This window comes from Phaeobacter sp. CECT 5382 (genome assembly GCF_001457775.1).
In the GTDB taxonomy this organism is placed as follows: domain Bacteria; phylum Pseudomonadota; class Alphaproteobacteria; order Rhodobacterales; family Rhodobacteraceae; genus Pseudophaeobacter.
In genome coordinates this window covers 1-55,215 of the sequence record NZ_CYSG01000006.1, presented here as the reverse complement: position 1 = coordinate 55,215, position 55,215 = coordinate 1, and the positions used below count along the sequence as shown (strand labels likewise).

The 55,215-nt window shown below is 60.0% G+C and carries 60 protein-coding genes (1 of these 60 only partly in view); 25 read left to right on the top strand and 35 right to left on the bottom strand.

Annotated elements, in window-relative coordinates; genetic code table 11:
• The 6 genes from PH5382_RS08255 to PH5382_RS08230 form a co-directional block, all read right to left on the bottom strand.
• Nucleotides 1-2,032: the 5' portion of an efflux RND transporter permease subunit gene (locus tag PH5382_RS08255; protein WP_058333896.1), read on the bottom strand. 1,370 nt of this gene lie to the left of the window's left edge; 2,032 of the gene's 3,402 nt are visible here — the first part of the coding sequence; its start codon is at nt 2,030-2,032; its stop codon lies beyond the left edge, outside the window.
• A gap of 3 nt (nt 2,033-2,035) precedes the next feature.
• Nucleotides 2,036-3,517, bottom strand: coding sequence for an efflux RND transporter periplasmic adaptor subunit (locus tag PH5382_RS08250; RefSeq protein WP_058333895.1), 1,482 nt, complete (start codon nt 3,515-3,517; stop codon nt 2,036-2,038).
• A 188-nt stretch (nt 3,518-3,705) separates the two neighbouring features.
• Nucleotides 3,706-4,248, bottom strand: a complete 543-nt coding sequence (gene moaB, locus PH5382_RS08245) for a molybdenum cofactor biosynthesis protein B (protein ID WP_058333894.1) — start codon at nt 4,246-4,248, stop codon at nt 3,706-3,708.
• 8 nt (nt 4,249-4,256) lie between these two features.
• Nucleotides 4,257-4,589, bottom strand: coding sequence for a LysE family transporter (locus PH5382_RS08240; RefSeq protein ID WP_058333893.1), 333 nt, complete (start codon nt 4,587-4,589; stop codon nt 4,257-4,259).
• Nucleotides 4,586-5,185, bottom strand: coding sequence for a metallophosphoesterase family protein (locus PH5382_RS08235; protein ID WP_058333892.1), 600 nt, complete (start codon nt 5,183-5,185; stop codon nt 4,586-4,588). The genes PH5382_RS08240 and PH5382_RS08235 overlap by 4 nt, the downstream gene beginning before the upstream one ends.
• A gap of 12 nt (nt 5,186-5,197) precedes the next feature.
• Entirely contained in the window at nt 5,198-5,974 is a 777-nt protein-coding gene (locus PH5382_RS08230; RefSeq protein ID WP_058333891.1) for a uracil-DNA glycosylase, read from the bottom strand.
• Between the two features lie 211 nt (nt 5,975-6,185).
• On the opposite strand from PH5382_RS08230, the gene PH5382_RS08225 reads away from it, so the two are divergent.
• From PH5382_RS08225 to PH5382_RS08190, 8 genes are all read left to right on the top strand, one after another.
• Nucleotides 6,186-7,172 carry an aspartate carbamoyltransferase catalytic subunit gene (locus tag PH5382_RS08225; RefSeq protein WP_058334045.1) on the top strand — a complete coding sequence of 329 codons (987 nt, stop codon included), beginning with the start codon at nt 6,186-6,188 and terminating at the stop codon, nt 7,170-7,172.
• A 4-nt stretch (nt 7,173-7,176) separates the two neighbouring features.
• Nucleotides 7,177-7,713 (top strand): hypothetical protein, encoded by a 537-nt coding sequence (locus tag PH5382_RS08220; protein ID WP_058334044.1) that lies wholly within the window; start codon nt 7,177-7,179, stop codon nt 7,711-7,713.
• 1 nt (nt 7,714) lies between these two features.
• Nucleotides 7,715-8,110, top strand: a complete 396-nt coding sequence (locus tag PH5382_RS08215; protein ID WP_058333890.1) for a hypothetical protein — start codon at nt 7,715-7,717, stop codon at nt 8,108-8,110.
• Entirely contained in the window at nt 8,107-9,417 is a 1,311-nt protein-coding gene (gene pyrC, locus PH5382_RS08210) for a dihydroorotase (RefSeq protein WP_058333889.1), read from the top strand. The genes PH5382_RS08215 and pyrC overlap by 4 nt, the downstream gene beginning before the upstream one ends.
• Before the next feature lie 3 nt (nt 9,418-9,420).
• Nucleotides 9,421-10,026 (top strand): glycerol-3-phosphate 1-O-acyltransferase PlsY, encoded by a 606-nt coding sequence (gene plsY, locus PH5382_RS08205; RefSeq protein ID WP_058333888.1) that lies wholly within the window; start codon nt 9,421-9,423, stop codon nt 10,024-10,026.
• A 599-nt stretch (nt 10,027-10,625) separates the two neighbouring features.
• Entirely contained in the window at nt 10,626-11,099 is a 474-nt protein-coding gene (locus PH5382_RS08200; RefSeq protein WP_058333887.1) for a YHS domain-containing (seleno)protein, read from the top strand.
• 324 nt (nt 11,100-11,423) lie between these two features.
• A complete protein-coding gene (locus PH5382_RS08195) occupies nt 11,424-12,047 on the top strand; it encodes a TetR/AcrR family transcriptional regulator (protein ID WP_058333886.1) in 624 nt (207 codons plus the stop codon).
• Nucleotides 12,048-12,073: 26 nt separating this feature from the next.
• Nucleotides 12,074-12,880, top strand: a complete 807-nt coding sequence (locus tag PH5382_RS08190; RefSeq protein WP_058333885.1) for a crotonase/enoyl-CoA hydratase family protein — start codon at nt 12,074-12,076, stop codon at nt 12,878-12,880.
• 191 nt (nt 12,881-13,071) lie between these two features.
• Here PH5382_RS08190 and PH5382_RS08185 read toward each other — a convergent pair whose 3' ends face one another.
• The 4 genes from PH5382_RS08185 to PH5382_RS08170 form a co-directional block, all read right to left on the bottom strand.
• A complete protein-coding gene (locus PH5382_RS08185) occupies nt 13,072-14,442 on the bottom strand; it encodes a glutamate--cysteine ligase (protein WP_058333884.1) in 1,371 nt (456 codons plus the stop codon).
• A 64-nt stretch (nt 14,443-14,506) separates the two neighbouring features.
• Nucleotides 14,507-15,034: a hypothetical protein gene (locus PH5382_RS08180; RefSeq protein ID WP_058333883.1), complete on the bottom strand. Its 528-nt coding sequence runs from the start codon at nt 15,032-15,034 to the stop codon at nt 14,507-14,509.
• Nucleotides 15,031-15,912 carry a GNAT family N-acetyltransferase gene (locus PH5382_RS08175; protein ID WP_058333882.1) on the bottom strand — a complete coding sequence of 294 codons (882 nt, stop codon included), beginning with the start codon at nt 15,910-15,912 and terminating at the stop codon, nt 15,031-15,033. The genes PH5382_RS08180 and PH5382_RS08175 overlap by 4 nt, the downstream gene beginning before the upstream one ends.
• Nucleotides 15,912-16,637 (bottom strand): 16S rRNA (uracil(1498)-N(3))-methyltransferase, encoded by a 726-nt coding sequence (locus tag PH5382_RS08170; protein WP_058333881.1) that lies wholly within the window; start codon nt 16,635-16,637, stop codon nt 15,912-15,914. The genes PH5382_RS08175 and PH5382_RS08170 overlap by 1 nt, the downstream gene beginning before the upstream one ends.
• A gap of 12 nt (nt 16,638-16,649) precedes the next feature.
• On the opposite strand from PH5382_RS08170, the gene ubiA reads away from it, so the two are divergent.
• The 4 genes from ubiA (at nt 16,650) to PH5382_RS19985 (ending at nt 20,183) form a co-directional block, all read left to right on the top strand.
• Nucleotides 16,650-17,612: a 4-hydroxybenzoate octaprenyltransferase gene (gene ubiA, locus PH5382_RS08165; protein ID WP_058333880.1), complete on the top strand. Its 963-nt coding sequence runs from the start codon at nt 16,650-16,652 to the stop codon at nt 17,610-17,612.
• 60 nt (nt 17,613-17,672) lie between these two features.
• Entirely contained in the window at nt 17,673-19,592 is a 1,920-nt protein-coding gene (locus PH5382_RS08160) for an OmpA family protein (RefSeq protein ID WP_058333879.1), read from the top strand.
• A complete protein-coding gene (locus PH5382_RS08155; RefSeq protein WP_058333878.1) occupies nt 19,589-19,909 on the top strand; it encodes a hypothetical protein in 321 nt (106 codons plus the stop codon). Before PH5382_RS08160 ends, PH5382_RS08155 begins: the two co-directional genes overlap by 4 nt.
• A 118-nt stretch (nt 19,910-20,027) precedes the next feature.
• Nucleotides 20,028-20,183, top strand: coding sequence for a hypothetical protein (locus PH5382_RS19985; RefSeq protein ID WP_197410023.1), 156 nt, complete (start codon nt 20,028-20,030; stop codon nt 20,181-20,183).
• Between the two features lie 451 nt (nt 20,184-20,634).
• On the opposite strand, the gene PH5382_RS08150 is transcribed toward PH5382_RS19985, so the two are convergent.
• The 13 genes from PH5382_RS08150 to PH5382_RS08090 form a co-directional block, all read right to left on the bottom strand.
• Nucleotides 20,635-21,081, bottom strand: coding sequence for a molybdenum cofactor biosynthesis protein MoaE (locus PH5382_RS08150; protein WP_058333877.1), 447 nt, complete (start codon nt 21,079-21,081; stop codon nt 20,635-20,637).
• Between the two features lie 4 nt (nt 21,082-21,085).
• On the bottom strand, nt 21,086-21,331 hold the full coding sequence (moaD, locus tag PH5382_RS08145; protein ID WP_058333876.1) for a molybdopterin converting factor subunit 1: 246 nt from the start codon (nt 21,329-21,331) through the stop codon (nt 21,086-21,088).
• Nucleotides 21,331-22,002 (bottom strand): CDP-diacylglycerol--glycerol-3-phosphate 3-phosphatidyltransferase, encoded by a 672-nt coding sequence (gene pgsA, locus PH5382_RS08140; RefSeq protein WP_058333875.1) that lies wholly within the window; start codon nt 22,000-22,002, stop codon nt 21,331-21,333. Before pgsA ends, moaD begins: the two co-directional genes overlap by 1 nt.
• Nucleotides 22,003-22,147: 145 nt before the next feature.
• A complete protein-coding gene (locus tag PH5382_RS08135) occupies nt 22,148-23,257 on the bottom strand; it encodes an NADH:flavin oxidoreductase (RefSeq protein ID WP_058333874.1) in 1,110 nt (369 codons plus the stop codon).
• A 174-nt stretch (nt 23,258-23,431) separates the two neighbouring features.
• The gene (gene uvrC / locus PH5382_RS08130; protein ID WP_058333873.1) at nt 23,432-25,312 is read right to left on the bottom strand and encodes an excinuclease ABC subunit UvrC; all 1,881 of its coding nucleotides are present in this window, start codon (nt 25,310-25,312) and stop codon (nt 23,432-23,434) included.
• A gap of 316 nt (nt 25,313-25,628) precedes the next feature.
• On the bottom strand, nt 25,629-26,429 hold the full coding sequence (locus tag PH5382_RS08125; protein WP_255354099.1) for an SDR family oxidoreductase: 801 nt from the start codon (nt 26,427-26,429) through the stop codon (nt 25,629-25,631).
• 24 nt (nt 26,430-26,453) lie between these two features.
• Nucleotides 26,454-27,419 carry a calcium/sodium antiporter gene (locus PH5382_RS08120; RefSeq protein ID WP_058333871.1) on the bottom strand — a complete coding sequence of 322 codons (966 nt, stop codon included), beginning with the start codon at nt 27,417-27,419 and terminating at the stop codon, nt 26,454-26,456.
• Nucleotides 27,416-27,589 (bottom strand): hypothetical protein, encoded by a 174-nt coding sequence (locus tag PH5382_RS20120; protein ID WP_058334043.1) that lies wholly within the window; start codon nt 27,587-27,589, stop codon nt 27,416-27,418. The genes PH5382_RS08120 and PH5382_RS20120 overlap by 4 nt, the downstream gene beginning before the upstream one ends.
• A gap of 1 nt (nt 27,590) precedes the next feature.
• Nucleotides 27,591-28,388, bottom strand: a complete 798-nt coding sequence (locus PH5382_RS08110; RefSeq protein WP_058333870.1) for a S49 family peptidase — start codon at nt 28,386-28,388, stop codon at nt 27,591-27,593.
• Nucleotides 28,389-28,580: 192 nt separating this feature from the next.
• Nucleotides 28,581-29,342 (bottom strand): ABC transporter permease, encoded by a 762-nt coding sequence (locus PH5382_RS08105; protein ID WP_058333869.1) that lies wholly within the window; start codon nt 29,340-29,342, stop codon nt 28,581-28,583.
• Nucleotides 29,339-30,268 carry an ABC transporter ATP-binding protein gene (locus PH5382_RS08100; protein WP_058333868.1) on the bottom strand — a complete coding sequence of 310 codons (930 nt, stop codon included), beginning with the start codon at nt 30,266-30,268 and terminating at the stop codon, nt 29,339-29,341. The genes PH5382_RS08105 and PH5382_RS08100 overlap by 4 nt, the downstream gene beginning before the upstream one ends.
• Before the next feature lie 185 nt (nt 30,269-30,453).
• Nucleotides 30,454-30,972 carry a CoxG family protein gene (locus tag PH5382_RS08095; RefSeq protein WP_058333867.1) on the bottom strand — a complete coding sequence of 173 codons (519 nt, stop codon included), beginning with the start codon at nt 30,970-30,972 and terminating at the stop codon, nt 30,454-30,456.
• A 201-nt stretch (nt 30,973-31,173) separates the two neighbouring features.
• The gene (locus PH5382_RS08090; RefSeq protein ID WP_058333866.1) at nt 31,174-32,094 is read right to left on the bottom strand and encodes an alpha/beta hydrolase; all 921 of its coding nucleotides are present in this window, start codon (nt 32,092-32,094) and stop codon (nt 31,174-31,176) included.
• Between the two features lie 148 nt (nt 32,095-32,242).
• Here PH5382_RS08090 and PH5382_RS19415 point away from each other — a divergent pair, with 148 nt between their 5' ends.
• The gene (locus PH5382_RS19415; RefSeq protein WP_082645602.1) at nt 32,243-32,758 is read left to right on the top strand and encodes a winged helix-turn-helix transcriptional regulator; all 516 of its coding nucleotides are present in this window, start codon (nt 32,243-32,245) and stop codon (nt 32,756-32,758) included.
• Nucleotides 32,759-32,945: 187 nt separating this feature from the next.
• On the opposite strand, the gene PH5382_RS08080 is transcribed toward PH5382_RS19415, so the two are convergent.
• From PH5382_RS08080 to pobA, 3 genes are all read right to left on the bottom strand, one after another.
• Nucleotides 32,946-34,154: an NADH:flavin oxidoreductase/NADH oxidase family protein gene (locus tag PH5382_RS08080; protein WP_058333865.1), complete on the bottom strand. Its 1,209-nt coding sequence runs from the start codon at nt 34,152-34,154 to the stop codon at nt 32,946-32,948.
• A gap of 230 nt (nt 34,155-34,384) precedes the next feature.
• Nucleotides 34,385-35,254 (bottom strand): crotonase/enoyl-CoA hydratase family protein, encoded by an 870-nt coding sequence (locus PH5382_RS08075; protein ID WP_058333864.1) that lies wholly within the window; start codon nt 35,252-35,254, stop codon nt 34,385-34,387.
• Between the two features lie 130 nt (nt 35,255-35,384).
• Nucleotides 35,385-36,566, bottom strand: coding sequence for a 4-hydroxybenzoate 3-monooxygenase (gene pobA / locus PH5382_RS08070; RefSeq protein ID WP_058333863.1), 1,182 nt, complete (start codon nt 36,564-36,566; stop codon nt 35,385-35,387).
• Nucleotides 36,567-36,695: 129 nt separating this feature from the next.
• Between pobA and PH5382_RS08065 the strand changes: the two genes are divergently transcribed.
• Nucleotides 36,696-37,556 (top strand): helix-turn-helix domain-containing protein, encoded by an 861-nt coding sequence (locus tag PH5382_RS08065; RefSeq protein ID WP_058333862.1) that lies wholly within the window; start codon nt 36,696-36,698, stop codon nt 37,554-37,556.
• 47 nt (nt 37,557-37,603) lie between these two features.
• Here PH5382_RS08065 and PH5382_RS08060 read toward each other — a convergent pair whose 3' ends face one another.
• Complete coding sequence (locus PH5382_RS08060) at nt 37,604-38,254, bottom strand: TetR/AcrR family transcriptional regulator (protein WP_231751830.1); 651 nt, start codon at nt 38,252-38,254, stop codon at nt 37,604-37,606.
• 193 nt (nt 38,255-38,447) lie between these two features.
• On the opposite strand from PH5382_RS08060, the gene PH5382_RS08055 reads away from it, so the two are divergent.
• The 6 genes from PH5382_RS08055 (at nt 38,448) to PH5382_RS08030 (ending at nt 43,824) form a co-directional block, all read left to right on the top strand.
• The gene (locus tag PH5382_RS08055; RefSeq protein WP_058333861.1) at nt 38,448-39,632 is read left to right on the top strand and encodes a lipid-transfer protein; all 1,185 of its coding nucleotides are present in this window, start codon (nt 38,448-38,450) and stop codon (nt 39,630-39,632) included.
• A 10-nt stretch (nt 39,633-39,642) separates the two neighbouring features.
• The gene (locus PH5382_RS08050; protein ID WP_058333860.1) at nt 39,643-40,089 is read left to right on the top strand and encodes a MaoC family dehydratase N-terminal domain-containing protein; all 447 of its coding nucleotides are present in this window, start codon (nt 39,643-39,645) and stop codon (nt 40,087-40,089) included.
• A complete protein-coding gene (locus tag PH5382_RS08045; RefSeq protein WP_082645601.1) occupies nt 40,086-40,508 on the top strand; it encodes a MaoC family dehydratase in 423 nt (140 codons plus the stop codon). The genes PH5382_RS08050 and PH5382_RS08045 overlap by 4 nt, the downstream gene beginning before the upstream one ends.
• 150 nt (nt 40,509-40,658) lie before the next feature.
• The gene (locus PH5382_RS08040; protein WP_058333859.1) at nt 40,659-41,483 is read left to right on the top strand and encodes an SDR family NAD(P)-dependent oxidoreductase; all 825 of its coding nucleotides are present in this window, start codon (nt 40,659-40,661) and stop codon (nt 41,481-41,483) included.
• An 83-nt stretch (nt 41,484-41,566) separates the two neighbouring features.
• Nucleotides 41,567-42,658, top strand: coding sequence for a CaiB/BaiF CoA transferase family protein (locus PH5382_RS08035; RefSeq protein WP_058334040.1), 1,092 nt, complete (start codon nt 41,567-41,569; stop codon nt 42,656-42,658).
• A gap of 8 nt (nt 42,659-42,666) precedes the next feature.
• Complete coding sequence (locus PH5382_RS08030; RefSeq protein WP_058333858.1) at nt 42,667-43,824, top strand: acyl-CoA dehydrogenase family protein; 1,158 nt, start codon at nt 42,667-42,669, stop codon at nt 43,822-43,824.
• Between the two features lie 80 nt (nt 43,825-43,904).
• Here the strand turns inward: PH5382_RS08030 and PH5382_RS19980 are convergent, their stop codons facing one another.
• From PH5382_RS19980 to hemE, 3 genes are all read right to left on the bottom strand, one after another.
• On the bottom strand, nt 43,905-44,069 hold the full coding sequence (locus PH5382_RS19980) for a hypothetical protein (protein WP_058333857.1): 165 nt from the start codon (nt 44,067-44,069) through the stop codon (nt 43,905-43,907).
• Nucleotides 44,070-44,163: 94 nt separating this feature from the next.
• Nucleotides 44,164-44,706 (bottom strand): GNAT family N-acetyltransferase, encoded by a 543-nt coding sequence (locus PH5382_RS08020; protein ID WP_231751829.1) that lies wholly within the window; start codon nt 44,704-44,706, stop codon nt 44,164-44,166.
• On the bottom strand, nt 44,696-45,730 hold the full coding sequence (hemE, locus tag PH5382_RS08015; protein WP_058333856.1) for a uroporphyrinogen decarboxylase: 1,035 nt from the start codon (nt 45,728-45,730) through the stop codon (nt 44,696-44,698). The genes PH5382_RS08020 and hemE overlap by 11 nt, the downstream gene beginning before the upstream one ends.
• A 121-nt stretch (nt 45,731-45,851) precedes the next feature.
• Between hemE and hemC the strand changes: the two genes are divergently transcribed.
• A complete protein-coding gene (gene hemC / locus PH5382_RS08010) occupies nt 45,852-46,811 on the top strand; it encodes a hydroxymethylbilane synthase (protein ID WP_058333855.1) in 960 nt (319 codons plus the stop codon).
• Nucleotides 46,812-46,923: 112 nt separating this feature from the next.
• Nucleotides 46,924-47,868 (top strand): fatty acid desaturase family protein, encoded by a 945-nt coding sequence (locus PH5382_RS08005; RefSeq protein WP_058333854.1) that lies wholly within the window; start codon nt 46,924-46,926, stop codon nt 47,866-47,868.
• A gap of 55 nt (nt 47,869-47,923) precedes the next feature.
• Here the strand turns inward: PH5382_RS08005 and PH5382_RS08000 are convergent, their stop codons facing one another.
• The 5 genes from PH5382_RS08000 to clpS form a co-directional block, all read right to left on the bottom strand.
• Complete coding sequence (locus PH5382_RS08000; protein WP_058333853.1) at nt 47,924-48,769, bottom strand: glycoside hydrolase family 25 protein; 846 nt, start codon at nt 48,767-48,769, stop codon at nt 47,924-47,926.
• A gap of 155 nt (nt 48,770-48,924) precedes the next feature.
• Nucleotides 48,925-49,830 (bottom strand): oxygen-dependent coproporphyrinogen oxidase, encoded by a 906-nt coding sequence (gene hemF / locus PH5382_RS07995; protein WP_058333852.1) that lies wholly within the window; start codon nt 49,828-49,830, stop codon nt 48,925-48,927.
• A 28-nt stretch (nt 49,831-49,858) separates the two neighbouring features.
• Nucleotides 49,859-50,662, bottom strand: a complete 804-nt coding sequence (locus PH5382_RS07990; protein WP_058333851.1) for an SDR family NAD(P)-dependent oxidoreductase — start codon at nt 50,660-50,662, stop codon at nt 49,859-49,861.
• A gap of 148 nt (nt 50,663-50,810) precedes the next feature.
• On the bottom strand, nt 50,811-51,818 hold the full coding sequence (locus tag PH5382_RS07985; RefSeq protein ID WP_058333850.1) for a class I SAM-dependent methyltransferase: 1,008 nt from the start codon (nt 51,816-51,818) through the stop codon (nt 50,811-50,813).
• A gap of 25 nt (nt 51,819-51,843) precedes the next feature.
• Nucleotides 51,844-52,188: an ATP-dependent Clp protease adapter ClpS gene (gene clpS, locus PH5382_RS07980; protein WP_058333849.1), complete on the bottom strand. Its 345-nt coding sequence runs from the start codon at nt 52,186-52,188 to the stop codon at nt 51,844-51,846.
• 87 nt (nt 52,189-52,275) lie between these two features.
• Here clpS and PH5382_RS07975 point away from each other — a divergent pair, with 87 nt between their 5' ends.
• From PH5382_RS07975 to PH5382_RS07965, 3 genes are all read left to right on the top strand, one after another.
• Nucleotides 52,276-52,989: an HAD family hydrolase gene (locus tag PH5382_RS07975; protein ID WP_058333848.1), complete on the top strand. Its 714-nt coding sequence runs from the start codon at nt 52,276-52,278 to the stop codon at nt 52,987-52,989.
• Nucleotides 52,990-53,124: 135 nt separating this feature from the next.
• On the top strand, nt 53,125-53,454 hold the full coding sequence (locus PH5382_RS07970; protein WP_058333847.1) for a hypothetical protein: 330 nt from the start codon (nt 53,125-53,127) through the stop codon (nt 53,452-53,454).
• Nucleotides 53,455-53,846: 392 nt separating this feature from the next.
• A partial coding sequence (locus PH5382_RS07965) for a D-alanyl-D-alanine carboxypeptidase family protein (RefSeq protein WP_156414863.1) occupies nt 53,847-55,215 on the top strand: 1,369 nt, incomplete at its 3' end.

The following is a 55,215-nucleotide window of genomic DNA, read 5'->3' as shown; positions in this document are numbered from 1 at the left end:
AGCTGCGAAAGGACACGGTTTCGACCAACGGATGGCGGCGGACCTCCTCCTGAAGCTCTGCCACAAAGGCAAAGCTGGAATATTCCGGGCGCAGATCCGCATCAATCAGCTCGATCGAGATACCGCCCAAAAGGTCGGTGTCCTTGGCATCAACACCGGACAGGCCCCGCCCGGCATTGCCGCCGACCTCGGCCATGACAAACTGGATCGGATTAGGCCCCGCATGGCGCGCGGCAAACTCTGCCCCCATGGCTTCGGTAGCGCGCTGCATCTCCTGCATCATCGCCAGAGTATCGGCGCGGGTTGCGCCTTCGGCCATGGCGAAATTGCCCGTCACCGACCCGCGCTCCGGCGCGTTGAAGAAGCGCCATTTCACATCACCGCCAATGAACAGCGCCATCTGGCTGGCCAGGATCGTCAGCGCCCCCGCCAGCACCACATAGCGCGCCTGCACCACCAGGGACATCAGGGGCCGGAACAGATGATCCCGGCACCAGCGAAAGCCGCGATTGACGATGCGGTTGGGCCAGTCATACCAATGCTGTTTTTGCGCATGGGTCAGCGCATGGGCCATATGGTTGGGCAGGATCAGAAAACACTCCACCAAAGAGGCGGCAAGTACCGCGATCACCGTAAAGGGAATGTCGCGGATCAGGTCGCCAAAGCGCCCCCCGATGGAGACCAGACCAAAAAAGGCAATGATCGTCGTCAGCGTTGCGGCAAAGACCGGCATCGCCATGCGCCGGGCGGCGTTTTCCGCCGCCTGCATGGGGCTTTCACCTAGACGGCGCACCCGGAAATCGGCATGTTCGCCAACCACGATGGCGTCATCAACCACGATGCCCAGCGTGATGATCAAACCAAAGAGGCTGATCATATTGATGGTGATACCGGCGGCATACATCAGTGCCACGGCGGCAAACATCGCCGCCGGAATACCCGCCGCCACCCAAAAGGCAATGCGACTGTTGAGGAACAAAAACAGCAGCGCCATGACCAGCCCCAGCCCCATCAACCCATTGTCGATCAGAATATTGAGCCGGTCGGAAATCGCTGCGGCGCGGGTGCGGATAAGTTCTGCGGTGACACCGGATGGCAGGCTCGCCTGCAGGCTGTCGACCGCCTCCTGAACCTGGGCCTGAATGGCAATGGCATTGCCCTGATCAGACCGGTCCACCCGGATCGACATCGCCGGATTATCGCCAACAAAATACGACCGGTTGCGGTCCACACCCTCGCGGGTGACGCGCGCCAGATCGCCAATGGTCAGCACGGACCCATCCGCATTGGTGCGCAAAACGATGCCTTCGATCTCTTCCGGGGTGCGTTTTTCACGCCCGGTGCGCACCCGGGCATTGGCCCCAGACACATCGCCTGCCGGATCCGCGTCGACCTCTGCGGCGATGGCTGTGGCGATATCGCTCATCGAAATATCATGGGTGATCAGACTGGCCGAGGGCACCTCGACCAGGGTTTGCGGTGCGGCAAGGCCACGAATGGTGGTGCGGGTGACACCAACCTCAAAGAGGCGCACAATAAGTTCGTCGGCAAAAATCCCCAACTGCGCCGGGGCAATTGGCCCCGAGATCACCACATCCGTCACCCGGTCGCGCCAGGCACCGCGCCGCACGGTGGGATCATCAGCGTCTTCGGGCAGGGTGGTGATGGCGTCCACTGCGGATTGCACATCATCGGCGGCGCGCGCCATGTCCCAACCGGGTTCGAAATCCAGCAGGATTGAGGCCACCCCTTCGCGCGAGGTGGCAGTGCTTTCCTCGACACCGTCAACAGCGAGAAGGGCGGGCTCCAGTGCCTGCACGATGGCGCCATCCACGTCCTCGGGACCGGCCCCTTCCCAGGTGACACCAACCGAGACGTTTTCGACGATTACATCCGGAAAGAACTGCGCCCGCATATTGGGGATCGAGGCCGTGCCCAGAATAAGCAGCACCAACAGCAACAGGTTTGCGGCCGTGCGGTGACGGGTGAAATAGCTGAGCAGGCCACCCGCTGGCCGGGACAAATCACGCATGGGTTAGCCCCCCATCCGGGTTTCGATCCTATCGACCAGCTTGACTGGCACTTCGGCCTTGGCCAGCTGCGCCAGAACCCGCGCCTTGACCGCATCAGGCAGCCGATCATTGGCCTCGACAAATGTCACCAGCCGTGCCCGGCGTTCGTCGCTCAGCGCGATCATCTCGGCAGCAGCAGAGACTGCGGCAGACTCCTGCTGTTGTTTCGCCTGTGCGTCCTGTAGCAGCGGGCGCACCCGGATGCCTGCGCCCAAAAGCGGCGTGCGGCCAGTGACCACCTGCCGCCCGGCCAGCCCCGCGCCGCGGATCAACACATCGTCGCCCTGACGCCGTACCAGATCGACCGGCAGCGCCTCCAGCCGGTCCTCAGCGCCCAGCACCAGCACTGTTCCATCCGTCCCCAGTGCCGAAGCGGGCACCCGCGCCACATCAGCGACCGGCGGCTCGCTCACCTTTGCGGTGACAAAATCGCCCGGCTTGAACCCCGGCGCCTGCGTCAGACTGGCATAGAGCAGCCGCCCCGTCTGACCATCGCCTACCGCCCCGCTGGCGCGTGACAGGGTGCCTGTCGCCGTGAGCCCGGCACCAGCCGCATCCAGTGTTACCCGAACCGGGGCCTTGATCAGGCGCCCGTCGCTATCCAGCAGCCGCGCATATTGCAGGGTCGAAACCCGAAACACCGCCTCCAGCAGATCGGGATCCACCAGCTCGGCCAGTTTTTCATTGGCCGACACCAGACGCCCCTCGACCAGGGTCACCGCCTGCAAAGAGCCATCAAACGTCGCTCGCAGCGTGGTATCGGCCAGATCACGTTCGGCAATTTCCAGTGCGATACGGCTACGGGCCACACGGGTCGCAGCCTGATCGACGCGGGCCTCGGCCTGGCTGACGGCCTGTCGACGTGAGATCACCGTTTGGCGCGCCTGGACGGCAGTCAACTCAGCCGCTTCGACAGCGGCGGTGGTGCCAACGCCGCGCGCCTGCAGATCCAGTTGTCGCTGATGCGCCCGCGCGCGCAGCTGCGCCTGATCCTGGGTTGCTTCCAGTTCATCATTAGCGAGGATCAGATCGCGCCCCGCGTCGCGTTCTTCGGCGCGCGCATCCAACAGGTCGGCTGCCGCCTGATCGCGGGCGGCCTGCGCGTCAGCCGGGTCGATCTGCACCAGCAGCTCACCGGCGCGAACAACCCCGCCTTCCTGAAAACTATCGGCCAGGGTCACCACACGCCCGCCCTGCGCGCTGCGCAATTCAAGGGTGCGACGGCTTTCAACACGACCAAAGGCGGTGAGTTCGGGGGCGATGGCCTGCAGTCTGGCCTCGACCACATGCACCGCAAAGACGCGTTCACGCGCCGGAGGTTTGCGCGGTTCTGCATTCATCCGTGTCTGCACCGCGCCAATCACCAACTGTGCTGCATACAGCAAGAGCGCCGCCGTAACTGCGGCCAGAAACAAACCCGTCAAACTATGCCGCAAAAAGCGCATGTCGCATCCTTTTTGGTGGCCGGGGCCTGCCCCGCGCTACCTTATCCGTTTCACCGCACCACTCGCGACCGCATCTTTCGCAAATGGGCGTCAAAATACAGCTGACTTCGCCACCGCCAAAGCAGCCGCCAACCACCTATCATCTCAGAACATAGTGCTCGTCTTGACGATTTACACGCGCGCGAAGATTACTTCCGTCGCTCTTTCTCGGTCAAACGTGGCATGATTTCTACAAAATTGCAGGGCCGGTGACGATAATCCAGCTGCAGCGACAGGATTTCATCCCAGCCATCCTTGCAGGCACCAGGGCTTCCGGGCAGCGCAAACAGGTAGGTGCCACCGGCAACGCCGCCTGTGGCGCGCGACTGCACCGCCGAGGTGCCGATTTTTTTCATCGACACGATAGTGAAGACAGTGCCAAAGGCCTCGATCTCTTTTTCATAAACATCGCGATGCGCCTCGACCGAGACATCGCGCCCCGTAAGGCCGGTGCCGCCGGTGGAGATCACCACATCGATGGCGTCATCCGCGATCCAGGCGCGCAGCTGATCAGCGATATCGGCGCGCTCATCCGGCATGATCTTGCGATCCGCCAGAATATGCCCGGCCGCCTGCAGCCGATCCACCAGCACCTGCCCCGACCGGTCCTGCTCCAGACTGCGACTGTCCGAAACAGTGAGAATGGCGATGCGGACGGGGATGAATTCCATGGTTTCGTCGATACGTGACATAGGAGACCTCATGTCTTTTGCAAAAGCGCGAGCCTCAGGGCGAGGCCTGCAAAAATTCCGGCTGAAATACGCCCCAGCCAAACGGCCACCGCAGGCGAGCTGATCAGATGTCGCCCCGCCGTACCCGCAAAGATGCCGATCAGACCGTTGATGACAAAGCCCCCAAAGGCCAGCACCACATGCACCATGCTGCCGACCGAGATCCCGGCACTGGCCGCAATCGCCGGGCGCCGTCCGGACCGCAGCCCCTGACCAAGACAGAACATCATATCTGCTCCCGGTGTGAGGTTCAGCGCCAGGGCTGCGGGAACAAAGGCCAGCAGGCTGAGTGGGTCGATCACGGGGTCACCTCGAAAAAGCTTGGCTCGGGGCCGACATTGGCGGTTAGCGACTGACCGATGCGACCGCGAAAGCCCCAGCAATCATGGACATGGCCAAACAGCACCAGTTTCGGCTGCAGCCGCTGCACCGCCTTGAAAACCGACTTTGAGCCAACCGAATGCCCCTGCGAGGTCACGTCGCCCTGCCCTTTTGGCGGCGAATGGCTGATCAGAATATCCACCTGCGTGCAGCGCTCCAGCAAGAGATCGGCCTCGGCTTCGGACAGATCGCAAGACCAGCCGCCAAAGGGCGTTTCCGGCACGCCATACCCCAGACCAAAAAGCTGCAGCCCGTCGATCTCAACCCCCTCACCATGCAGCACAGTCATGCCCGGCAGAGCGGCAGCTCGCAGCTCATCCGCGCTTTCGGCATTGCCCGGCACGGTGACAAAGGGCGTCTTGATCCCGTCGAGCATCTGCATTGCCTGATCCAGCCCCTGACGCCCGTTGCAAAAGTCACCAGCACCGATCACCAGATCCGCCTGCGCACTGGCCGTGACCAGTGCTGTGGCATACGCCGCGGAAAGATGCAGGTCAGAGAAGGCCAGAATTTTCATCGCGAAATATCCCTAGTTTGGCGCGCCCAAGCGCGCCTTCAGTTCGAGCAGGTCCGCCCAGGCGGCCCGTTTCTGTTCCGGCTGACGCAGCAAGTAAGCCGGGTGGAACATCGGAATCACCGGCTTGCCCCAGGCCTGATCCCACTGACCACGCAGCCGACTGATGCCGCGTTTACCCAGAACCGCCTGACAGCTGATATTGCCCATCAGCACCAGAATATCGGGCTGAGCGAGCTCCACATGGCGCTCAAGAAAGGGCACCATCACGGCGATCTCTTCGGCCAGCGGATCGCGGTTCTGCGGCGGCCGCCAGGGCAGGACATTGGTGATATAGACATTCTGTTCGCGGCTCAGATCAATCGCCGCCAGCATCCGGTCCAGCATCTGCCCGGCGCGGCCCACAAAGGGCTTGCCCTGCTGGTCCTCGTCGCGACCGGGGGCCTCGCCGATCACCATCACCCGTGCACCGGGCTGGCCATCGCTGAACACCAAATTGCGCGCGCCCATTTTCAAATCACAATGCCGGAAATCCGCCAAGGCCTGGCGCAGAGACGGCAGTGCGGGGGCGGATTTGGCCACTTTGCGCGCCTCGGCTACCGGATCAACCGGTTTTGGCTTGGGCGGCGCAGGCGGCGGCATGCCGGGCTTTTGCGCCTCTTTCACCTTCGGCGCAGCGGCTTCCAGCTCATAGCGGTTGACCGGCGCTTCGCACAGCGCCTCGGTGGCGCCAAGCTCCACCTGCCATTCCAACAGCGCCTTAGCGCTCCAATAATCCAATGCCGATTCCATGCCCCAAGCTACCCTGCTGCGCGGTCGAGCGGAACTCCCCTAATGGATGCATATTTTCACGCTCTTTTTGCGGCCTCAGCTGTGATCCAAAGGGCGGCAATCTGTCCCCTGTTCCGGGGTTCATCAATGGCACAGCGTGCCTTGCTCGCTGGGGGCTTGCTGCCTATAAGGTCGAACAAACAGAGCGGAGCCTGCCCCCATGTCATCGCCCATGTCGTCGCCCACTTCAGCGCCCATCTCACCCGCATCCTTTGACCATCGCCATCTTTTGGGCATCGAGTCTCTCAGGCCACATGAGATCACCGCGATCCTGGATCTGGCTGACAGCTATGTCGACCTGAACCGCCGCCCGGAAAAACATTCAGATGCGCTGGCGGGACTCACCCAGATCAATATGTTCTTTGAAAACTCCACCCGCACCCAGGCGAGTTTCGAGATCGCCGGCAAACGACTGGGTGCCGATGTGATGAACATGGCGATGCAGGCCTCCTCGATCAAAAAGGGCGAGACCCTGATTGATACCGCGATGACGCTGAACGCCATGCACCCCGATCTGCTGGTGGTGCGCCACCCGCATTCCGGCGCGGTGGACCTGCTGAGCCAAAAAGTGAATTGCGCCGTGCTGAACGCGGGTGATGGCCGCCACGAGCACCCGACGCAGGCGCTACTCGACGCCCTGACAATTCGCCGTGCCAAAGGCCGTTTGCATCGCCTGAACATCGCCATCTGCGGCGATGTCGCCCATAGCCGGGTGGCGCGGTCAAACCTGATCCTGCTGGGCAAGATGGAAAACCGCATCCGTCTGATCGGCCCGCCAACACTGGTGCCCGGACAGTTTGCCGAATTCGGCGCCGAAATCTACGACGACATGCGCGAAGGCCTGAAAGACGTCGACGTGGTGATGATGCTACGCCTGCAAAAAGAGCGCATGGATGGCGGTTTCATCCCCTCTGAGCGCGAGTATTTCCACCGCTATGGGCTGGACGCCGAAAAGCTGTCGCATGCCAAACCCGACGCCATCGTCATGCATCCCGGGCCGATGAACCGCGGCGTTGAAATCGACGGCACCATCGCCGACGACATCAACCGCTCGGTCATTCAGGAACAGGTCGAGATGGGCGTCGCGGTGCGCATGGCGGCAATGGATCTCTTGGCGCAAAATCTGCGCAAATCCCGCTCTGATGCGGCGGCAGGTTGATCTGATGTCGGATGTGATTCAAATCCCGGCGGGCGAGCGCGGTGTAATCCGGGTGTTTGATCTGGATATGCCCGCCGAACAGGCCAAATTCTTGCGCGAACCCGGAGCGCTCGCTCAGGTGTTGGGGATCCCCGAGATCGATCTGGAGCACGTGGAAATCTTCCCGATCTCTGATCTCGAAGAGCTGGGGCTGGCGGGCTATCTGATCCAGGGGTGCGGCATCGCCGAGGCTGAGATCACTCCAGACCGCGCCAAACTTGAAGCGATCAAGGGCCATGTGTTGCTGCTGCGCTCGCGCGCCTTTGACGGGGCCGAGATGCGCCTGACGCCCGCTGCGCCAATCACCCTTGTTGCCAGCTACGGTGAGCGGGCGATCAACTGGAGCGCGCCACCGATGCCCGAGACCGCCTCCAGCAAGCCCTATTCCGCCGCCCCGACCAGCCCGCGCGCCGCGCGCGATCAAGCCCGCCGTATCGGGGCCAGCCTGTTTGCGGTGGTCATGGGGCTGATCCTACTCTTGCTTTTTGTTGTGGTGTTCTGAGATGGATGTGATCGAATTCAACCCCAATCGCAGCGCTTATATTCGCGCCCATGCCTGGATGGCGGCCCTGGCTATGACTGCGGGCATGGGGATCCTCTGGGCCATGGGTAACCCGCATGTCTGGACTGGCGCAATTGGTGGTCTGGCGGCCATTGCCCTGCGCGGCTGGTACATGATGAGCGAGGAGCTGGCCGTGGTCTGGCGCGTTCAAGATGGCGCGCTCAGTGGTCCTGCCGAGCGTCATGTGCTGCTAAATCAGATCGAGGCGGTCAAAACCATGGGCAGCTACGTGCAAGTGATCACCAAAACTGGCGACAAGCACCTGATCAAATACCAGTCCTCTCCCGGCACCACAGTTGCGGCGCTAGAGCACGCCATCGAAAGGCCCGTTGCATGACCCTTCTTTTTACCAACGCCCGCCTGATCAACCCCGAGGCCGGAACCGACAGCCTCGGTGCGCTGCTGGTTCAGGATGGAAAGATTGCCGAAACCCTGCCCGAGGGGACGGAGCCAGCGCAACTGTTTCGTGCGCGAAACATTGATGCCAGCGCCGTCGAAATCATCGACTGCGGCGGTAAATGCCTGGCACCCGGCATTGTCGATATTGGCGTCAAGGTCTGCGAGCCGGGCGAGCGCCACAAGGAAAGCTACAAGACTGCTGGCCTCGCCGCTGCTGCTGGCGGTGTGACCACCATCGTCACCCGCCCCGATACCGCCCCCGCCATCGACAGCCCGGAAACCCTGGAGTTTGTCACCCGCCGCGCCCAAGAGGATGCGCCAGTGCATGTGCTGCCCATGGCCGCCCTGACCAAGGGGCGCGCCGGGCGCGAGATGACCGAAATCGGCTTTTTGATGGATGCCGGCGCTGTGGCATTTTCCGACTGCGATCATGTGGTCAGCGACACCAAAGTGTTCTCCCGCGCGCTGACCTATGCCAAAAGCTGTGGCGCCTTGGTGATTGCCCATCCACAGGAGCCGCTGCTGAGTGCAGGTGCTGCGGCCACCTCGGGCAAGTTTGCCGCTCTGCGGGGCCTGCCTGCGGTTTCGCCCATGGCCGAACGCATGGGGCTGGACCGTGACATCGCGCTGCTGGAAATGACCGGCGCCAAGTATCACGCCGACCAGATCACCACCGCCCGCGCCCTGCCCGCACTGGAACGCGCCAAGGCAAACGGGCTCGACATCACGGCTGGCACCTCGATCCACCATCTGACCCTGAACGAGCTGGACGTGGCGGATTATCGCACCTTCTTTAAGGTGAAACCGCCACTGCGCTCGGAAGAGGATCGTCTGGCCGTGGCCGAAGCGGTGCGCACCGGGCTGATCGACACGATTTCGTCGATGCACACACCGCAGGATGAAGAAAGCAAACGCCTGCCTTTCGAGGAAGCCGCCGCCGGTGCCGTGGCGCTGGAAACCCTGCTGCCTGCCGCCATGCGCCTGTATCATGCTGACCTACTGGATCTGCCGGTACTGTTTCGCGCGTTGGCGCTGAACCCGGCAAAACGGCTTGGTCTCGCCTCGGGTCGGCTTGCAGCTGGCGCACCTGCCGATCTGGTGCTGTTTGACCCCTATCTGCCCTTTGTGATGGACCGCTTCCAGCTGAAGTCAAAATCGCAAAATACCCCCTATGATGGGCAGCGCATGCAAGGCAGGGTGCTGGCAACCTATGTCACCGGTACGCCGGTCTATCGGAGAGACTGAAGAATGCCCCTGATCGAAGCAACCCTGCCCATCCTGCTGCTTTGGGCCGTGATAGGCTATCTGCTGGGCTCTATCCCCTTTGGACTGGTGCTGACCAAGGCGATGGGGCTGGGCAATCTGCGCGAAATCGGCTCGGGCAATATCGGCACCACCAATGTGTTGCGCACCGGAAGCAAGGCCGCCGCGGCCGCGACACTGATCCTGGATGGCGGCAAGGGCGCGGCGGCGGTGCTGCTGGCGCGTTTTCTGGCCGGCGAAGATGCGGCGCAACTGGCCGGGTTGATGGCCTTTCTCGGCCATTGTTTCCCGGTCTGGCTGCGGTTTCAAGGCGGCAAGGGGGTCGCGACATTCCTTGGACTGATGCTCGCGCTGGCCTGGCCCGTGGGGATTGCCTGTTGCCTGACCTGGATCGCAACCGCAGCCGTCAGCCGAATTTCGTCGCTAAGCGCTTTAATTTCAGCCCTGGCGGCACCGCTTTGGGCCTATCTGCTGCACTATGAGACCAGCATTGCGCTGACAGCACTACTGGCAGCCATCGTTTTCTGGCGTCATGGCGCCAATATCGCACGGTTGCGCACCGGGACCGAACCGCGCATTGGGCAGAAATGATAGCCAGGAGGGTAAATAGATAGGCAAGACAAGGCAGAAGCAAACAAAAGGGCCGATGACATTTCACCTGCTGCTTCTGCCGTTGAGCAGCCAACCCGTGATCCGGTTGTCGCCCAGGTCTCCGCAAGTCTGTTGACCATAAGCTACCAAGTGGCTTTGACCTCAATACATACCCCCCGTCCAGCTCTGCTTTTCCGTCATCCTCCGAACACAGTAACGCCTCTCCCCTAGAAGGCCTTGCCTAGACACCTTTGGCTTAAGCTGCTCTTGCCCAACGTACGCTGCGCTCCACTCTTTCACGGAACGACCGGGCTGTTCGTTCTCTCATCGACCTTGCTTTGGCGTATAAATGCCCCGCGTTCGCGGCCCCCGTTCCTTCTGTCCGCTGTGTGCCATCAAGACAACGTGATGGCGAAGTTCTGCGCATCAGCGCACAGCGACTATGGGCTACTGCATCATCAAAAACAGTTTGATTGAACGTGATCGCCCCCCTCCCCACTTCGGTTTCGTGATGGCCACACAGGCCCCACTCTACACGTTGAACCACCGGCCGGCTGAGGAACAAACAGCTGGAGCCGGCTATGAAAAGGAAGAGACAGATGAACAAATTCAAGACACTGCTGGGCGGCGTGGCGCTTTCTGTTGCAATGGCAACTTCGGCATTGGCCGCAGGCGTAGAAATCAACGCATCCTCCACAGGCCTCGCAATGCAGGGCTATGACCCCGTCGCATATTTCACCGACGGCGCCCCCTCAAAAGGCAGCTATAAAATCACAACTCTTTTCAATGACGCGACCTACCGCTTTGCCTCGGAAGAGAACAAAGCGCAGTTTGAGGCCAACCCCGAAGCATATCTGCCCGCCTACGGCGGCTACTGCGCCTTTGGCACCGCCATGGGCTTCAAGTTCGACGGCGATCCAAACCACTGGAAAATCGTCGACAATGTTCTCTACCTGAACCTGTCCCAGGACATTCAGGAACGCTGGGAAGGTGACATTCCGGGCATGGTGAAAAACGCCGACACCAACTGGAAAGACATCGCAGACGTAGAACCCGCAGTTCTCCAGCAGTAACCTCTTTGCAGGGATATTCCTGACAAAGGCAAAACAAGACCCGGCGGTGAGGCAGCTCATCGCCGGGTTTTCTATGTCCTGCACTGCGGCAGTCCGCCCCCGGTTTGACCTGTGCACTGACTGGTGATTACTGACTGGCGGCTATTGACAGGCTTGTGACAGGAGCATGAGAGCCCAAGCAGATCAGCGCAACCAATTGCGCGTTCCGAGGTTTCACCAAGGCTGACTTCGGCCTATCAAGGTGGGACCGAAACGCGGCAGCGCATTGCCAGCCCGGACCAAGCCATCCTCGGCACAATCCGGCCCCAGGACTTAGTCAAACCCGTGACAGCACCCAAACGAATCCCCCAGGCCGAGCGACGCCAGAAAATTCTGGATGCGGCCCGGCAGATATTTGACGAAACCGGCAACATCGATGTCGGCCTGCGCGCCATCAGTGCCCGAACCGGGCAGACCACAGGGGCGATTTACAACCTGTTTTCCGGCAAAGACGCCATCTATGCGGCCTTGCTGCAAGAAAGCCTGAGCAACCTGCATCAACACGTCGCCGCCGCAGCCCAGTCCAAGCCGGACCCCAGATCAGCCCTGCGGGCCGCCGCCACCGCATTTTTCCTGTACTACCACCAGAACCTGTTTGAACAGCGACTGGGGCTTTATCAGTTCGAAGACGGCAAGAAGACAGGCCTGGGGCAAGACGCGGACAAGATATTGAATGATCTGCTGGCCCAAACAATCGCTGAGTTCGAGGCCTGTTTTGCCCAACTGTCTCCGATCGCCGTGTCGCCGCTCTCTCCGGTTAGCGACGCCAAAGATCTGTCTCATGCCCTGACCGCCGCCCTGATCGGTATTGGCAGCATGACGACGCTACGTCGGGATCAATCCCTCAACACCAGCGGCCAAAAGCTCGTTGACACAACGCTCAACGCCTTCTTATCTGGATTTCAGTAACACTGTTATTGAAATGGAAATACCCCATGTCCGTCGACATCGAAAAGGAAGGTCCCGTCTGGACCATCATCAACAACCGTCCCGAAGCGCGCAACGCGATGGATACCGAACATGCCGAAGCTCTCTTCGAGGCCTTTCAGGACTTTGAGGACAGCGATGCCGCAGTTGCCGTACTCTGCGGCGCAGGCGACAGCTTTTGTGCTGGCTGGGATCTGCTCCTGGCCGCCACACTGTCTGATCCGGTCAAACGAGAGGCTTATCTGCAGCGTCTTGCCATACCCATAGGTTCCGCCCCGGTCGGAGCCGGAGCGCTGGGGCCGTCCAGAATGGAGCTCTCCAAACCGGTCATTGCCGCAATCGAGGGCCCTGCAGTCGCCGGTGGCATGGAGCTGGCGCTCTGGACTGACATCCGCATCATGGGCGATACGGCGTATCTTGGGGTGTTCTGCCGCCGCTGGGGTATTCCACTTCTTGACGGCGGCACCCTGCGCCTGCCGCGTCTTGTGGGCCAGGGACGCGCGCTGGAAATTGCCATGACCGGTCGAAAGGTTCCGGCTGAGGAATGCGAACGGATTGGCCTGGCGGAACGGGTCGTCCCCGAAGGTCAGGCGCGGGCCACAGCGGAAAACCTCGCCCATGAGATCGCCCGCTTTCCTCAGGATGCAGTGCGGGCTGATCGTCGTTCAATCATTGAAAGCCGCGGCATGCCGACCCGTCAGGCGCTGCAGCTGGAGTGGGCCAACGGTGTCGATGCCCTGCGCAGCCAAGGTACTCTTGGCGCAGGCAGGTTCCGCGACGGTGCCGGGCGGCACGGGAATTTTGACGACATCTAACGGATCTGAGGCGCGATCCAACTCTGCCAGGTCAGTTAGAGCTGGTCAGTGCCGGTCAGGTTGGATCAAATTGGTTCCGGTTTGCGCCTCCAACACTGACCACCGGCCCCAAAGCTATCAGCGCCGCTCAGACCAACAGAGGCAAGAAAAAGGGGCGTCTCAGCGGCGCCCCCTTTTTTGTCTTTTAGCCTTTAGTAGCTGTAGTCAGCGTAGATCCGGGTCAGATCACCGCCCCAGTCGCCCTCATAGCGCTCCAGCAGTTCATCCGCCGGCACTTTGCCGCTTTCCAGACTGTCTTTCAGCGCATTCAGGAAATGGGTCTCATCGGGCACCAGACCACCAGCACCGGGGCGGGCCCGCGCCTTCAGACCACTTTCAGAAATCGCGACCACTTCACGCGCGAGATCATGCATCTTGATGCCGTTGACTTCAGCCTGCAGGGCATCACGTGAGGCCGCAACGCGCAGCTCTTCGCGGGTCTCGGCGTCCCAGCCTTTGACCAGATCCCAGGCCGCATCCAATGCTGACTGATCATAGGTCAGGCCAACCCAAAAGGCAGGCAATGCACAGAGACGTCGCCAAGGGCCGCCATCCGCGCCGCGCATCTCCATGTATTTCTTGATCCGTGCCTCCGGAAAGGCAGTGGTCAGATGGTCGGCCCAGTCAGACATGGTGGGGGTTTCACCGGGCAGCGCAGGCAGTTTTCCTTGCAGGAAATCGCGGAAGGACATGCCCAACGCGTTGATATATTCGCCGTTCCGGTAAACAAAATACATCGGCACATCGAGCGCATATTGCACGTAGGCCTCAAAGCCAAACCCCTCGTCAAAGACAAAGGGCAACATACCTGTGCGGCTGTCATCCAGATGCCGCCAGATCTTGCTGCGCCAGCTCTTATGCCCGTTGGGCTTGCCCTCAAAGAATGGCGAGTTGGCAAATAGCGCTGTCGCCACCGGCTGCAGCGCCAGCGCCACGCGCAGTTTTTGCACCATGTCGGCTTCAGAGCCAAAGTCGATATTGACCTGCACCGTGGTGGTGCGGCGCATCATGTCGCGCCCCATTGTGCCCACTTTGGTCATGTAGTCGTTCATCAGACGATAGCGGCCCTTGGGCATCAGCGGCATCTCGTCATGGCTCCAGATCGGAGCCGCACCCAAACCGATGAAGCCAACGCCGATCTTATCTGAGATATCCTTGACCTCGCGCAGGTGGGTGTTCACCTCGTCGCAGGTCTCGTGGATGGTCTCCAGCGGGGCGCCCGATAGTTCCAGCGCGCCGCCCGGCTCCAGGCTCACGTTGGCGCCGTCTTTTTCCAGCCCGATCAGCTTGCCGCCTTCGGTGACAGGGGCCCAGCCATAGCTGTCGCGCAGCCCTTCCAACACGGCCACGATCGAGCGCTCCCCCTCAAAGGGCAGCGGCTTCAGCGTGTCTTTGCAATAGCCGAACTTCTCGTGCTCGGTGCCGATGCGCCATGCATCGCGCGGCTTGCAGCCACTGGCGAGATATTCAGCCAAATCTTCGTGGCGTTCGATGGGTCCGCCGCCGGACTGGGGAATGGACATGCCGGGCACTCCGTCCTGTAGGGTTGTCTTGGGAGATCAGTCGTGAGCGGAATCACAACCAGTGTCAATGCAGCCTGTGATGCGCCGGACGGCTGGGAGCGCGTTCCCAGATCACGACCTGGTGAGGGCCGTCGCGCCGCAGCTCGGCCAGCATCCGCTCGGTCTTCAGACCCGGCAAAGCTGCAAAGACATCAAACAACGCTTCGTGCCCTTCAGCATTGACCGGAATGGCCAGCGCCGGCTGGCCGGGCTGCTCCAACACCCAATGCGGTGGCTTGGCAGTATGATCCAGCCGCAACCGCTCCAGTTCGGAGGTGGCAACAGCGCCGCCGGTGAGTGGGCCGAAATAGGCAATCTGCCCCTCGTCCACCTGCACCACACCCGCGCCCCCGGCACCAAGACGAAACCGCAGCCGCTGCGCGCCGATCACCGCGACAACCAAGCCGCTGACCACCAGCGCCCAGCCGGTGGCTTCCGTCACCCCAAAGGAGGTATAGGCCCATTTCAGCCCCACCAGCAGCATCACGGCCGCAACAATCAATTCGCGCCAGCGCCAGATCGTGGCGCGGGCCTCGGGGCGAATGAAACTCATGATGGACCTCCGATGCGGATTGCAGGGTCAAAATTCACGATACGGTAGCTGCCGATCCGGGCAAAGCCAATCGCCTCATAGGCACGGGCCGCGGCAGGGTTGGCAGCAAAGAGGATCGCCTCTGTGATACCTGTTTCGCGTGCTTCAGCCAGATGCAGGGCCACGGCCTGGCGGGCATAACCCTGGCCGCGCAGCTGCGGCGGCGTATAGACGCCGCCAACCTGCACAATCGCAGGCAAAGCTGCATTGAAGTTGGTCATAGCAACCGAAACACCATCGCGCTCCAGTACCCGCAGACGGTCTGCCGCCAGCAGTTCCTGCAGGCTCTCAGCAGCCCTGTCCCGGTTTTCGGCGCTGTCGCGCGCGCCCAGGATTTCAATCTCGGAGGCCATGCGCCATTCGGTCAACAGGCCAAGATCATCCCCTGTTGCCGCACGCAATTGGCCCGGGCCACCGGGCAGCCGCAGATCCGAAAGGAGTAGTCGGTAATGCGGCTCTGCCTCATCCATGACGGCCTCGTGGCAGGGCAGATCCAGCGCTGCCATCAGATGCGCCACCTGGTCTTCGGCCCCGTTCAGCCCCAACAGGTGACGCCCCGACAGCGCCGCCCGGATCATTGGATACTGCGCAGGTGTCAACGTGGGGGCCTCGAACACCACGTAGCCAGCAGCGGCATAGCCGATCACATTGGTGATTTCCCCCAAGGCCTCGCTCAGCCAAAGCGTCATGGATTTGCCGTGATCGCCTGGATGGCCAGAATAACCAGTGCTCAAGCCCTGATCGCGCAGATTGCTCGACAGGAACATCGAGGTCGTCAGCCGTGAGGCAAGAAAGGCTCTGACCGCGGGAAGATCTGCCTCGCAGGCACGGCGCAGCATTACCAGTCACCCAGCGACTGCTGCCACAGGGTCATGGCTGCAACGGCGGCGGTATCGGCGCGCAGGATGCGCGGGCCAAGGCTGACCACATGGGCCTGTTCCATCGCGTGCAGCCGTTTGCGCTCCTTGTCGGAAAAGCCGCCTTCGGGGCCGATGAGAATGGCCCAGGGGGCGGCACTGTGGGTTTGTGCAGCCAGTTGCAGTGCATTGCCAACTTCGGCCTCGTCGCAGAACATCAGCTGGCGCTCTGCGGGCCAGTGGTCCAGCAGCTGCGACAGTTTCTGCAAATCACAAACTTCGGGCACATAGGTGCCACCGCATTGTTCAGCAGCCTCAACCGCGTGCGCCTGCAAACGCTCCTGACGGATGCGTTCGGAATTGGTATATTCCGTCCCCACCGGCAAAATGCGCGCAGCTCCCATCTCGGCGGCCTTTTCGACGATAAAATCCGTGCGCGCCTTTTTGATCGGGGCAAACAACAACCACAGGTCCGGCGGCATCTGCAAAGGCTTACTCTGCGCCACACAGGTCAATGTGCCGCCGCGTTTGCCGGCCTCGGTGATTTCGGCCTGCCATTCACCATCAACGCCATTGAACAGCGCCACATGCCCGCCCAGAGCCTGCCGCATCACCCCAAATAGGTAATGCGCCTGATCCCGTTCCAGAGGAATGGATTGCCCTGCACCCAAAGGGTGCTCTACATACAGTCTGATTTTTGCACTCATGAGGCCCTACATATGCAAGATGAAGCGTCAAAACCAGATGGTCAGGTCGCGGATGCGGTCAAAGGCAATTGGGTTGATCAAATTGCACCAGAGTGGAGCCGCCCCTATCTGCGGCTCAGCCGGGCCGATCGCCCCATCGGCACCTGGCTGTTGCTGATCCCCTGCTGGTGGGGGCTAGCGCTGGCTGTGTTGTGGGATGGAAACCTGCGCTGGGAAGACGCCTGGATCGCCATTGCCTGCGCCATGGGGGCCTGGCTGATGCGCGGTGCGGGCTGCACCTGGAACGATATCTCGGACCGCAATTTCGACGGCGCCGTTGAACGCACCCGGTCGCGCCCGATCCCGTCGGGACAGGTCTCTGTGCGCGGTGCTGTGATCTGGATGGGCCTGCAGGCGCTGATTTCTTTTGGTATCCTGCTGACGTTCAACCGGATGGCGATCTCGATGGGGATCCTGGCGCTGCTGCCGGTGGCGATCTATCCCTTTGCCAAAAGATTCACCTGGTGGCCGCAGATATTTTTGGGCCTTGCCTTCAACTGGGGCGCGCTTTGGGCCTGGACGGCCCATACTGGGGCTTTGCACTGGCCCGCCGTTTTTCTGTATCTTGCCGGGATCTGCTGGACGCTGTTTTACGATACCATCTATGCCCATCAGGATACCGAAGATGACGCCCTGATCGGAGTGAAATCCACCGCCCGGCTGTTTGGCACAGATACCCCCACCTGGCTGCGCCGCTTTATTGTTGGCACCGTCAGCCTGATGGCCTTTGCCATCATTCTAGCGCTGGATCTGGAGGGCAACTACTGGGCTTTGGGGCTGGCGCTGGTCGGTCCCTGGGCCATGGGGTGGCATATGACCTGGCAATTGCGGATCTTTGATGCCGATAACAACCAGCGACTGCTGCAACTTTTCCGGCTTAATCGCGATACCGGCTTGATTCCGCTTATTTTCTTCATTCTGGCTGCCTTCACCTGATTGAATAGCTGCGCTGCGCCCTTTAGACAGGTTGCAGATTTTTCGAGGAATGGCTGATCTATGCGCTTGTCTTCGCTTTTGGTTCCGACCCTGACCTTTGCCGCGGCGGCAGGGGTTTGCCTGATTGCCGCCAGCTTTGCTGTCAGCGCCGTCGAGCGCAACAGCGAGATCGCGATGCGCCGCGCCCTGGACGAAGGCAATATGGGCTGGGCCGAAGTCACCGCTGACGGTCTGCGGGTCGTTTTGGAGGGTACCGCCCCGGATGAGGCCACGCGCTTTGCTGCCCTGTCGCTCGCCGGGGGCGTTGTCGATGCCGCCCGGGTCATTGATGACATGTCCGTCACCCCCTCCAAAGGCATTGCACCACCACGGTTTTCCGCCGAGATCCTACGCAACTCCAGCGGCATATCCATCATCGGCCTGATCCCGGCGGCCTCGTCCCGTACCAATCTGGTAAAACAGCTCAACGGATTGAGCGCTGCAGGTCAGGTCGCCGACCTGCTGGAAACTGCCAGCTACCCGGAACCCAAAGGCTGGGCCGTGTCGTTGCGCTATGCTGTGGCTGCCCTGGAGCTGCTGCCGCGCGCCAAAATTTCCGTTGATGCGCAGTCGGTCAAGATCACCACCATGGCAAAATCGGCTGCCGCAAAGGATCTTTTGCACGAGCGCCTGACCCGGCTGGCGCCCCCCGAGGTGAAACTGACCCTCGATATCGTTGCAGCGCGCCCGGTCATTACCCCCTTTACGCTGCGCTTTTTGATTGATGACTCTGGTGCACGCTTTGATGCCTGCTCTGCCGAAAGCGACGCAAGCCGCGCCCGTATTCTGGAGGCCGCCCGCGCTGCCGGGCTGGAAGGCAAAGCAGACTGTGTGATCGGCATGGGCGTGCCCTCGCCAAATTGGGCCCGCGCCGCCGAGCTGAGCATCAGTAGCCTTGCGACATTGGGCGCAGGGTCAGTCACCATCGCCAATGCCGACATCACCCTCGTCGCCAAAGATGGCACGGCTCCTGAACTCTTCGATAAGGTCGTAGGAGAGCTGGAAAACGCCCTCCCTGAGGTCTTTGCCCTGCATGCGGTCCTACCGGTTCCCGAAAGCGACAGCGCCGTCGGCCCACCGGAGTTCACCGCCACGCTCAGCCCCGAAGGCCAGGTGCAGCTGCGCGGCCGCATCAACGATGAGATCTCGCGCGATATCACCAGCAGCTATGCGAAGGCGCGCTTTGGCTCCGCCCAAGTTCATACGGCGACACGTGTGGTTGCCGATCTGCCTTCCGACTGGCCGGTGCGGGTTCTGGCGGGTCTCGAGGCGCTATCGCATCTGGAGCGCGGCTCGGTATCCGTCACCCCGGACAATCTGCGCCTGCGCGGGATGAGCCACCAGGAAGACACCCTGGCCGAGATTTCGGGCTTTTTGGCGGCCAAACTGGGTGAAGCTGAAAGCTACGAGCTGGCACTGACCTACGAAGAGCCCCCTGCCCCCAAGGATCAACCCTTGAGCGCTGAACTATGTGCCGCGCAGCTGTCCGCCGTGCAGCGCGACACCGGCAAGATCAGTTTTGAGCCTGGATCGGCGACTGTGGCTGCAGGCAGCCGGGGTGTGTTGGATCGAATTGCCAACATCCTGGAACGTTGCGGCCAGATCCGTTTGGAAATTCAGGGTCATACCGACAGCCAGGGGCGCGAGGCGATGAACCAGACGCTTAGCCAGGCGCGGGCGCAGTCGATCCTCAATGAGTTGCGTGCCCGGCGCATTCGCACTTCGGCCTATATTGCCACCGGCTATGGCGAAAGCCAGCCAATTGCGACCAATGACAGCGAAGAGGGGCGTGAGGCCAATCGGCGGATCGAGTTCCATCTGATCCTGCCCGAGACCACGCAGGACGGCGAAACCACCCTGGACAGCGCAGCTGCCAGCAGCGCGCCTCCGACAGAAGACGACAGCACAAGCAGTACTGACCAGGAGACTTCAGGACAATGACCAGAGCCGAGTTCATCCTCACCACCGCCATCATCCTGTTTGCCGCCTTTGCCATGGGCTGGTTTGCCAACTGGCTGGTGCATCGCTTTACCCGCGTGCGCCAAAGCGATGTTGCTGATCTCGACCGGATGAGCCAGGAGCTGCATGAGGCCGAAGAGACCCGCGATCAGGCAATCACCTACCTACAACAACGCGAAGCAGAGCTGACCAATCAGCTGACCCAGACCGAGGCCGAGCTGCGCGCCGCCATGGACGGGCTGCGTGATGCCCGTCGCGAAGCCGAAGAGCTGCGCAACTATTACCAGCAACAGGATTGAGACCCGGCACGGCACGGATCCACAGTTGCCCTGCCACCTCTGCCTGCGCGACACTCCCGCGCGGCGCTCACCCTTTCCAGTTCATCGCTCAACAAGGGGCGGCTCCCGCGCCCTCAGCATGGCCCAGGCCATTCTGAAAGGCCTTGGGCCTGGCGCCTCGCTTGACAGCGAGGCGCTTTACCGTGCCATCGCGCCGTTCCATTTCACCATTCCGGCTCAGCGCGCCATCGCAAGTTCCGTTTCACAACAAGCCTCGTCAGGACAGACGTCATAGGCCGTGACCTGATCCCTGGTCCGGACATCCTTGTCAGAGTTGGGCCCAGCCCCCCCAACAAACCTCATCTGCCAAAAATTTAACGACCAGAATAAATCGACCAGAATTTGGCAGGCAATATTTGACGTTGGCAGGCGTTAAGTCACAAGAGTTTGAAAAGCCGCAATTGCGCAGGGCTTGGAACACTGCCGCTTAGCAAACCGGCATGCAGCCTGGCGATCAGGCTCAGTGCGAAGCACTGAGCGCGGCCCAACTGTGCAGGTACATTCTTTGAATGTTGCCGGAACAGGCGGGAGCCCACCGCTGGCATTTGGTAAGTCAAACCGTTTGAACCCAGCCCAGTCTGTACTACCCCGGCCTGAACCAATCAATCCTGCCTGAGCCCCCCTGGCCTAGCGAAGCCTGAGCCGCAGGCCCCAAACCTAAGCCCGAAGCCAGACAGACTGACAGACTACCACCGTTTCAATGCATCCTCGTCGGCATCTTTGGCCGCAACCCAGTCAGCTTCGCCATCTGCAAGGATCTCTTTTTTCCAGAAGGGCGCTCGGGATTTCAGGTAATCCATCAGAAACTCCGCCGCCTCAAACGCGTCTTTCCGGTGCCGCGCCGCTGTCGCTACCATCATGATCCGCGCTCCGGGCACCAGGCGGCCGTAGCGATGGATCACCAAAGCATCCGCCAGCGACCAGCGGCTGATGGCCTCCTGTGCGATCGCCTCCAGAGCCTTCTGTGTCATCGCCGGGTAGTGTTCGATCTCCATCGCCACCAGCCCACCTGCATCCGCATCCCGCACCACACCGGTAAAGGTTACGATCGCGCCAGCCTCGGGCACAGAGGCGGCAAAGGCATCACTTTCTGCACCTAGATCAAAACCCGCTTCCTGGACCTGAACGCGCATCGCTTCAGCCTCCGGTCATCGGTGGGAAAAAGGCAACTTCACGCACCCCGGCGAGAGAGGCGTCAAAATCCGACAGCTCCTGATCCAAAGCCACCCGCAGCGCTGAAAGATCGGCAAAGGCTGCCGCATAGCGTTCTTCGCGCGCCGCCAGCTCTGTCACCAGATCGGCCACGGTTGCGGCAGAGGTTTCCACCTGTTCACGCGGCAGGCCGATGCGTTCGCGCACCCAGGCAAAATAAACAATATCCATCATCTGTTCTCCTTTAGGTACGGCAGCGCCTTACGCATGTAGTCTGCCCCAGTGATCAGTGTCAGCGCAGCAGCGATCCATAGCAGAACAAGGCCCAACAAACCGGTCCAACTGATTGCCGCAACTTTCCATCGCAGACCAACCTCATCGCTCACCAATCCCTCCAGCACTTGCTGGCGCAGCAATTCGTCCATCCCCAGCGAAGACATCACTGCATGGTGTTCAAAGATCCCCTGCGAGAACAGCGTTGCAATGGCAACCATCTGCGTCGTGGTCTTCCATTTTGCCAGTTTGGTCACCTTGAGCGTCCCTGCGGTATCGCCAAGAAATTCTCGCAAGCCCGACACAAATACTTCGCGAAACAGAATGACCGTGGCAGGCAGTACCAGCCAAGGCGTCCAGTGTTCGGCGGCATAGCCCACCAAGATCATCAGGGCGATCACCACCATCGCCTTATCGGCGATAGGGTCCAGCATCGCACCGATCTTGGTTTCCTGTTTCCAGGCGCGGGCCAGATAGCCATCAAACCAGTCGGTGATCGCTGCCGCGACAAACAGGATCAGCGCATACCAATCCGCCAGCGGGCGCGAAAAATAGAGAAACATAACGGCGAGACCCGGTGCCGCCAGCAGGCGCACCACAGTCAGGATATTGGGCAGGGTCCATTTCATGGACCAGACCCTACATTGCGCCTTTCAAACATAAAAGACGGATATGGCACTTTCCCGGCGGGAAAGCGCACGCTGACCTGGGACAGGCCCCGCCCCCGCCAGCAGGCAAGGAGCGCAAGACTGCGTTCCAAAGGCATGCCCCGGCTCAGAACAGCTCGCGTAGCATGCCCTTTTCATAGGCTGCCAGCTCGCCGGTCTTCCCGGCGGCCACTTGCTTCGCCCAATCGGGGTTGGCAATCAGAGCCCGGCCGACGGCAACAAGATCAAATTCATCGCGGGAGATCCGCTCCAACAGATTGTCGATGCTGGCAGGCTCAGCCTCGTTGAACTCCACAAAACCATCTTCAGGCAGGAAATCCGCGTTCAGCCCGACACTGCCAACCGTGATCGCAGGCTTGCCCGTCAGTTTGCGGGTCCAGCCCGCCAGATTAAGGTCGCTGCCCTCGAATTCGGGCTCCCAGAAGCGACGGGTGGAACAGTGAAAGATATCCACGCCTGCCTCGGCCAGCGGCATCAGGAAGTCCTTCAGCGCCTCGGGTGTTTCGCAAAGGCGCGCGCTGTAATCCTGTTGTTTCCACTGCGAGTAGCGGAAGATGATCGGGAAATCTTCGCCAACGGCGGCGCGCACTGCGCGGATAATCTCAAGCGCAAAGCGCGAACGCTGCGCCAGATCACCGCCATAGCCATCATCGCGCTGATTGGTACCATCCCAGAAAAACTGATCAATCAGATAGCCATGGGCGCCGTGCAGCTCGATGGCATCAAAGCCAATCGCCTTGGCATCTGCCGCGGCCTTGGCAAACGCCGCCACCACGTCATCGATATCCTGCTGTGTCATGGCGTGGCCGGTGACCTTGCCCGGTTTAGCCATGCCGCTGGGGCTGTGGCCGGGTGTGTCGCCACCCGGCATCACACCAGGACGGCGAATGGCCCCCACATGCCAAAGCTGCGGCGCGATCTTGCCCCCCGCCGCGTGCACGGCATCCACCACTTTTTTCCAGCCAGCCAGCGCCGCGTCCCCGTAAAAGGCCGGCACATTGGGATAGCCGCTGGCGGCGGCGTGATCGACAAAGGTGCCTTCGGTGATGATCAAGCCGACATCGCCTTCGGCGCGGCGGCGATAGTAGTCCACCACTTTACTATTGGGGACATTGCCCGGCGAATAGGTGCGCGTCATCGGCGCCATGGCAATCCGGTTCTTCAGGCTAAGCTTGCCCAGATCAACGGGGCGAAACAGAGTGTCGACTTGGGTCAAAACGCATTCCTTTTTCTCAACAATCCATGGCGGCTCAGAGCGGCCCGGGGCCACCAGATGCGGGGTTCGACCCTAGCAGTCATAATCAGAACAGAACGAGTGACTTTAGGTCAAAAACTGCTGTGACCCAGCGTCCCAGAATGTGACCCGGCGTTATCTCTGAGAAACCGGGACTTATCCCTTGTCGTGAAAGAAATCATAGATGGTCTCTGCCAGCGCGCTGGAAACCCCATCAACCGCCTTGAGATCGGCCAGATCGGCGCGGCTGACGGCCTTGGCGCTGCCAAAATGGGTCAACAGCGCGCGTTTGCGCGAGGCCCCAACACCGGGTACCTCGTCCAATGGGGTGGCACCAATCGCCTTGGCGCGTTTGGCGCGATGGGTGCCGATGGCAAAGCGATGGGCCTCGTCGCGCATCCGCTGCACGAAATAGAGCACTGGATCATTGCGCTGCAATGCAAAGGCGTTTTCGCCCAGCCGGTGGAATTCCTCTTTGCCATGGTCGCGATCAACACCTTTGGCGACGCCCACCATGGGAATATCCTCGACACCATGTTCGGCCATGATCTCGGCCACAGCGCTCACCTGCCCGGCGCCACCGTCGATCAGCAACAGATCCGGCCAATGGCCCTTGTCACGGTCGGGGTCTTCTTTCTTCAACCGGGAAAACCGCCGGTTCAGAACCTCTTTCATCATGCCAAAATCATCGCCCGGCACCAGATCATCGCCGCGGATGTTGAACTTGCGATAGGCGTTCTTCATAAAACCCTCAGCGCCGGCCACGATCATCGCCCCCACCGCGTTGGTGCCCTGGATGTGGGAGTTGTCATAGACCTCAATCCGCTGCGGCGGCGCCGACAGGCCAAAGGCTTCGGCGATCCCTTTCAGCAGTTTGGTCTGGGTGGCACTTTCGGCCATGCGCCGCGCCAGGCTTTCGCGGGCATTGCGCACAGCCCCCGCGACCAGCTCGGTCTTTTCCCCGCGCAGCGGCACCAGGATTTCCACCCGGCGCTCCGCCTTGCTGGCCAGCGCGTCTTCCATCAGGTCGGTGTTTTCGATGGCATCTGACAGGATCAGTTGCCGGGGTGGCTCCTTATTGTCGTAGAACTGGCCCAGAAAGGCCTCCATCACTTCGGCCGGGCTCATATCGGCGTCCACGCGGGGGTAGAAATCCTGATTGCCCCAGTTCTGATTGGCCCGGATAAAGAACACCTGCACACAGGCCTGCCCGCCCTCCATGTGCAGCCCGATGATATCGGCCTCGGCAACCCCGCGCGGGTTGATACCCTGGCTCGACTGCACCTGCGTCAGCGCTTTAATCCGGTCGCGCAAAGCGGCGGCACGTTCAAACTCCATCTCCTCTGAGGCCTTCATCATTTCCTCGGCCAATTCTTCCTGAATTTTGGTGGAGCGCCCGGACAGGAAGCGTTCAGCATCGCGCACCGCCAGGCTGTAATCCGCCTCGGAGATTTCCCCAGTGCAGGGCGCCGAGCAGCGCTTAATCTGATATTGCAGACAGGGGCGCGTGCGGCTTTCAAACATCGCATTGGAACAATTGCGCAGCAAAAATGCCTTTTGCAGCTGATTGAGGGTCCGGTTCACCGCACCCGCGCCGGCGAAGGGGCCAAAATAGCTGCCCTTCTGTTTGCGCGCGCCGCGATGTTTTTTGATCTGCGCAAAGGCGTGATCCTTGGCAACCAAAATACTGGGAAAGCTTTTGTCATCCCGCAACAGCACGTTGTATTTGGGCTTCAGCTGCTTGATCAGGTTCTGCTCCAGCAGCAGCGCTTCGGTCTCGGTACGTGTCGTCAGGAACATCATCGTGGCGGTCAGCCCGATCATCCGCTCAATCCGAGGGCTATTGCCGGGGCGTGCATAGTTCGACACCCGAGCCCGGAGATTGCGCGCCTTGCCAACATAAAGCACCCGGCTTTCCGCATCGAGCATGCGATAGACACCGGGTGAGGCATCCAGTGTCTTTACGTAGTCCTGGATCACGGCATAGCCGGTTCTGGCTGGGCCAGTTTCCGCTGAATTTGGGTGCTGTTCTGTCATGTCCCTAGACATATGATTCCCTGCGCCTGCCTGCAATGTCGCAGGTCCGAAATCAAGACCTGAACAAATCCACCATCCTTGTGGATAAGTATGGAGATATCTTTGGGCTATCCCCGGTTTTCCCTTATTTCAGGGCAAAAATTCACTTTTGCTTAATTTTTAGGCAATTATGTAACCACTTGTTTTAAATGGTAAATTTTTTACACTGCGGACAAGTTTTTGAAAACAAAGACTCTTTTGTAACGGATCCGTGACGACAGAGCCCTAGGTGCACAACTTTCCTTTAGGTCATCTGAGTGACCTGCCAACCGGCTGTCTAGTCGCCTTGATTTTCCCAGCCCAGATGCTGGCCGCTATCGACGCAGATGAGCTGCCCGGTCACTGCCGGTGCGGACAAAAGATAGCCAAGCGCTGCTGTGATATCCTCGCAGTTGACCCCCCTTTGCAAGATGGTGCTGGCACGCTGTCTGGCAAAATCTTCGACGCTTTGATGCTGGTTGGCCAGGGTTGGCCCCGGTCCAATTGCATTGATGCGAATCTGCGGTGCCAGTGCCTGTGCCGCGGTCTGTGTCAGCGTCCAGAGCGCCGATTTCGCCAGCGTGTAGGTCATAAAATCAGGCGACAGATTGCGCACCCGCTGGTCGATCATATTGACCACCAGCCCCCAGGCACGCGGCTCATTGTTTGCATCCGAGACCAGCGGCACATCCTGATCCGCCATCGCCTGGATCAGCGCAAAAGGCGCGCGCAGATTGCTGTCGAAATGACGATTCCAGCTGGTGGCTGTTGCGCTTTGCAGCGTGTCCGCTTCAAAAATCGACGCGTTGTTGACCAGACAGGTGATCGGCCCTTCCAGGGCCTCTGACGCTGCCGGTAGCAATGCCGCCGTGGCCGATGGCGACAACAGGTCGGCCTGCAGGGTGACAGCTCGCCGTCCCATCTGCCGGATCTCTAGCGCGACCGCCTCGGCTTCTTGGGCGGAGCGGTCGTAGTGCACCGCAAGGTCAAAACCTTCCTGCGCCAGTTTCAGCGCCATGGCGCGCCCCAGGCGCTTGCCTGCTCCGGTTACCAATGCTTGCATGGGCCTGCCCCTCTTGTCGCGCCACTGCTGATCCAGCCTGACCTGATCCGGCCTGGGCGATCAGAACAGGATGACTGCCAGATAGGCTACATAAAGCCCTGTCAAAATGAAGCCCCAAAGTCGGGTGATGTCCTGTTTCAGGAACACAAAGGGGATCAGCAGCAGCGAGGCTGCCAGCATGACCCAGAGATCGAACTGCAGGAATTCAGGATCCACCGAAATCGGTCCGACAAAGGTCGCGATCCCGATGATTGCCAGCAAGTTGAACATGTTGGAGCCGATGACATTGCCCAGCGCCACGTCTGCCTGTCGCCGCAGCGTCGCCATCACCGTGGTGGCCAGCTCAGGCAGCGAGGTGCCGATTGCCACCAGCGTCAGGCCGATCACCGTCTCGCTGATGTGATACATCCGGGCGATGGTGGTGGCATTGTCGACCAGCAGATCCGCGCCCAGCGGCAAGCCAACCAGACCCAACCCAAGGTAAAGTGCAATGCGCCAATATGGCATGTTGGGGTCAGCTTCCTCCAGCCCCTCCAGATCGTCGAGATCCTCTGCCTCTCCGGCGCAGCCATTGCGGCGGTGCTCGCGGGCTTCGCGAAAAGCCGCGAGCAGGAACAGAGTGAGGGCCGTAAGCAGGACCAGTCCCGACCAGATTGTCAGCGTTCCGCAGAATGCCAGCGCGATGAACAGAACAGACGCCAGCAACATATAGACATAGTTCTTGCGGGTGCTGCACTGACTGGTGTGCAGTGTCGCAATGATCGCCGGGATACCAAGGACCAGCAGGATATTGGCGGTGTTGGATCCCACCACGTTGCCCAGCGCAATGCCGTCAGCGTTTTCATGCACGGCGTTGATGGCGATCAGCAGTTCTGGCGCTGAGGTGCCAAAGGCCACAATCGTCAGGCTGACGATCAGGGCAGGCACGCCTAGGCGCAGTGACAGGTTCACAGCCCCACGCACCAATGCGTCCCCCGCCAGAAGCAGGATTACCAACCCCAAAGCACAGAGCAGCCAAGGCATCATTTACGTGGTCCTTTTAACTTGCAGCCACAGGGGCCCTTGCCGATCTTGAAACGCCCACAAGAGGGGCAGCGCGCCGATTGCAGACGCTTTTGCCCCGGAAAGGTAAATTTTCCGAACATGGCCAAAACCGCCATGATGACCAGAAACAGGGTGACGATCTTGAAAATCACCTCAGAGACCAAAACGGGCAAATTCCGCCCGCTCCTCGATCCCCATCATGGCCTCTTGTGCGACCTGCAGGCCAAAGCGGCTCAGGAAAGGTCTTTTGACGCCGTAGCGGCGCAGTTTCACCTTGTCGCCAAAGCGCGCCTTGAGCGCTGGTTTCAGATGGCCAATGCCGTCGATCAGCCCCAGCTCGGTGGCTCGTTTGGCCAGCCAGACCTCGCCAGTGAACAGCTTGTGGCTGCCGTCCAGCTTGTCGCCACGCCGTTCGGTGATGTAGTCGATGAAATTCTCGTGGATATCGCCGAGCAGGCCTTTCAGCCGTTCGACATCCTCAGGGTTTTCGGCGCGGAAAGGATCCAGCATGGATTTGCTTTCGCCAGCCGTATAGACCCGGCGTTCGACCCCGTGGCGTGCCAGCAATTCATGTGCGCCAAAGCCCGACGAGATCACACCGATGGAGCCAAGGACAGAACTGGCATCGGCCCAGATTTCATCCGCCGAGGCCGCAAGCCAGTAGCCACCGGAGGCGGCGACATCTTCGACGAAGGCAATAACCGGCACGTCTTTTTCCGCCGCCAGTCGTCGGATCCGCGCGCCAATCAGCGAGCTTTGCACTGGCGAACCGCCCGGAGAATTGATCTCCAGCGCCACCGCAGCGGGCTTGCCTTTGCTAAAGGCAGCCTCCAGCACCGGGGCCAGGGTTGCATCATTGAGCGAGCCGCGCCCGGCCATGCCGATGGCGCCCGCAAGGCGTACAACAGAGACGAGAGGCGGTTTTTTTACAAAGGGTATGCGCAGCATCATGGCGCCGATGTAGATGGCCCATGGGGGTGAAACAAGGGAAGCCGCGACGGAAAGGCTGAGGAATCAAAAAAGTGAAGAGCACTGGGCAAATATGCAACGCTCTGACAGAGACGCGGCGGCAGGCGTACGCATGACGCCCACCCCGGCGCTAAACATCAGAAGTAATAGAGAATTTACGCTCCGAAGCTGTTTTTAGGAGCGGATCCGCCAGCCGGTTTTGAAGATCCACCAGATCACCGCAAGGCAGAGTGCGGTAAATGCGCCTATGGCCAAAAGGCTCAGGCCGACCGGCACATCCGAGGTACCAAAGAAGGACCAGCGAAAGCCCGAAATCAGGTAGACGACCGGGTTGAACAGGGTGATTTTCTGCCAGATCGGCGGCAGCATCGAGATCGAATAGAATGATCCACCCAGGAAAACCAGCGGCGTCACGATCAGCAGCGGCACCAGTTGCAACTGCTCAAAGTTCTTGGCCCAGATACCAATGATGAACCCCATCAGTGCAAAGCTGAGGCAGGTGAGCAGCAAAAACAGAACCATGGCCAATGGATGCGCAATGGTCAGATCGACAAACAGCGTTGCCGTGGCCAAAATGACAAACCCGATGAACAGCGCCTTGGTGGCGGCGGCACCGACATAGCCGAGCACGATTTCCAGAAAATTCACCGGCGCCGAGAGCAGCTCATAGATTGTCCCGATGAATTTGGGGAAATAAATCCCGAACGAGGCGTTGGAGATGCTCTGCGTCATCACGCTCAGCATGATGAGCCCCGGCACGATAAAGGCGCCATAGTCGATGCCATCGACCTGATCGATACGGCTGCCGATGGCGGCACCAAAGACCACAAAATACAGCGAAGTCGACAGAACCGGCGACAGGAAACTTTGAAACAGAGTGCGAAAGAAACGCGCCATTTCAAAACGGTAGATTGACCAGATAGCTGTCCAGTTCATGATTTCTCTCCTGAAACAAGACCCACAAAGATGTCTTCGAGGCTGGATTGCCGGGTGGAGACATCCGCCAGTACCAGCCCGGCTGCGGCCACATCATTCAGCAATGCGGTGATGCCGGTGCGCTCGGCCTTGGTGTCATAGGTATAGATCAGGGCCGCGCCATCGCTGCTCATTTCCAAAGCATGCGGCGCCAGGCTTGCGGGGATCTCGCTGACCGGCGCGCTCAGATGCACACAGAGCTGTTTTTTGCCCAATTGGGTCATCAGCTCATCCTTGTCTTTGACCAGCAGGATCTCACCCGCCGCGATCACCCCGACGCGGTCGGCAATGGCCTCGGCCTCTTCGATGTAATGGGTGGTCAGGATAATGGTTACGCCCTGCTCTTTGAGCTCTTGCACCACGTCCCACATGTCTTTGCGCAGCTCGACATCGACCCCGGCTGTGGGCTCATCCAGAAACAGCACGCGCGGCTCATGGGCCAGCGCCTTGGCGATCAGCACCCGCCGCTTCATGCCGCCGGACAGCTCTTTGATCTGGCTGTTGCGCTTGTCCCATAGCGACAGCTTTCTCAGGATATCCTCGATCAGCGGCTCATTTTTGGCCTTGCCGAACAACCCCCGCGAAAACCGCACCGAGTTGATGACCTTCTCAAAGGGTTCCAGGTTGATTTCCTGAGGCACCAATCCGATCAGCGAGCGTGCGGCGCGAAAATCATCGAGAATGCAATGGCCATCCACCTTCACCGACCCAGAAGTCGCTGTGGTGATACCACAGACAGTTGATATCAGGGTGGTCTTGCCAGCGCCATTGGGCCCCAAAAGGGCCAGAATTTCACCGGCTTCAATCTCCAGGTTCACCCCTTTGAGCGCCTCAAAGCCGCCTTCGTAAGATTTGCGCAGATCGGTTATGGACAGGATCGCCGACATGAGGCCTCCATTTGATTGGCTCGAGGAATTTCTCGGGGGCTTGTTCGCATTGCACCCTAGCGATGGGCCATGGCAGTGACCAGTGAAGCCATGCGCAAGCCTCTGTGCGCCTGCGCAGGGAGGCTTGCTTGTTGAGATCTGGATCCGGTGTCGGCCGCGATGGTGACGTGTTTATCCGATGGTATTTATCCGGTGATTTTCTTGAACCAGCCTTTTTTCTCACCGTCTGCTTCACCCTCCTTGACCTCTTCGCCCGACAGGTCTTCGGGAGCAAGGTGGGTCTGCAGATTGACAAAGAACTGGTCCGCCATCTTTTTGGCAAACCCATCGATGATACGGCTGCCCAGCTGCGCCAGCTTGCCACCGACTTTGGCTTCGACCTCGTAAGACAGCAATGTGCCGGTCTCGGAAGCGGCCAGGCTGACAATCGCGCCGCCCTTGGCAAAGCCGGCCGCACCGCCCTTGCCTTCGCCGCTGATGGTCAGCTTTTCGTCCTGGATCAGATCCGACAAGGTCACCTGCCCCTTGAAGGTGGCCTTTACCGGGCCGACCTTCTGCGTGACCTTGGCTTCAAAACCCTCTTCAACGCTGCCGCTGACCTCCTGCGCGCCAGGCACGCAGACCTTCAGCACTTCCGGGTTCAGCAAGGCCGCATAGACCTCGGCGGGGGGGGCGGCGATTTCTTTTTGATCACTCATCTGCATGGCGGGTCTCCCTGGACTGGCTTAACTGTCTGGCTCGACGGACTGACTTATCGGACTGGCTTATCGGACTGGCTCGTTTGCCCGCAGAACGGGCATTGCCGCCCACCCCAGGCCGTTCGATCTGTTGCTGTCCTAGACCTACCCGACCAACAAGGTCTCTGCCAAGTCGCTAGGCAAGAGAGCCCAGCGAGCACACCAGTGCTAACGCAGCGTCGGCGCGCCGAAATAGGCAGCCACAGCCGCAATTGCACCCGCATCGCGCAGCAAGCGATTGTGGCCAAGCCCGGCAGTGACCAGCAGCTCTGCTCCTGGCCAAGCTGCAGCCAGGGTTTCGACCTCCGACAATGGGACGATCTTGTCGGCACTGTCTTGCAGGATCAGGGCTGGTTGGGACAATTGCGCCGCCAATGTGCTACCCTTGAGTGCCCCAAATGGCAGATCAAAACGGCGCTCAACCCGGTCCTGCGCCAAGACGGCCACCTGCTGGGAAAACCCGATCTGTGTTGCCAGGCGGCTGATATAGCTTTCCAGATCCGGCATCGGCGCCAGCAGCGCCACCCGATCCGCCCGCAGCCCCTGCGCCAGCGCCGCAATCACCGCCGAAGCCCCATTGGAGTGCGCGACAACTCCCGCCAGCGGCCCCAGCCGATCCGCGACTTCTTTGGTGACCTCCAGCATCTCGGGCAGAGAGCTGCGCGTGCCTGCAGCGGCGCCATGTGCGGGCGCATCAAAGCTCACCACTCGGTAGCCCGCCGCCACCAGGGGTGCCGCAAAGCCCCCCATCTGGCCTGCGCGCCCGCCAAAGCCATGCACCAAAAGTATGGTCGGCAGCGGCGCTTCATCACGCACCCCTGCCGCCAACCGCGAAGACCTCCATTCATAGAGTGGCAGCAAGGATCCTGATGCCAATCGCAAAGGTCGACCGCTTGACTGCAGCAACCACTCCCGTTCGTGGCGCGGCAGTTTCTGGCGCATGGGCCGGGTGAACAAATAGGCAAAGAGCCGCGCCGCCAGGCCGGGGCTTAACAGGCTGAAGCCCCGCGCGATCAGTGGGATCGCCTTGAACACTGAAGCTGCAGGGCGCCGACGCGGGCGTGAACCGGATGATGAGGCTGTGGTCATGGTGACATCTCCATTGGCTGGCGGACCGTAGCAGGGCGCCGAACGGGCCCGTCTGTGGTCGCGATCAGAATCAAAAATATAGGTTCTATTTTAGAACTCATTATCAGTTCTATTTGAGAACTCTGTCAATCCATGTTAGGAATCAGGGATGAAATGGCATGACCTCAATGACAACGCCTGCCCTCTTGCCCGCGCAATGGGTGTGATCGGCGACCGCTGGACGCTGCTTATCCTGCGCGAATGCTTTTTGGGGGTGCGCCGGTTCGACAGCTTCCAAAAGCGCCTTGGCGTGACCCGGCACCTGTTGGCGGAGCGGCTGAAACGGCTTGAAACCATGGGGGTGCTGGAACGCCGCCCCTATCAGGAACGCCCCCTGCGTCATGAGTACCGCCTCACAGCATCCGGCAAGGAGTTCGCCCCGGTGATGCTGGCAATGCAGGATTGGGCCCGCAAAAACCTGCCCAGCACGGAGCCAATACCCTTCCGCTTTGTCACGCGAGACGGCGGCCAAGAGGTGGACCCGGTTCTCACGGATCGCATCAGCGGTCAGGTGCTTGATCACAGATCAGTGCTGATGGTTCCGAAATCGCAACGTCATGACGACACAGCCGGCGTCTCCCCCCCCTCGGCAGACCAAAACGCGCAGGACCTCTCTGCGGGGTGAAGCTTTCGGTGCAAATTTTGCAACACCCCGGAGCCGGATACCGGGCTCTTTAGCAGATACGCAGCCTTTTCAGTGCACCCATGCCGCCAAATTGACGTACAAAATCTGCCCGGCAGACGTCAGCGAAGCCAGGTTTCAGAAGTGGGGTTTGCACGGGAGATAAAGCGACATCGATGATGATTGTCCTTCAGTCTAAATCTCCGGCTTGTCTGCCAAAGTGGCGCGACCAAATTTCCGTGCGGGTCGCATCACGTGCGTCATAGTCGCTGATAGCCTGCCCCAGGTCGCCGACATCACCAGTTTCATTGTCAGTGCCGACTTCCGTTAGCCGCATTGTGTACCAAGCAGTTATTCCGCCCTCCGGTGCTTCCGAAAACCTCGGAAAGGCTGGTTCCGGCGTCTGGTTTGCCATCCAGAGATTGGGAAGAGCAGGTTCAAGGACAAGCGCACGGGCAAGACCGACGACATCAACCGCACCGCTGCGCACGGCCTCATCCGCCTGCGCACGGGTTTTGAAGCCGCCAGTCAGCATCAAGGGCTTGGATGTCACCCTTCGCGCACGTTTGGCAAATTCAATGAAATATGGCCCACGCCCCGCGCTATCCGATGCCGATTTGGCGCCGGGAAAATAGGTCCCGCCGCTGATGTCGATCAAGTCCACTGATGAGGTTTCCAGAGCGGCCACAACCTGAATTGCGTCGTCTTCGCCCAGCCCGCCTTCAAGCTGGTCAGAAGAGTTGAGCTTCACTGCGATTGGAAAGTCGGGGCCGACCGCAGCACGTGTTGCCTCGATGGAATTAAGCAAAAGCTTCATGCGGTTGGTGATTGAATCGCCATAACCATCGCTGCGCTTGTTGAACAATGGCGACAGGAATTGACTGAGCAAAAACCCATGTGCCGCATGAATCTGCACGCCCCCGAACCCTGCGTGCTGTGCCAGCCTAGCTGTCTCGGCGAATCCCATGGGCACGCGATCGATCTCATCCTGTGTCATCCCCTCACACCGAAGGCCGGGCAGATCGAGCGCGCTAGGCCCCTTGGGGCTGCTAATCGGAGCGTAAGCAAGTGCGCCGGCGTGACCAAGCTGCAGCCACAGCTGTGAACCGTTCTGTCCACCCTGCTCGGCAAGCGCGCGAAACTTTTCCAGATCAGACTGAGCGTTGAGCACCAGATTGCCGGGTTTTTCAGCATAATCAGGCGTGGGCTGAACCTCGCCGATAATCGACACGGCCAGCCCGCCTTCGGCCCAACGCTGATAAAGCCTGTTTTGTTCAGACGTCGGATGACCGGTCCCGTCGCCCAAGGAGTCCGACATTGCAGATTTCGCTATCCTGTTTTTCAGGACGACACCGCAAGGCAATTCAAGCGCCTCAAACAGAACTGCATGTTGTTGCATCCGACTGGCTCCTGCTAAATTTCAGCGACGAGCAATCTATCCATGAAAACGCTTTACGCGGCAACTGAGTGTAGATTTGAACTCAAAGCTGACACTGCGGGGCGCGGTCCGTAGGCCGGACGTGCCCCACAGCATACCTCGCAGAAGAACCGCCAGATCTTCCCCCAGCCAAACAGTAGGCCTGCCTAGTTCAGGGGCGGGTTCATAAATGTCCCCTTACGGCGCACGATTCAGCGATTCCCCTTTGGAATTTCTTCGTTTTCGGTCCAGTCGAATGTCCCCTCATCACGTTCCTGCACCGCCTGTTTCCAGCCCATATCTTCGGAGCGTGCCTTGAAGTTGAGCCCCTCAGGAGAATGGCGGGTGATCCCGTCAAAGATCGTCGCCAGACGCTGTGTCTGCATCAGGCCAGTCTGCTCGATCGCCTGATTGATCACCATCTTCTGCATTGCCAGCTGATTGATCGGCACCGTGGCCATGCGCGCGGCCATCTCTTCAACCGCGTCATCCAGATCTGCGGCGGGCACTGCCTTTAGCACAAGGCCCATGTCTGCAGCCTCGCGGCCCGTTATCTTGTCACCGGTGAACAGCATCCGTTTGGCGCGTTCCGCCCCCAAACGATAGACCCACATGGCCGTGGTCGGGCAGCCCCAGACCCGTGCAGGCATATAGCCAATCTGCGCTTCTTCGGCCATGATGGTCAAATCCGCACAGAGCGCGATGTCAGAGCCCCCGGCCACGGCGGGCCCATGCACCTTGCAGACCACCGGCTTTGCCGCCCGCCAGAGCGACATGAAATGCTGGGTGTTTTCCCACATGAAGCGGTAGTCCTTGACCGGATCCCAGGGCATCTCCTGCGTCGCGGCCCCGGTGCCGTTGCCTTCGGCGTAAAAGGTCAGATCATAACCAGCACAAAAGGCCTCTCCGGCGCCGGCCAGCACCATGACATGTACGCCGGGATCGGCATCTGCCGTGGCCACCGCGGCGGCCAGATCCTTTGGCAGGCGGTCGTCGATGGCGTTCATCACCTCAGGCCGGTTGAGCGTGATCCGCGCAATCCGACCGGTCTTTTCATAGGCTACTGTGGCAAAATTCGGCATGATTTCCTCCCATGGTTTAGGACAGGAAATCACGCCGCAGGTCTCGCGCCTAGCCAGGCGACGTGGCGTCAACCAAACCGGGCCACGAGGTCATTTTACAAAAACACTCAAACGCAGCCACCGGCGTCGATCAATATGGCAGGCCGACGTAGTTCTCCGCCATCGAGGCCTGCGCCGCCTCTGATGAGAACAGATAGTCAAGATCAGCACATTGCAGCCGCAGATCGGCTTCGGACATATCCGGGAAGCGGTGCAGCAGATTGGTCATCCACCAGCTGAAGCGTTCTGCCTTCCAGACGCGGGCCAGCGCCTTTTCGGAATAGCTGTCCAACCCGGCGCTGTCGCCATTTTGGTAGTGATCGCGCAGACCATGGTAGAGATAGTAGATATCGGACGCCGCCGAGTTTAGCCCCTTGGCGCCAGTTGGCGGCACGATATGGGCCGCGTCGCCTGCCAGAAACAGCTGGCCATAGCGCATCGGTTCGGCCACGAAACTGCGCAGCGGTGCGATGGACTTCTCGATAGATGGCCCGGTTTGCAACCCTTCGGCCACCTCTTGCGGCAGGCGTGCCTTGAGCTCTGACCAGAAGGCGTCATCAGACCAGTCTTCGACATTATCCGTCAGGGGCACCTGAATGTAATAGCGGCTCAAGACCTGACTGCGCATCGAACACAGCGCAAAGCCGCGCTCGTGGCGGGCATAAATCAGTTCGGGTGACGCCGGTTTGGTTTCCGACAGCACACCGAGCCAGCCAAAGGGATAGACCTTTTCATATTCGCGCAGCACATCCGCTGGAATGGATTTGCGGCTCACCCCGTGAAAACCATCCGCACCGATGATGAAATCGCAATTGACGCGATGGGTCTCACCGTCTTTTTCATATGTTACGAACGGTTTGTCGGATTTCAATTCCTGCGGCTGCACCTTGTCTGCCAGATGAATGACCGTGCCCCCCATGGCCTCACGCGCAGCATAAAGATCCCGCGTCACCTCTGTCTGGCCATAGACCATGACCGTCGCCCCATTGGCAGAGGCCGCCAGATCTACCCGGTCCATCCGCCCCTGATGCGCCAAGTAGACGCCGTGGTGCACCTCGCCTTCGGCTTCCATCCGGTCTGCACAGCCCGCTTCGCGCATCAGCTCGACAAAGCCGCGCTCCAGCACCCCGGCCCGGATCCGGCCCAGCACATAGTCGCGGGTCTGGCGCTCCAGAACCACGGATGCGATGCCCTGACGGTGCAGCAGTTGGGACAGCAAAAGGCCCGAGGGGCCGCCGCCAATAATGGCAACCTGGGTGGTGATTTCGGACATAACTCGACCTTTCAAAACGGACTGCGCGGCGGATCAGCCAGCATCTGGGCTGTAATCTGGACTGTAATATGCACAGCAAAGGTGACTTTGCGAATGGACTGAGCGCGCAACCTCTTGTACATTTCGTACATGCTAAATGCCTCTCCTATCCGCAGCTACAATCTCTTTGGTGAAACCGCCGAGCTGGCCGATGTGCTGCATGTCGAAACCATAAGCGCGCGCTCGGCCCTGCACGACTGGCGCCTGAAGGCGCATCGCCATGCGCGACTGCATCAGCTTTTGTTTATGACCAAAGGCGGCGGGGTCGCCGAAATCGATGGTAAGCAACACCCGCTGCCCGCGCCCTGCTTTGTCAATATTCCGCGCGGTGTTGTTCATGGGTTCGACTTTAAACCCCAGACAAACGGTTGGGTTATCACCCTGACCTCGGACCTGCTGGATCATTTCCTGCTGGAAAGCGAAGGCGTGCGTACGCCACTGGAACAGCCGCTGGTTCTTCCGTTGAATACCGATCTGCGCAGGCTGGCAGAACAGCTGTCTGAGGAGTATCACAGCCAGAGCTTTGCCCGCGCGCAGCTGCTGCGTTCGCTGGCCGGAGCCCTCACTGCGCTGGTTGCCCGCAGCATATTCGAGGTCGACCGCGCCAATGCGCCCACCCAGGGCAACCCGCTGTTTGCCCGGTTTGAAGACATGATCGAGCGGGATTTTCGCAAGCGTCGACCGCTGGCAGACTACGCCTGTGATCTGGCGATTTCGCCGACGCATCTGAACCGGATCGCGCATCAATCCACTGGTCAAGCCGCCTCGAAACTGATCAATGATCGAATGCTGCGCGAGGCCCGGCGGATGCTGATCTATACCAATCTGACCGCCGCCCAGATTGCCTATGATCTGGGATTTTCCGACCCGGCCCATTTCAGCCGCGTCTTTGCCAAAGGCACCGGCGTCGCGCCAAAGATCTTTCGCCAGCAGGTTACCGGGGCCAAATAGCCGCGTAAAACTCAAGCCAGTCTAGGCCTTTACCAGGCCTTTGGTCGTTATGCCCGTGGCAACATACCTGTCAGGATCAGTTGCAGATACTGCTCGGCAATCTCAATATGAGGCACGGGGTCTTCGACCCTGTTCCAATGCGGAATCCAGTTCAGCGCCCCAAAGATCGCCGCCGTTGCCAGCTTTGGATCGCATGCCCGCAGACTGCCCTCGGCCACCCCGGCCGCAATCAGTGCGCGCAGTTGGAAATCCACCTCTGCCTTGCTGGCACGCAAAATATTGCGACGTTCTGCCGACAGGCTGTGTTCACGCACCATGGCGATAGTGGCCCCCAGGTCACTCGACACCCATTCGCAATAGCCCCGAATCAGCAGCGTGATCCGCTCCAGCACCGGCAGGGTCTCATCCTGGCTTTGCGCCATGGTCGCGCCCAGAAATTCCAACCCCAACTGGTGACACCCAAAGAGGATATCCTCTTTGCTTTGCACATAATAATAGATGGTCCGTTTGGTTATTTTCAGCGCAGCGGCGATTTCTTCCAGCGAGGTCTGCTCGTACCCCCGATCGTTGAACAGCCGGGCGCCAGCCTGCAATACCGCCCGGCGCTTTGCTTCTCGCTGCGCGTCGCGACTGGTCTCTGATTTACTCTCGGACTTGGTCCAGGTGTTGTTGCCCATGCCGGTCTTCGCTCTGCCCATGTTGTCTTTCCGATTGGTCAACTCGCGCAGGTGACGCCCGGTAATTACACCCTTGAGTTACATCATTCTTGACCTCTTGCCCAGCCCCGGCAAAAAGTAACCGACAAGTGTAATTCAAATTTCGTGTTAGACCCTACGCGAGATTCGCCCAGACAAAGTTCGCCCACCCCAGTTGGTTTAGAGGAGAGAGACCATGACATCAGAGGTACTGGTTGCCGGCGTCGGCATGACAAAATTCGCCAAACCTGGCCAGAATGAGCCCTATACCGAAATGGGCGCCAAAGCCCTGCGCGACGCGCTGGCGGATGCGGGCATCTCGTATGATGCGGTTCAGCAGGCCTATGCAGGTTACGTCTACGGTGACAGCACCTGCGGGCAGGCGGTGCTTTATAAGGTGGGCATGACCGGCATTCCGGTGATGAATGTGAACAACAACTGCTCTACTGGGTCGACCGCATTGTTCATGGCACGGCAAGCAGTGCAATCCGGCGCTGTCGATGTTGCTGTGGCGCTGGGGTTTGAACATATGAAGCCCGGTGCGCTGACCTCGCATTGGACGGATCGCCCCAGCCCCTTTGATGCCTTTGATACGGAAACCGATGATCTGGTTGGCCGCCCCGAAATCCCGCTGGCGCTGCGCTATTTCGGCGGTGCAGGCAAATCGCACATGGAAAAACACGGCAGCTCGCTGACCGATCTGGCCCGCATTCGCGCCAAGGCCAGCCGTCATGCGGTGAACAATCCACTGGCGCTGTTCCGCCAAGAGCTGTCACCACAGGATGTGCTGGACAGCCCGATGATCTGGGACGGTGTAATGACCCGCCTGATGGCCTGCCCGCCGACCTGTGGCGCTGCCGCCGCGATCATTGTCAGCGAAGACTACGCCAAAAAACACGGCCTCAATCAGGCGGTGCGCATCAAAGGTCAGGCGATGACCACCGACTATGCCTCGACCTTTGACGCCCATGACATGATGCAGCTGGTCGGCTACGACATGACGGCCGCTGCCGCCAAACAGGTGCAGGAACAGACCGGCATTGCGATTGACGATGTCGACGTGGTCGAGCTGCACGACTGTTTTGCCCATAATGAGATGATCACCTACGAGGGTCTGGGTCTGTGTCCCGAGGGCGGCGCCAGCAAGTTCATCGCGAATGGCGACAACACTTATGGCGGCAAATATGTGACCAACCCATCGGGCGGGCTGCTGTCCAAGGGCCACCCATTGGGCGCCACTGGTCTGGCGCAATGTTACGAGCTGACGCGGCAATTGCGCGGCACCGCTGGTGCGACACAGGTAGAGGGTGCGCGCACTGCGCTGCAGCACAACCTTGGTCTGGGAGGCGCCTGCGTCGTCACCCTGTATCAAGCCGCCTGAGGAGGCCCGCATGATTGACAGAGCCTTCATCGGTCAAAGCTTTGCGCCGCTGACGGTCGAGGTCGAGGCAGGGCGTCTGCGCGCCTTTGCCCGGGCCACGGCCCAGCGCGATCCGATCTATTCAGATACTGCCGCCGCGCAGGCGGCAGGCTATCGTAACATCCCCGCGCCGCTGACCTTTCTTTTCACGCTGGATCTTGAACGGGATGATCCCTTCTATTTCATCAATGAGATGAAGATCGATCTGGCCCGGGTGCTGCATGGCGAGCAGGCCTTTACCTATGGTGCGCCAATCTGTGCTGGCGATCAGGTGACGCTGATCAGCTCGGTCGAAGACATCTACGACAAAAAGGGCGGCGCGATGGAATTCGTCATCCTGAAAACAAGTGCTCAGAACCAGTTGGGCGAAGATCTTGGCACCATGACCCGCACCATCGTCGTGAGGAACCCATCATGAGCACCGCCGTGAATGATTTGACCTACGCCGGGGTTGCGGTTGGCGACACCCTGCCGCCCCTCACCCAGCGCGCGATCAGCCGCACAACGCTGGCGTTGTTTGCCGGCGCCTCAGGCGATCACAATCCGATCCATATCGACATCGATTTCGCCAAGGCTGCCGGAATGCCGGATGTCTTTGCCCATGGCATGCTGAACATGGCCTATCTGGGCCATCTGGTCACCGCCTGGGTGCCGCAGACAGCAGTGCGTGAATTCTCCACCCGGTTTGTGGCGATCACCCAGATCCATGCGGTGGTGACCTGCACCGGGCGTGTGGTGGAAAAACACGCAGGCAATCTGGTCACGCTGGAAATCCAGGCCGCCGATCAGCATGGTGATGTAAAACTGGCCGGTCAGGCGCTGGTCGCGCTGCCATAATCACTCGGGGTGCGCCTGAGCCTGGGAGGAAGCGAATGCGCCCTCCCGTTTGCCAGAGGCAAACCTCCGGTTTGACGGGGAGGCTCGGGCGCACCCCGGCGTCCCGCCGGGCGGGATTTTCCAATAGTTTTCTACATAGGATGCCCAACAATGACCAAACTCGCAGGCAAGACCGCCTATATCACCGGAGCAGGCCGCGGCATTGGCCGTTCCATCGCGCTGAAACTGGCCAGTGACGGCGCCAATGTGGTGCTGAACGATCTGGATGTGGAACCGGCACAGGAGGTCGTCGCCGAAATCGAAGCCATGGGCGGCAAAGCACTCGCCATTCCCGGATCTGTCACCGCACCCGGTTTTGCCAATGATTTCATCCAGGCTGGCATCGACAAATTTGGCGGCATCGACATTATCGTCAACAATGCCGGCTACACTTGGGACAGCTTTATCGGCAAGATGACCGACCAGCAGTTTGACGCCATGATCGACGTGCACCTCAAGGCGCCGTTTCAGATCCTGCGCGCAGCCGCACCGTTTATTGCTGAACAGGCCGCAATCGAGGCTTCAGAGGGGCGCGAAGTGTTCCGCAAAGTGGTGAATATCTCGTCCATCGCCGGTACCGGTGGCAATGCGGGCCAGGCCAATTATTCCTCGGCCAAGGCTGGGATTGTCGGCATGACCAAAACCATGGCCAAGGAATGGGGCCGCTACAAGGTCAACGTCAACGCGGTGGCATTCGGCATGATCTCCACCCGCCTGACCGAGGCCACGGATGAGAAGAAGGCCATCGAGGTCGAAGGCAATACCATCGGTATCGGCATCCCCAAAAAGGTCGTCAAAGGCTTTGAGATGATGATCCCCATCGGGCGCGCAGGTACCCCGGAAGAGGCTGCAGGCGGCGTCTATCTGTTCTGCATTCCCGAAAGCAACTACGTTTCCGGCCAGACTTTGATCGTCGGCGGCGGGCTGACCGCCTAGCCTGTAAAACAACTGCGCCCGCCCCTCCCGTTGGAGGATCGGGCGCAGCCCAGTCTTTGGCTGGCAAAAAAGAGGAAGACACCATGCTCGAAGGCACCCGCATCATCGAGGTCGAGGGCCTCGGCCCCGGCCCTTTTGCCGCCATGTGGCTGGCAGATATGGGTGCCGATGTGATCTGCGTCCACCGCAAGGGTGGCGGCGTCACCCCCGGCATGCCGGAACGATCCGTGCTGGATCGCGGCAAACGCTCGATCGAGCTGGATCTGAAAGACCCAGACGACATTCAAACCTTTCTGGCACTGGTGGACACAACCGATGGGCTGATCGAAGGCTTTCGCCCCGGCGTGATGGAGCGGCTGGGCATTGGCCCCGAAGCCTGCCATGCAATAAACCCGCAACTGGTTTTTGGCCGCATGACCGGCTGGGGTCAGGACAGTGCGCTGTCTGAAACCGCAGGGCATGATCTAAACTATATCTCCCTCTCTGGCGCGCTCTGGTATGCGTCAAACCCCGGTGATGCGCCGCTGACGCCCGCAACACTGGTTGGCGATATTGGCGGCGGCGCGATGTATCTGGCCGCCGGAATGCTGGCCGGACTGCTGCGCGCCAAAACCAGCGGTGAGGGCACCGTGGTCGATGCGGCGATCTACGATGGCTCCGCCCATATGATGAACCTGCTCATGAGCATCCGTCAGGCCGGCGGCTTTGGCGACACACGCGGGCAGAACCTGCTGGATGGCCCGCATTGGAGCCGCTCATATGTCTGCGCGGACGGCGGCTACATGACCGTGCAATGTCTGGAGCCAAAGTTCTATGCGCAATTCCTGTCACGGATGGGGTTAAGCCAGGATGACGATTTCAAACGCCAGTTCGACAAGAGGCTCTGGCCGGTTCTGACCGGGCGGCTGGCGGGGATCTTTGCCAGCCAGCCCCGCGCCCATTGGGCAGAGATTTTCAACGCAACCGATGCCTGCGTCGCCCCGGTACTGAGCCCGACAGAGGCGCTGCACCACCCAATGAATGCCCGTGGCACCTGGGTTGAGGCTGACGGCATCTTGCAGGCTGCACCAGCGCCCAGGTTTTCAGATCAAACTGACTGGCAAGCCCCGCAAAGCCCCGAGCGCGGCCAACACACAACAGACATTCTGGCCGAACTCGGCCGCAACAAGGACTGAGCAATCCCATGACTGCACATATTTCTCCCTGGATGGACGACGAGCTGACCATGCTCCAGGATTCCTTGCGCGATTTTTATGCCAATGAAATGGTCCCGCATGAGGCACGCTGGCAGGAGCAGGGCCATATCGACCGCGATTTCTGGAACAAGGCTGGTGAGATCGGTATCCTATGCGCCTCGGTCCCCGAAGAATACGGCGGCATGGGCGGTGACTTTCGCCACGAGGCAGTGATTGCCACCGAACAATACCGCGCCGCCGGGTTTTCCGGGTTTGGCAACTCTGTACACAGCCAGATCTGTGCCGGGTATATCCTCGACTATGGCTCGGAAGAGCAAAAGAAACGCTGGCTGCCCAAGATGGCAACCGGTGAGATGGTCTGCGCCATCGCCATGACCGAACCCGGCACCGGGTCAGACCTGCAAAGCATCAAGACCACGGCCAAACTCGATGGCAATGAATATGTGGTCAGTGGTTCCAAGACATTCATCACCAATGGTCAGCAGGCGGATCTGATCATCGTTGTCACCAAAACCGACCCCTCCCTGGGCTCCAAAGGGATCTCGCTTATCGTGGTAGAGACGGCCGATGCGCCGGGGTTCGCCCGCGGACGCAATCTGGAAAAGCTCGGCCTCAAGAGCCAGGACACATCAGAGCTGTTCTTTGACAATGTGCGCGTGCCGCCGGAAAACCTGCTGGGCGGGGTCGAGGGTCAGGGGTTCTATCAGTTGATGAAATCGCTACCGCAGGAACGCCTGGTGGTGGCTCTGGGCGGCGCTGCCGCAATGGACAAGGCGCTGGAGGAAACCGTGGCCTACACGGCGGAGCGCAAAGCCTTTGGCAAACCCCTGTTGGAGATGCAGAACACGCGTTTCAAACTGGCCGAGGTCAAAACCATCGCCCATATCGCCCGGGTGTTTCTGGATGACTGCGTTGCCAAACATCTGCGCGGCGAGCTGGACGCCACCACGGCCTCGATGGCGAAATGGTGGGTGACGCAGATGCAATGCGACACCATGGATGAATGCCTGCAACTGTTTGGCGGCTATGGCTATATGTCGGAATACCCGATCTCGACCATGTATGCCGATGCACGGGTGCAAAAGATCTATGGTGGCTCAAACGAGATCATGAAAGAGCTGATCGCCCGCAGCCTGAAAGCCTGAATGGCGCGCGGCACCGCATAAAAAAACCCGCGCCAGAACCATCTGTAGCGCGGGTTGAATCACGTCAAAATGGAGGGCAATCAGCCCTCTTTCTTTTCTGTTGCTGCGGCCTTCATGCGGGCCAGCAGCGCCGACTTGTCTTCGGCTTTGTCATAGGGGTTCTTGCGGCTGCCTTTGGCATTATGCTCGGCGTGGCGCGGTGCATTTGTGCCTCTGCGCGCGGCTCCGGTCTTTCCATAGTCCATGGGTCTGCCCTCGTATCTGGGGATGAGAGTAATCTCAGTTGTCGTGCTGATGCCCGAAGCAGCCTATATATGCAAGCCGACAGGGCCGATCAAGCTAGCGCCCACCGCCCCAATAGGTGAGCACCTCGTTGAGGTAGGCTTCTGCCCCGATCCGGAAATGCGTCTGGCCCGTCACCACAAATCCCTGATCTTGGTAAAAGGCGATCGCTGCGCTGTTCTGCGCATTCGTGGTCAGCCAGGGCGCGTCGCGCCCCAGCTCGGCACAGTGGTGCAGACCCGCTTGCAACAGTGCCTTGCCCAGACCACGTCCATGATGGCGCGGTTGCACATAAAGCGTCGCGATCTCTACCGCAGAGCCGGGGCCATTGGGCGGCCGAGGCCCATCCGAGATACGGATAAACCCGTCGATCCCTTCGAGATTTTGCGAAACGATGAAAGTCTCACTTGGCATCTGCAGCAGCTCGCGGAACCGGGTGGGGGTCAGCTCGCCAAAGACGTAGTCAGCAAACTGCGCATTCACCCCAAGACGCAGATAGGTGCCGACCCAGACCTCAATCGCAAGCGCCGCCAGACTCGACGCGTCATCAAGACGCGCCGGGCGCAGGCCGATCTGCGATGGGCTGCGTTCAGCCGCCACGAACCGTGTCGATCATCAGCTGTACATTGTCCGGGTCCGCATCCGGAGTGATGCCATGGCCAAGGTTGAAAATATGCGGCCCATTCTTGAAGGCCTCAACAATGGCGCGGGTCTCATCCACCAGATCCTGACCACCTGTGACCATGTGGCGCGAGGCGAGGTTGCCCTGCACACAGCCATCGACCTGCAGGTTTTGTGCCGCCCAGATGGGATCAACCGAGTTGTCCAGCGCCAGACAGTCGATACCGGTTGCCTTGGCAAAGCCGAGGTATTTTTCGCCTGCCTCACGAGGAAAGCCAATCACAGGAATGCCGGGATGACGCTCTTTCAGGGCGGCGGTGATCTGGCGGCAGGGCTCCAGCGCGTATTTGTGGAAATCTTCGCCTTTGAGCGAGCCTGCCCAGCTGTCGAAAATCTTCACCACTTCGGCGCCGGCTTTGATCTGCATCGACAGATAATCAATGGTGGCCTCGGTGATGCGCGCCAGCAGCGCCTCGAACAAGGCTCTGTTTTCCTGTTTCAGCGCATGCGCCGGACCCTGATCCGGCGTGCCACGACCGGCAATCATATAGGTGGCCACAGTCCAGGGTGCCCCGGCAAAACCGATCAGCGTGGTTTCGGCAGGCAGCTCCTTGGACAGGATTTTGACCGTCTCATAGATCGGGTTCAGGGTCTCGTGAATGTCTGATGCCGGGCCGAGCTTGGCAAAATTCGCCTCGGTTGTGATGGTCGAAAGACGTGGGCCTTCGCCGGTGACAAACCACAGGTCCGCGCCCAGCGCCTGGGGGATCAGCAGGATATCAGCAAACAGGATCGCCGCATCAAAGCCATAGCGGCGGATCGGCTGCAGGGTGACTTCGGCAGCCAGGTCCGGATTGTAGCAGAGCTTGAGAAAATCCCCGGCCTGCGCACGGGTCGCGCGATATTCCGGCAGGTAGCGGCCAGCCTGACGCATCATCCAGATCGGCGGCACATCCTGTGTTTCACCCGCCAATGCGCGCAGAATTTTCTTTTGTTCGGCCATGTCACCCTCGATTTTTGCGTGCCCTCATCTGGTGGTATGAGGTCGGCCCAAAGCGGCAAATTGTCAAGGGCAGCCTGACCAGTGCTTGCAACGGCATATCGCCGCTACTAAAGGTCATTGCATGACACAGAACCTGCCCTCCCCCGCTTCTCCGCTGAAAATCGGCACTCGTGGATCGCCGCTGGCACTGGCTCAGGCCTATGAGACCCGCCGCCGACTGAGCGAGGCCTTTGATCTGCCGCCCGAGGCGTTCGAGATTGTGGTGATCAAGACCAGTGGCGACAATCAGGCACTGATCGCGGCAGACAAGCCGCTGAAAGAGCTTGGTGGCAAGGGGCTGTTCACCAAAGAGATCGAAGAGGATCTTTTGTCCGGTGCCATCGATATTGCGGTGCATTCGATGAAGGATATGCCGGTGATGCAGCCTGCGGGCCTGCTGCTGGACTGTTACCTGCCGCGCGAAGATGTGCGCGATGCCTTTGTGTCGCCTAAATTCTCCCGCCTGCAGGATCTTGCTGCCGGGGCTGTTGTCGGCACCTCGTCGCTGCGTCGGCGCGCGCAGCTAATGAACCGCCGCCCCGATCTGAAGGTCGTAGAGTTTCGCGGTAATGTGCAGACCCGGTTGAAAAAGCTGAATGATGGCGTGGCGGAATGCACATTCCTGGCCATGGCAGGCCTGAACCGGCTGGCAATGGCGGATGTGCCTGCAACCGAAATCGAGACAACAGACATGCTGCCCGCCGTGGCGCAGGGGGCCATTGGCATTGAAAGGCGCGGTGAAGATACCCGTGTGGCGGCCATGCTCGACGCGATCCATGATAAGACCACCGGCCAGCGGCTGGCGGCGGAACGCGCCTTTCTGGCGGCCCTTGATGGGTCCTGCGAAACGCCTATTGCGGGCCTTGCCGAACTGGATGGCACCACCCTGCGGCTGCGCGGCGAGGTGCTGCGCCCGGATGGATCCGAAGCCATCGCCGAAGATCAGAGCTGCGCCATTGAAGATGGGGCCGAGCTGGGGCGCGCGATGGCGACCAAACTGCTGGCCCAGGCTGGCCCTGGGTTCTTCGACTGGCGTCAGTAAAGTCGCGCCTCTTCCCAAAAAGTGCCGCCACGACATACGCCAGAGTATGACGTGGCGGCCCATTTGACCGCTCCGCTGATGCAGGCGACCCTGCCATCAGGAGGAGCGCAAAATGACACCTGGAAAGTCCTATCTCAGCAGTGAAGAAATCCGCCCATTGGCTGAGAGGTCCGATGCCATGGGCCTGTGGCTGGTTGTGCATTGCTGGGGCACCATCGCGCTGGCGCTGGCGCTGTTTGCGCTCTGGCCCAATCCGCTGACCTTTGTGATCGCGGTTCTGGTAATTGGCTCGCGGCAGCTGGGTCTGGCGATCCTGATGCATGAGGCGGCGCATAACGCGCTGTTCAAGACCCGCAAATGGAACGACATCGTCGGCGAATGGCTATGCGGACGGCCCATCCTGGCTGAACTCGCTGCCTATCGCCACTACCACCTGACCCATCATCGGTTTACCCAGACCGACAAGGACCCGGATCTAAAGCTCAGCTCGAAATTCCCCACCTCCAAGGCGTCATTGCAGCGGAAATTCACCCGCGATCTGACTGGCCAGACGGGGGTAAAGCAATTGGTTGGCCAAATACTGATGAGTTTCCGCCTGGCTGGCGACGACGACGCGATCGAAGCAGCTGCTTCGGATTTCGCCCAGAGCTTCAAGGCACCACATCTGTGGAAATCGCTGCCGGTGTTTGTTGGGGTCGCCGTGGTGATGAGCCTGATCGGGAGCTGGTGGTGGGGGCTGGCCTTCTGGCTGCTGCCCTACCTCACCTGGTTTCAGTTCGTGCTGCGGGTGCGCAATATTGCCGAACATGGCGCGGTGGAACAGTCGCAAAACCCACTGCAGAATGTGCGCACCACTAAGGCTGGCCCCATCGCGCGGCTTTTTGTGGCCCCCTATTGGGTCAACTACCATCTGGAACATCACATGGTGATGCATGTGCCCTGCTGGCAGTTAAAAAATATGCATAAAGCCCTGCTCGACAAAGGGATTGGCCCGGAAATGCGCATTGCCAGTGGCTATGGTCAGGCGCTGGCAGAGGCTGGGTGGAAACGCGCCTGATCCTGGCCTAGTCTTTTGGCCTGATCTTTCGACCTGATCTTTCGGCCTGTCCCCACTATTGGGATTGCTCTGCCAACTGCCCCGACCAGCGCAGCCAGGTTTCGGGCGCGTCATGAAAGACGTTCAGATCCACCTCGCCCTTGATGCCCGGCACCAATCCGGTGCCAGTATATTGCCAGAGCCGCCAAAAGGCACCGGGATAGACCTGACGCGGATGTCCCGCCACCGAGCGCAGCCAGAACTCCGTGCCGTGCAATCGACCTATGCCGGTTTCAGCGAAGAAATCCACCGTGGTGTAGACCACCGGGCGGCGGCCATAGTGGGCCTCAAGAATAGACAGGAACTTGCGCGCCTCGGCCCGCACCAGCCGCCCGTCGGGGCGTTTGGTGCAGGTCTTTGAACGCGGGTTCCATTCCATATCCAGCACCGGTGGGAGGGCATTGGCATCGCGCGGCACATGTTTGATGAACCAACGTGCCTGCTCTGCAGCCGTGCGACAGAAATAATAGTAGTGATAGGCCCCGCGCGGCACCCCGGCGCGCTGCGCGCCCTGCCAGTTCTGGCGAAACATGGGGTCCGCAACATCGCCGCCTTCGGTCGCCTTGATATAGGCAAAGGACACCCCGGCGTCGCGCACCTGCGGCCAGTCGATATCCCCCTGATAACGCGAGACATCAATGCCGTGGATCGCATAGCTGCGCGGGCCACGGCCCTGCCATTCATGCGGGTCCGCATCACCAAAGCGCGGATAGGTGATCAGGCGTGACAGCTCTGCTTTAGAAGGGCGCTGGGTCGGCGCGACTTCAGACGTGGAGGGAAACGGCGCGGGAGCCTTGGGGCCACAGCTTGCCACCAGAGTAGTCGCAGCAAAAACAAGGCCGGTCAAAAATCGCCTGTACATTATAAACCCTGCCCTCAAAAAGAAACGCAACCGGCGTTATTCTCGTCGGTTGCGTTCACTGTCTTGCTAAGTGGAGCACTTGCAAAGCACAAAGGCGATGGTCAAGCAAAATCGGCGCAATCCCGCAGGCGCTGCACAGGCGAGTTGAGGCTAGGTCAAACCCATTTCGCCAGCGGCGGCAGGCTCATCAGCACCGCATTGGCATCATGGCCGGTCTCCAGACCAAACTTGGTACCGCGATCATAAACCAGATTATATTCCGCATAGAGCCCGCGATGCACCAATTGCGCATCTTTGTCAGCTTCATCAAACGCCTGCACGCGGCGCTTTTCCACCAAGGGCAGATAGGCAGGCAGAAAGGCGCGGCCAATGTCCTGCGTCAGGGCAAAATCCGCAGCCCAGTCGCCGGTGTTGTGATCATCCATGAAGATGCCGCCAACGCCGCGCGCCCGGTTTCGGTGGGGAATATAGAAATACTCATCCGCCCATTTTTTCAAGCGTGGATAAAGGTCGGTGCCATGCGGGTCGAGGTATTCGCGCTGGGTGGCATGAAAATGCGTAGTATCTTCGGCATACTCAATACAGGGATTGAGGTCAGAGCCACCGCCAAACCACCAGGCATGCGGGGTCCAGAACATCCGGGTGTTCATGTGCACCGCCGGCGCATGCGGGTTACGCATGTGTGCCACCAGCGAAATCCCCGAGGCCCAGAACCGCGGGTCTTCCTTCATGCCAGGCAGGCCTTTGCGGGCCGCCATGGCGTTTTGGGCCCGTTCGCCAAGGGTGCCGTAAACCTCGGAGATATTGACGCCGACCTTTTCAAACACCCGACCACCGCGCATCACGCTCATCAGACCACCACCGGCGTCCGATCCATCATCGGCGCTGCGCTTGGTCTCGCTGATCTCAAACTGGCCCGGCTCCAGATCCGCAAAAGGGCCAGTGTCATGACTGTCCTCAAGCGCCTCGAAGGCAGCGACGATCTCGTCGCGCAGGGCGCGAAACCAGGCGGCCGCCTCAGCTTTTTGGGTCTTCATGTCATCAGGCAAATCGGCAGGCATCACGAGGCTTTCTACAAGAGGGTATTGATTAGTGAACGGGGGCGGCAACGGGATCCAGCAGGGTGCGCCCGCCATCCAGGGTCATGATTTGCCCGGTCAGGAAACCGGCCGCATCCGAGGCCAGAAACTGCGCCGCCTCGGTGAGTTCGGTGGGCGCCGCAATCCGCCCCAGTGGCGTGTGCTGCTCAATATCCTGACGATAGCTGCGGTTGTCCTTCAGTGTCGTGCGCATCGAGGCGCTCATGACAGAGCCAAAAGCGATGGAGTTGACCCGAATGCGGTGTGCTGCGAGTGAAATCGACAGCGAACGCGTCAACTGATCCAGCGCCGCAGAGGCCACCGAATAGGCCATCAGCTCTGGGTGGGTGCGGCGTGCAGCAATCGACGAGAGATTGATGATAGCGCCAAGGGGGGCATCCTCTTCGCGGCTCTCGCCTTGTTTGATCATCCGGCGTGCCACCTGCTGCGACAGGCGCAGGGTCGGCAACAGGTTTTCCATCAACAGCAGTTCAAGCGAGTCGTCTTCGGGATCCAACGGATCACTTTGGACCACCTGACGCGCGCCGTTGACCAGAATATCCACGTCATCAAAGGCATCGATAGTGGCCGAAAGCAGGTTGGCAATGGTCAGCCGTTCGCGCAGATCGCCGGCAAAATAGCGGATATTGCTTTCATCCGCCTGCTCTCCCAGCTCACGAACCAGGGCTGCCTCGTTGGTATCAGCAAACATCACATTGGCACCAGCAGCAACGAATTGCCGCCCGATCGCCAGCCCGATGCCACTGGAGGCCCCAGTGACGATGGCAGTCTTGCCAGAGATAGAAAAGGACATGCGCGGCACGCTCCACAGTTTGTTTTCAACCAAGCCCGGAGTCTACCGGTATGTATGGCCCAGATGGTCCAGCCTTGATTTTGGCGGCGAGGGTAGCCCTCACCGCTGCTCTTGGGAATAAAAAAGACGTCGCTCTGCGAGATCCAGCCTAGCCTTTGACGCGGCGCGGGCGTTGCGCGTGCAACACCTTGAAACGATTGTCGCCAGCAACCTCGTTCACGGCGACAAACCGCTCTGACAGGATGGTTTCATAGGGTAGATGACGGTTGGCAACCATCCACAGATGCCCCGAGGCTGTCAGCATCTTGGCCGCTGCAGCAATAAAGGCCTGCCCCAATTCGGGCTCTGCGCTACGTCCGGTGTGAAACGGCGGGTTCATCACCACCGTATTGATCTGCACCGGTTTAGTCTGGACCGGCGCCTTCCAGCTGCGCGCATCAGCCCAGTGGAACTGGGCGCGGGCATCCGCGACGTTCTGCCGGGCACAGTCAAGCGCGACATGATCTGCCTCCACCAGGTGCAGCTCTTCGACGCTGGCCCGGCTGAGGATCTGACTGGACAGATAGCCCCAGCCAGCGCCCAGATCGGCCACGACCCGTCCCAGTTTCTCCGGCAGGTTCTGCGCCAGCAAGGCAGAGGCCGGGTCAATGCCATCAGCCGAAAACACGCCGGGGGCGGTAACAAAGCCGTCGACCTTGGTTGTCGCAGCAGGCATCCAGTCGTCCAGATCCTTGCTGCCGCCCTGAAACCAGAAAATCTTGCCATGCGCCTTGGAGATCGGCGCCGAGGTTTCACCGCGTTGGCGCAACGCTTTGAGAATCGAATCGATCCCGTCCGTCTTGCCGCCATCCACCAGCACCGGCCCTTGGGTGACCGCAGAAGCCTGCGCCACCAGCAGGCGCGCCTCGGCTTTGGCCCGCGGCACAAAGACAACCGAAGCCGCAAAACGCTCTGCCTCGGGCAGGGTCGGCAGGCAGGTGTACCCAGCCGCGACATAGGATTCGAAAGCCGGGCGGAAAGATTGCAGGATCAGAACGCGCTCTTTTGGCAGGGCGGAAAGATCAAGGTCGGCAGGCGGAGAAAAGACGGCGATGCGGCCCTCATCGGGCACGACACAGCCACCCGTCTCGAGGGCAAGGGACAGGCGCAGGGACATATAGAGTGCCTCTTTGATGTTGGTATTATTCTTCTTTTTCCATCGTGCATTGCAACGGATGCTGGTGCCGATTGGCAAAATCCATAACCTGACCAACCTTGGTTTCGGCTATCTCATGGGTAAAGACCCCGACCACCGCGACACCTTTTTTGTGCACGGTCAGCATGATCTCAAAGGACTGGGCATGCGTCATGCTGAAAAAGCGCTCCAGCACCATGACGACAAACTCCATCGGGGTATAGTCGTCATTGAGCAGCAGCACCTTGTAGCGCGGCGGGCGTTTGGTCTTTGGGCGTGTCTTGGTCAAAAGACCCGTATCGGTATCGTCGTCATCCGAAAACTGAGACATCATCACAGGCTGCAGCGGCATTGGCTATAAGTTCCGGTCATGCATGGAAATCGTTCAATAGCTTATATAGCCTAAAGAGAGCTTAGGAAAAGGGATTGAACGCGCATCGTGACACGCAATTTGACAACAATTGGCTTTGATGCCGATGATACCCTTTGGCACAACGAACGGTTCTTTCGGGTTACCCAGGAACGTTTCGCCGAACTGCTGCAGGATCATACTCCGGATATCATGGATCGCGCCGCATTGGATCAACGCCTGCTGGCAGCGGAAAAACGCAACCTCGGCCGCTATGGCTATGGCGTCAAAGGCTTTACCCTGTCGATGATCGAAACCGCCATCGAGGTCACCGAACAACAGGTGCCCGCAGCGGTCATCCAGGAGCTGATTGTCGCTGGCCAGATGATGCTGTCCTACCCGATCGAGCTGCTGCCGCATGCCCGCGAAACTGTTGAAATCTTGGCTGACAGCCACCGCATCGTGTTGGTCACCAAGGGGGATTTGCTGGATCAGGAGCGCAAACTGGCACAATCGGGCCTTGGCGATCTGTTTGATGCGGTGGAAATCGTGTCGGAGAAAACCGCAGCGGTCTACAGCGAAATTTTCCAGCGTCATGGCGATGGTCCGGCGCAGGCAATGATGGTTGGCAATTCCATGCGGTCGGATGTGGTGCCCATTGTTCAGGCCGGCGGCTGGGGCATCTACGTCCCGCACGGGCTGATCTGGGAAGTCGAACATGCAGAGCCGCCCCAAGGCCATGATCGCTATCACGAACTTGCCAGCCTTGGCGCCCTGCCCCAGCTGGTCGCCAGGATCGCCTGACTTGTCAGGCTGATCCGTCAGACTGGCTTTGCGGGCTGGCTTTGTAGGCTGGCTCGGGTTGGAAAATCGACTATTCAACCACAGGAAAAAGACCGCCATCTCGTCTCAACGCACAGATATCGCAAAGGATCCGCAATGCCCCATGCAGAAGTAAAATACTCCGATGACCTCAGCCTCGACACCCCGGCCATGCTGGCCGAAATCGAAGCGATTATCCTGCGCCACGATACTGGTGCCGGCGCCTGCAAGGGGCGCGCCTATCCGACCAGTGAATACCACCACAGCCATGTCACCATCACCGTCAACCTGCTGGTCAAACCACACCGCGACGAGGCTTTTTCAACCGCCCTTCTGACGGATCTGGAACAGCGCATCAGCGCCATGATTCCGCAGGTCTGCGAGTTTTCCTTTGGCCTGCAGTATGCCTCTCCCTACTACGTCACGCGCAGACACAGCCCGCACTAAACAGCCACTTTCAGCAGCATCTGGAACAGAACTGGGCGCTAGTGGAGTTGCGTGGTGGAGTTGCCTGGCAGCCCGGTGCCGCAATTGCTGAAGCGCGCGTCGGGCCGGGGTTCGAAAGATTTACAATCTGTTGCACACCCGCATCGGAAACCCGAACATTTTTGCATAAACCTTGCATTCAAGGACAAGATCCACCGCAAAAATCATCAACCCTTTTTTAACCAAACCCCGATCTAGAAGCCCGCCACAGGCAGACCACTAGATATGGGGGAACTCTTTTTTTGTAGGCTCTCCGCGCCTGATCCCCGTGGTTTCTTCTGCGCCCTTGCTATGGTAGGCTTTTTAAAAGCAGGCAAAAAAGTCAGTCGGAAAACCGGCGGCAAGAGGCAAAAATGGCAGATATCGTGCAGATCAGGTGCAATCGCCTGGTCCGCAGACAGCGGGTTCACGCCCGGTCTGTGCTGTGGATCATGGGCGTTTTTCTCGCTTTCGCGATTGCAATACTTCCCGCAACCTCGCTCACTGCGGCCCCCTATGCGGCTGTCGTCGTGGATGCGCGCACGGGCGAAGTGCTGCATTCGCGCAATGCCGACACCCGGCTGCACCCTGCCTCCCTGACCAAGATGATGACGCTCTACATTGCCTTCGAGGCTGTGCGAAACGGTGAAATCACCCTTGAAACCAAGGTCCGCATCAGCAAAAACGCCGCCGCCGAGCCGCCCTCGAAGCTGGGGTTGAAGTCCGGGCAACGCATTGCCTTTCGCTACCTCATTCGCGCTGCTGCGGTGAAATCTGCCAATGACGCGGCCACCGCCATCGGTGAGGCGATTTCAGGCTCTGAGGCGGCCTTTGCCCGTCGCATGACCCGCACTGCCAAATCACTTGGCATGTCGCGCACTACCTTCAAAAACGCCCATGGGCTGACCGAATCGGGTCACATGTCCACTGCCCGTGACATGACCAATCTGGGCCGCCATATCCTGTATGACTACCCCGAGTACTATAACCTGTTTTCGCGCAAAACGGCCGATGCCGGTGTGCGCACGGTTCCCAATACGAATCGTCGCCTGCTGGCCGCCTACAAGGGCGCCGACGGCATCAAGACCGGCTATACTCGCGCAGCTGGTTTCAACCTTGTTGCGTCGGCCAAGCGCGGCAATGAGCGCGTCATCGCCACCGTGTTTGGCGGCAAATCCTCCACCTCACGCAATGCCAAGGTGGCAGAGCTTTTGGATCTGGGCTTTCGCCGTGCGCCGTCTCGTGCCAGGGTCCGCGCGCCCGGTCTCCCCGCCTATGTCGGCAATGCCGGTTTGGGATCAGTTGCTGTCGCCAGCGCTGGTCAAGCCACCGCTGGCGGGGCCGGAAAAACAATTCGCGTCAATGGCTTGGTGAAAACCAGCCTGCGCCCCAAACTACGTCCCGGCATCAGCGCCCCTGCGACCGACAGCCCTGCAGATGCCACCGTTCTGGTGGCCAATGCGGCAGAGGCGCAGACAGGCAGCCCGACAGCCCTCGCCGAAACGCCCGCCGGTCACACCGCGCCGGTTCTGGATCCGAACGTTTTGCAAGCCAGCATCACCGCCGCTCTGGCCGAGGCCAACACGCCAAGTACGGCAGCGACAACTAACCCCACTAACCCCGCCCCCCTGGCCAGCGTCACACAGCGCGCAGGGGTCCCCTTAAAGGGCCTGCGCCCGCGGGCGCGCCCAAGCAAATGGGCTCGCGCGGAAACCCCAACCACCCCCGAACCAATGGTGGCCC

What these genes read in the sequence shown, in the direction of transcription:
- PH5382_RS08250 (WP_058333895.1), bottom strand. Translation starts at nt 3,517, where the DNA reads ATGCGCTTTTTGCGGCATAGTTTGACGGGTTTGTTTCTGGCCGCAGTT.
- moaB (WP_058333894.1), bottom strand. Translation starts at nt 4,248, where the DNA reads ATGTCACGTATCGACGAAACCATGGAATTCATCCCCGTCCGCATCGCC.
- PH5382_RS08235 (WP_058333892.1), bottom strand. Translation starts at nt 5,185, where the DNA reads ATGAAAATTCTGGCCTTCTCTGACCTGCATCTTTCCGCGGCGTATGCC.
- PH5382_RS08230 (WP_058333891.1), bottom strand. Translation starts at nt 5,974, where the DNA reads ATGGAATCGGCATTGGATTATTGGAGCGCTAAGGCGCTGTTGGAATGG.
- PH5382_RS08225 (WP_058334045.1), top strand. Translation starts at nt 6,186, where the DNA reads ATGTCGTCGCCCACTTCAGCGCCCATCTCACCCGCATCCTTTGACCAT.
- PH5382_RS08220 (WP_058334044.1), top strand. Translation starts at nt 7,177, where the DNA reads ATGTCGGATGTGATTCAAATCCCGGCGGGCGAGCGCGGTGTAATCCGG.
- PH5382_RS08215 (WP_058333890.1), top strand. Translation starts at nt 7,715, where the DNA reads ATGGATGTGATCGAATTCAACCCCAATCGCAGCGCTTATATTCGCGCC.
- pyrC (WP_058333889.1), top strand. Translation starts at nt 8,107, where the DNA reads ATGACCCTTCTTTTTACCAACGCCCGCCTGATCAACCCCGAGGCCGGA.
- plsY (WP_058333888.1), top strand. Translation starts at nt 9,421, where the DNA reads ATGCCCCTGATCGAAGCAACCCTGCCCATCCTGCTGCTTTGGGCCGTG.
- PH5382_RS08200 (WP_058333887.1), top strand. Translation starts at nt 10,626, where the DNA reads ATGAACAAATTCAAGACACTGCTGGGCGGCGTGGCGCTTTCTGTTGCA.
- PH5382_RS08190 (WP_058333885.1), top strand. Translation starts at nt 12,074, where the DNA reads ATGTCCGTCGACATCGAAAAGGAAGGTCCCGTCTGGACCATCATCAAC.
- PH5382_RS08185 (WP_058333884.1), bottom strand. Translation starts at nt 14,442, where the DNA reads ATGTCCATTCCCCAGTCCGGCGGCGGACCCATCGAACGCCACGAAGAT.
- PH5382_RS08180 (WP_058333883.1), bottom strand. Translation starts at nt 15,034, where the DNA reads ATGAGTTTCATTCGCCCCGAGGCCCGCGCCACGATCTGGCGCTGGCGC.
- PH5382_RS08175 (WP_058333882.1), bottom strand. Translation starts at nt 15,912, where the DNA reads ATGCTGCGCCGTGCCTGCGAGGCAGATCTTCCCGCGGTCAGAGCCTTT.
- PH5382_RS08170 (WP_058333881.1), bottom strand. Translation starts at nt 16,637, where the DNA reads ATGAGTGCAAAAATCAGACTGTATGTAGAGCACCCTTTGGGTGCAGGG.
- ubiA (WP_058333880.1), top strand. Translation starts at nt 16,650, where the DNA reads ATGCAAGATGAAGCGTCAAAACCAGATGGTCAGGTCGCGGATGCGGTC.
- PH5382_RS08160 (WP_058333879.1), top strand. Translation starts at nt 17,673, where the DNA reads ATGCGCTTGTCTTCGCTTTTGGTTCCGACCCTGACCTTTGCCGCGGCG.
- PH5382_RS08155 (WP_058333878.1), top strand. Translation starts at nt 19,589, where the DNA reads ATGACCAGAGCCGAGTTCATCCTCACCACCGCCATCATCCTGTTTGCC.
- PH5382_RS19985 (WP_197410023.1), top strand. Translation starts at nt 20,028, where the DNA reads ATGGCCCAGGCCATTCTGAAAGGCCTTGGGCCTGGCGCCTCGCTTGAC.
- PH5382_RS08150 (WP_058333877.1), bottom strand. Translation starts at nt 21,081, where the DNA reads ATGCGCGTTCAGGTCCAGGAAGCGGGTTTTGATCTAGGTGCAGAAAGT.
- moaD (WP_058333876.1), bottom strand. Translation starts at nt 21,331, where the DNA reads ATGGATATTGTTTATTTTGCCTGGGTGCGCGAACGCATCGGCCTGCCG.
- pgsA (WP_058333875.1), bottom strand. Translation starts at nt 22,002, where the DNA reads ATGAAATGGACCCTGCCCAATATCCTGACTGTGGTGCGCCTGCTGGCG.
- uvrC (WP_058333873.1), bottom strand. Translation starts at nt 25,312, where the DNA reads ATGACAGAACAGCACCCAAATTCAGCGGAAACTGGCCCAGCCAGAACC.
- PH5382_RS08120 (WP_058333871.1), bottom strand. Translation starts at nt 27,419, where the DNA reads ATGATGCCTTGGCTGCTCTGTGCTTTGGGGTTGGTAATCCTGCTTCTG.
- PH5382_RS08110 (WP_058333870.1), bottom strand. Translation starts at nt 28,388, where the DNA reads ATGATGCTGCGCATACCCTTTGTAAAAAAACCGCCTCTCGTCTCTGTT.
- PH5382_RS08105 (WP_058333869.1), bottom strand. Translation starts at nt 29,342, where the DNA reads ATGAACTGGACAGCTATCTGGTCAATCTACCGTTTTGAAATGGCGCGT.
- PH5382_RS08100 (WP_058333868.1), bottom strand. Translation starts at nt 30,268, where the DNA reads ATGTCGGCGATCCTGTCCATAACCGATCTGCGCAAATCTTACGAAGGC.
- PH5382_RS08095 (WP_058333867.1), bottom strand. Translation starts at nt 30,972, where the DNA reads ATGCAGATGAGTGATCAAAAAGAAATCGCCGCCCCCCCCGCCGAGGTC.
- PH5382_RS08090 (WP_058333866.1), bottom strand. Translation starts at nt 32,094, where the DNA reads ATGACCACAGCCTCATCATCCGGTTCACGCCCGCGTCGGCGCCCTGCA.
- PH5382_RS19415 (WP_082645602.1), top strand. Translation starts at nt 32,243, where the DNA reads ATGAAATGGCATGACCTCAATGACAACGCCTGCCCTCTTGCCCGCGCA.
- PH5382_RS08080 (WP_058333865.1), bottom strand. Translation starts at nt 34,154, where the DNA reads ATGCAACAACATGCAGTTCTGTTTGAGGCGCTTGAATTGCCTTGCGGT.
- PH5382_RS08075 (WP_058333864.1), bottom strand. Translation starts at nt 35,254, where the DNA reads ATGCCGAATTTTGCCACAGTAGCCTATGAAAAGACCGGTCGGATTGCG.
- pobA (WP_058333863.1), bottom strand. Translation starts at nt 36,566, where the DNA reads ATGTCCGAAATCACCACCCAGGTTGCCATTATTGGCGGCGGCCCCTCG.
- PH5382_RS08065 (WP_058333862.1), top strand. Translation starts at nt 36,696, where the DNA reads ATGCTAAATGCCTCTCCTATCCGCAGCTACAATCTCTTTGGTGAAACC.
- PH5382_RS08060 (WP_231751830.1), bottom strand. Translation starts at nt 38,254, where the DNA reads ATGGGCAGAGCGAAGACCGGCATGGGCAACAACACCTGGACCAAGTCC.
- PH5382_RS08055 (WP_058333861.1), top strand. Translation starts at nt 38,448, where the DNA reads ATGACATCAGAGGTACTGGTTGCCGGCGTCGGCATGACAAAATTCGCC.
- PH5382_RS08050 (WP_058333860.1), top strand. Translation starts at nt 39,643, where the DNA reads ATGATTGACAGAGCCTTCATCGGTCAAAGCTTTGCGCCGCTGACGGTC.
- PH5382_RS08045 (WP_082645601.1), top strand. Translation starts at nt 40,086, where the DNA reads ATGAGCACCGCCGTGAATGATTTGACCTACGCCGGGGTTGCGGTTGGC.
- PH5382_RS08040 (WP_058333859.1), top strand. Translation starts at nt 40,659, where the DNA reads ATGACCAAACTCGCAGGCAAGACCGCCTATATCACCGGAGCAGGCCGC.
- PH5382_RS08035 (WP_058334040.1), top strand. Translation starts at nt 41,567, where the DNA reads ATGCTCGAAGGCACCCGCATCATCGAGGTCGAGGGCCTCGGCCCCGGC.
- PH5382_RS08030 (WP_058333858.1), top strand. Translation starts at nt 42,667, where the DNA reads ATGACTGCACATATTTCTCCCTGGATGGACGACGAGCTGACCATGCTC.
- PH5382_RS19980 (WP_058333857.1), bottom strand. Translation starts at nt 44,069, where the DNA reads ATGGACTATGGAAAGACCGGAGCCGCGCGCAGAGGCACAAATGCACCG.
- hemE (WP_058333856.1), bottom strand. Translation starts at nt 45,730, where the DNA reads ATGGCCGAACAAAAGAAAATTCTGCGCGCATTGGCGGGTGAAACACAG.
- hemC (WP_058333855.1), top strand. Translation starts at nt 45,852, where the DNA reads ATGACACAGAACCTGCCCTCCCCCGCTTCTCCGCTGAAAATCGGCACT.
- PH5382_RS08005 (WP_058333854.1), top strand. Translation starts at nt 46,924, where the DNA reads ATGACACCTGGAAAGTCCTATCTCAGCAGTGAAGAAATCCGCCCATTG.
- PH5382_RS08000 (WP_058333853.1), bottom strand. Translation starts at nt 48,769, where the DNA reads ATGTACAGGCGATTTTTGACCGGCCTTGTTTTTGCTGCGACTACTCTG.
- hemF (WP_058333852.1), bottom strand. Translation starts at nt 49,830, where the DNA reads ATGCCTGCCGATTTGCCTGATGACATGAAGACCCAAAAAGCTGAGGCG.
- PH5382_RS07990 (WP_058333851.1), bottom strand. Translation starts at nt 50,662, where the DNA reads ATGTCCTTTTCTATCTCTGGCAAGACTGCCATCGTCACTGGGGCCTCC.
- PH5382_RS07985 (WP_058333850.1), bottom strand. Translation starts at nt 51,818, where the DNA reads ATGTCCCTGCGCCTGTCCCTTGCCCTCGAGACGGGTGGCTGTGTCGTG.
- clpS (WP_058333849.1), bottom strand. Translation starts at nt 52,188, where the DNA reads ATGCCGCTGCAGCCTGTGATGATGTCTCAGTTTTCGGATGACGACGAT.
- PH5382_RS07970 (WP_058333847.1), top strand. Translation starts at nt 53,125, where the DNA reads ATGCCCCATGCAGAAGTAAAATACTCCGATGACCTCAGCCTCGACACC.